This is a genomic window from Chryseobacterium sp. MYb7 (genome assembly GCF_002979455.1).
GTDB lineage: Bacteria > Bacteroidota > Bacteroidia > Flavobacteriales > Weeksellaceae > Chryseobacterium.
Genome location: NZ_PCOU01000019.1, coordinates 57672 through 106411, shown reverse-complemented (window position 1 = coordinate 106411; position 48740 = coordinate 57672). Strand labels below are relative to the sequence as shown.

Annotated in this window: 54 protein-coding genes (1 of these 54 only partly in view); 27 read left to right on the top strand and 27 right to left on the bottom strand. The window is 35.4% G+C overall.

Annotated elements, in window-relative coordinates; genetic code table 11:
- Positions 1–80: 80 nt before the first annotated feature.
- The 5 genes from CQ046_RS15575 to gyrB all read right to left on the bottom strand — a co-directional run bounded on the left by CQ046_RS15575 (position 81) and on the right by gyrB (position 5844).
- Positions 81–404 carry a helix-turn-helix domain-containing protein gene (locus CQ046_RS15575; protein WP_105703161.1) on the bottom strand — a complete coding sequence of 108 codons (324 nt, stop codon included), beginning with the start codon at positions 402–404 and terminating at the stop codon, positions 81–83.
- 17 nt (positions 405–421) lie between these two features.
- A complete protein-coding gene (locus CQ046_RS15570) occupies positions 422–847 on the bottom strand; it encodes a transposase (RefSeq protein ID WP_105703160.1) in 426 nt (141 codons plus the stop codon).
- A gap of 1012 nt (positions 848–1859) precedes the next feature.
- Positions 1860–2891, bottom strand: coding sequence for a tetratricopeptide repeat protein (locus CQ046_RS15565; protein ID WP_105703159.1), 1032 nt, complete (start codon positions 2889–2891; stop codon positions 1860–1862).
- Positions 2892–3404: 513 nt separating this feature from the next.
- A complete protein-coding gene (locus tag CQ046_RS15560) occupies positions 3405–3827 on the bottom strand; it encodes a DUF5684 domain-containing protein (RefSeq protein WP_105703158.1) in 423 nt (140 codons plus the stop codon).
- A gap of 82 nt (positions 3828–3909) precedes the next feature.
- Positions 3910–5844, bottom strand: a complete 1935-nt coding sequence (gyrB, locus tag CQ046_RS15555) for a DNA topoisomerase (ATP-hydrolyzing) subunit B (RefSeq protein WP_105703157.1) — start codon at positions 5842–5844, stop codon at positions 3910–3912.
- A gap of 233 nt (positions 5845–6077) precedes the next feature.
- Between gyrB and CQ046_RS15550 the strand changes: the two genes are divergently transcribed.
- The 3 genes from CQ046_RS15550 to CQ046_RS15540 are packed head-to-tail and all read left to right on the top strand — an operon-like array spanning position 6078 to position 8945.
- Positions 6078–7421: a cytochrome ubiquinol oxidase subunit I gene (locus CQ046_RS15550; protein ID WP_105703156.1), complete on the top strand. Its 1344-nt coding sequence runs from the start codon at positions 6078–6080 to the stop codon at positions 7419–7421.
- On the top strand, positions 7418–8422 hold the full coding sequence (locus tag CQ046_RS15545) for a cytochrome d ubiquinol oxidase subunit II (protein ID WP_105703155.1): 1005 nt from the start codon (positions 7418–7420) through the stop codon (positions 8420–8422). The genes CQ046_RS15550 and CQ046_RS15545 overlap by 4 nt, the downstream gene beginning before the upstream one ends.
- A 7-nt stretch (positions 8423–8429) precedes the next feature.
- A complete protein-coding gene (locus CQ046_RS15540; protein WP_105703154.1) occupies positions 8430–8945 on the top strand; it encodes a ClbS/DfsB family four-helix bundle protein in 516 nt (171 codons plus the stop codon).
- A gap of 36 nt (positions 8946–8981) precedes the next feature.
- Here the strand turns inward: CQ046_RS15540 and lysS are convergent, their stop codons facing one another.
- From lysS to CQ046_RS15520, 4 genes are all read right to left on the bottom strand, one after another.
- On the bottom strand, positions 8982–10676 hold the full coding sequence (lysS, locus tag CQ046_RS15535; RefSeq protein ID WP_105703153.1) for a lysine--tRNA ligase: 1695 nt from the start codon (positions 10674–10676) through the stop codon (positions 8982–8984).
- A 283-nt stretch (positions 10677–10959) separates the two neighbouring features.
- Positions 10960–11889, bottom strand: a complete 930-nt coding sequence (rlmF, locus tag CQ046_RS15530; RefSeq protein WP_105703152.1) for a 23S rRNA (adenine(1618)-N(6))-methyltransferase RlmF — start codon at positions 11887–11889, stop codon at positions 10960–10962.
- Positions 11890–11892: 3 nt separating this feature from the next.
- Positions 11893–12267 carry a c-type cytochrome gene (locus CQ046_RS15525; RefSeq protein WP_105703151.1) on the bottom strand — a complete coding sequence of 125 codons (375 nt, stop codon included), beginning with the start codon at positions 12265–12267 and terminating at the stop codon, positions 11893–11895.
- Entirely contained in the window at positions 12267–12485 is a 219-nt protein-coding gene (locus CQ046_RS15520) for a hypothetical protein (protein WP_105703150.1), read from the bottom strand. The genes CQ046_RS15525 and CQ046_RS15520 overlap by 1 nt, the downstream gene beginning before the upstream one ends.
- 201 nt (positions 12486–12686) lie before the next feature.
- On the opposite strand from CQ046_RS15520, the gene CQ046_RS15515 reads away from it, so the two are divergent.
- From CQ046_RS15515 to CQ046_RS15450, 14 genes are all read left to right on the top strand, one after another.
- The gene (locus tag CQ046_RS15515; RefSeq protein WP_105703166.1) at positions 12687–13139 is read left to right on the top strand and encodes a cupin domain-containing protein; all 453 of its coding nucleotides are present in this window, start codon (positions 12687–12689) and stop codon (positions 13137–13139) included.
- A gap of 186 nt (positions 13140–13325) precedes the next feature.
- Entirely contained in the window at positions 13326–13970 is a 645-nt protein-coding gene (locus CQ046_RS15510) for a hypothetical protein (RefSeq protein ID WP_105703149.1), read from the top strand.
- A 246-nt stretch (positions 13971–14216) separates the two neighbouring features.
- On the top strand, positions 14217–15641 hold the full coding sequence (locus CQ046_RS15505; RefSeq protein ID WP_105703148.1) for an anthranilate synthase component I family protein: 1425 nt from the start codon (positions 14217–14219) through the stop codon (positions 15639–15641).
- Between the two features lie 82 nt (positions 15642–15723).
- A complete protein-coding gene (locus tag CQ046_RS15500; RefSeq protein WP_105703165.1) occupies positions 15724–16326 on the top strand; it encodes an anthranilate synthase component II in 603 nt (200 codons plus the stop codon).
- Positions 16327–16367: 41 nt separating this feature from the next.
- Positions 16368–17354, top strand: a complete 987-nt coding sequence (gene trpD / locus CQ046_RS15495; RefSeq protein ID WP_105703164.1) for an anthranilate phosphoribosyltransferase — start codon at positions 16368–16370, stop codon at positions 17352–17354.
- Positions 17355–17539: 185 nt separating this feature from the next.
- On the top strand, positions 17540–18313 hold the full coding sequence (gene trpC / locus CQ046_RS15490) for an indole-3-glycerol phosphate synthase TrpC (protein ID WP_105703147.1): 774 nt from the start codon (positions 17540–17542) through the stop codon (positions 18311–18313).
- Between the two features lie 11 nt (positions 18314–18324).
- Positions 18325–19014 (top strand): phosphoribosylanthranilate isomerase, encoded by a 690-nt coding sequence (locus CQ046_RS15485; protein ID WP_105703146.1) that lies wholly within the window; start codon positions 18325–18327, stop codon positions 19012–19014.
- A gap of 30 nt (positions 19015–19044) precedes the next feature.
- Positions 19045–19557, top strand: a complete 513-nt coding sequence (locus tag CQ046_RS15480) for a hypothetical protein (protein ID WP_123906634.1) — start codon at positions 19045–19047, stop codon at positions 19555–19557.
- Positions 19554–20099, top strand: coding sequence for a hypothetical protein (locus tag CQ046_RS15475; RefSeq protein ID WP_105703144.1), 546 nt, complete (start codon positions 19554–19556; stop codon positions 20097–20099). Before CQ046_RS15480 ends, CQ046_RS15475 begins: the two co-directional genes overlap by 4 nt.
- Before the next feature lie 4 nt (positions 20100–20103).
- A complete protein-coding gene (trpB, locus tag CQ046_RS15470; RefSeq protein ID WP_105703143.1) occupies positions 20104–21282 on the top strand; it encodes a tryptophan synthase subunit beta in 1179 nt (392 codons plus the stop codon).
- Positions 21283–21371: 89 nt separating this feature from the next.
- Positions 21372–22106 carry a tryptophan synthase subunit alpha gene (gene trpA / locus CQ046_RS15465; RefSeq protein ID WP_105703142.1) on the top strand — a complete coding sequence of 245 codons (735 nt, stop codon included), beginning with the start codon at positions 21372–21374 and terminating at the stop codon, positions 22104–22106.
- Positions 22107–22137: 31 nt separating this feature from the next.
- Positions 22138–22866 carry a lipoyl(octanoyl) transferase LipB gene (lipB, locus tag CQ046_RS15460; RefSeq protein ID WP_105703141.1) on the top strand — a complete coding sequence of 243 codons (729 nt, stop codon included), beginning with the start codon at positions 22138–22140 and terminating at the stop codon, positions 22864–22866.
- Between the two features lie 600 nt (positions 22867–23466).
- Complete coding sequence (locus CQ046_RS15455; RefSeq protein WP_105703140.1) at positions 23467–24426, top strand: protein-glutamine glutaminase; 960 nt, start codon at positions 23467–23469, stop codon at positions 24424–24426.
- A gap of 69 nt (positions 24427–24495) precedes the next feature.
- A complete protein-coding gene (locus CQ046_RS15450) occupies positions 24496–24807 on the top strand; it encodes a hypothetical protein (RefSeq protein WP_105703139.1) in 312 nt (103 codons plus the stop codon).
- A gap of 6 nt (positions 24808–24813) precedes the next feature.
- On the opposite strand, the gene CQ046_RS15445 is transcribed toward CQ046_RS15450, so the two are convergent.
- Complete coding sequence (locus tag CQ046_RS15445; protein ID WP_105703138.1) at positions 24814–25566, bottom strand: SDR family oxidoreductase; 753 nt, start codon at positions 25564–25566, stop codon at positions 24814–24816.
- A 255-nt stretch (positions 25567–25821) separates the two neighbouring features.
- On the opposite strand from CQ046_RS15445, the gene CQ046_RS15440 reads away from it, so the two are divergent.
- The 4 genes from CQ046_RS15440 (at position 25822) to CQ046_RS15425 (ending at position 27982) form a co-directional block, all read left to right on the top strand.
- Positions 25822–26454 (top strand): NAD(P)H-dependent oxidoreductase, encoded by a 633-nt coding sequence (locus CQ046_RS15440; protein ID WP_079241094.1) that lies wholly within the window; start codon positions 25822–25824, stop codon positions 26452–26454.
- Between the two features lie 32 nt (positions 26455–26486).
- Positions 26487–26921: a MarR family winged helix-turn-helix transcriptional regulator gene (locus CQ046_RS15435; RefSeq protein ID WP_105703137.1), complete on the top strand. Its 435-nt coding sequence runs from the start codon at positions 26487–26489 to the stop codon at positions 26919–26921.
- Positions 26922–27347 carry an organic hydroperoxide resistance protein gene (locus CQ046_RS15430; protein ID WP_105703136.1) on the top strand — a complete coding sequence of 142 codons (426 nt, stop codon included), beginning with the start codon at positions 26922–26924 and terminating at the stop codon, positions 27345–27347. It abuts the gene before it with no gap.
- A gap of 200 nt (positions 27348–27547) precedes the next feature.
- Positions 27548–27982: a hypothetical protein gene (locus tag CQ046_RS15425; RefSeq protein ID WP_105703135.1), complete on the top strand. Its 435-nt coding sequence runs from the start codon at positions 27548–27550 to the stop codon at positions 27980–27982.
- A 46-nt stretch (positions 27983–28028) separates the two neighbouring features.
- Here the strand turns inward: CQ046_RS15425 and CQ046_RS15420 are convergent, their stop codons facing one another.
- The 9 genes from CQ046_RS15420 to CQ046_RS15380 form a co-directional block, all read right to left on the bottom strand.
- A complete protein-coding gene (locus CQ046_RS15420) occupies positions 28029–28664 on the bottom strand; it encodes a peptide deformylase (protein ID WP_105703134.1) in 636 nt (211 codons plus the stop codon).
- Between the two features lie 263 nt (positions 28665–28927).
- Entirely contained in the window at positions 28928–29800 is an 873-nt protein-coding gene (locus CQ046_RS15415) for a ChaN family lipoprotein (protein WP_105703133.1), read from the bottom strand.
- Between the two features lie 116 nt (positions 29801–29916).
- Positions 29917–30945 carry a hemin-degrading factor gene (locus tag CQ046_RS15410; protein WP_105703132.1) on the bottom strand — a complete coding sequence of 343 codons (1029 nt, stop codon included), beginning with the start codon at positions 30943–30945 and terminating at the stop codon, positions 29917–29919.
- A gap of 4 nt (positions 30946–30949) precedes the next feature.
- Positions 30950–31600: a class I SAM-dependent methyltransferase gene (locus tag CQ046_RS15405; protein ID WP_105703131.1), complete on the bottom strand. Its 651-nt coding sequence runs from the start codon at positions 31598–31600 to the stop codon at positions 30950–30952.
- A gap of 2 nt (positions 31601–31602) precedes the next feature.
- A complete protein-coding gene (locus CQ046_RS15400; protein WP_105703130.1) occupies positions 31603–32376 on the bottom strand; it encodes a heme ABC transporter ATP-binding protein in 774 nt (257 codons plus the stop codon).
- Positions 32376–33416: a FecCD family ABC transporter permease gene (locus CQ046_RS15395; protein ID WP_105703129.1), complete on the bottom strand. Its 1041-nt coding sequence runs from the start codon at positions 33414–33416 to the stop codon at positions 32376–32378. Before CQ046_RS15395 ends, CQ046_RS15400 begins: the two co-directional genes overlap by 1 nt.
- Positions 33400–34278: a hemin ABC transporter substrate-binding protein gene (locus tag CQ046_RS15390; RefSeq protein WP_105703128.1), complete on the bottom strand. Its 879-nt coding sequence runs from the start codon at positions 34276–34278 to the stop codon at positions 33400–33402. The genes CQ046_RS15395 and CQ046_RS15390 overlap by 17 nt, the downstream gene beginning before the upstream one ends.
- A 21-nt stretch (positions 34279–34299) precedes the next feature.
- Positions 34300–35382: an HmuY family protein gene (locus tag CQ046_RS15385; RefSeq protein WP_105703127.1), complete on the bottom strand. Its 1083-nt coding sequence runs from the start codon at positions 35380–35382 to the stop codon at positions 34300–34302.
- A gap of 10 nt (positions 35383–35392) precedes the next feature.
- Positions 35393–37528: a TonB-dependent receptor plug domain-containing protein gene (locus CQ046_RS15380; RefSeq protein ID WP_105703126.1), complete on the bottom strand. Its 2136-nt coding sequence runs from the start codon at positions 37526–37528 to the stop codon at positions 35393–35395.
- 99 nt (positions 37529–37627) lie between these two features.
- On the opposite strand from CQ046_RS15380, the gene CQ046_RS15375 reads away from it, so the two are divergent.
- Positions 37628–38431 (top strand): T9SS type A sorting domain-containing protein, encoded by an 804-nt coding sequence (locus CQ046_RS15375; protein ID WP_105703125.1) that lies wholly within the window; start codon positions 37628–37630, stop codon positions 38429–38431.
- Between the two features lie 196 nt (positions 38432–38627).
- On the top strand, positions 38628–39920 hold the full coding sequence (locus CQ046_RS15370; protein WP_105703124.1) for a T9SS type A sorting domain-containing protein: 1293 nt from the start codon (positions 38628–38630) through the stop codon (positions 39918–39920).
- An 83-nt stretch (positions 39921–40003) separates the two neighbouring features.
- Here the strand turns inward: CQ046_RS15370 and CQ046_RS15365 are convergent, their stop codons facing one another.
- From CQ046_RS15365 to CQ046_RS15350, 4 genes are all read right to left on the bottom strand, one after another.
- Positions 40004–40294 carry a putative quinol monooxygenase gene (locus CQ046_RS15365; protein ID WP_047376912.1) on the bottom strand — a complete coding sequence of 97 codons (291 nt, stop codon included), beginning with the start codon at positions 40292–40294 and terminating at the stop codon, positions 40004–40006.
- 88 nt (positions 40295–40382) lie between these two features.
- Complete coding sequence (locus tag CQ046_RS15360; RefSeq protein WP_105703123.1) at positions 40383–41270, bottom strand: sulfite exporter TauE/SafE family protein; 888 nt, start codon at positions 41268–41270, stop codon at positions 40383–40385.
- Positions 41264–41449, bottom strand: coding sequence for a hypothetical protein (locus tag CQ046_RS15355; RefSeq protein ID WP_105703122.1), 186 nt, complete (start codon positions 41447–41449; stop codon positions 41264–41266). Before CQ046_RS15355 ends, CQ046_RS15360 begins: the two co-directional genes overlap by 7 nt.
- A gap of 89 nt (positions 41450–41538) precedes the next feature.
- A complete protein-coding gene (locus tag CQ046_RS15350) occupies positions 41539–41946 on the bottom strand; it encodes an RrF2 family transcriptional regulator (RefSeq protein ID WP_105703121.1) in 408 nt (135 codons plus the stop codon).
- Positions 41947–42108: 162 nt separating this feature from the next.
- On the opposite strand from CQ046_RS15350, the gene CQ046_RS15345 reads away from it, so the two are divergent.
- From CQ046_RS15345 to CQ046_RS15335, 3 genes are all read left to right on the top strand, one after another.
- Positions 42109–42537 carry a DUF4268 domain-containing protein gene (locus CQ046_RS15345; protein WP_105703120.1) on the top strand — a complete coding sequence of 143 codons (429 nt, stop codon included), beginning with the start codon at positions 42109–42111 and terminating at the stop codon, positions 42535–42537.
- Between the two features lie 111 nt (positions 42538–42648).
- Complete coding sequence (locus tag CQ046_RS15340) at positions 42649–43287, top strand: hypothetical protein (protein ID WP_105703119.1); 639 nt, start codon at positions 42649–42651, stop codon at positions 43285–43287.
- Positions 43288–43607: 320 nt separating this feature from the next.
- The gene (locus CQ046_RS15335) at positions 43608–43973 is read left to right on the top strand and encodes a helix-turn-helix domain-containing protein (RefSeq protein WP_105703118.1); all 366 of its coding nucleotides are present in this window, start codon (positions 43608–43610) and stop codon (positions 43971–43973) included.
- A 65-nt stretch (positions 43974–44038) separates the two neighbouring features.
- On the opposite strand, the gene gldG is transcribed toward CQ046_RS15335, so the two are convergent.
- The 4 genes from gldG to kbl all read right to left on the bottom strand — a co-directional run bounded on the left by gldG (position 44039) and on the right by kbl (position 48421).
- A complete protein-coding gene (gldG, locus tag CQ046_RS15330) occupies positions 44039–45709 on the bottom strand; it encodes a gliding motility-associated ABC transporter substrate-binding protein GldG (protein WP_105703117.1) in 1671 nt (556 codons plus the stop codon).
- A gap of 4 nt (positions 45710–45713) precedes the next feature.
- Positions 45714–46442, bottom strand: a complete 729-nt coding sequence (locus CQ046_RS15325) for an ABC transporter permease (RefSeq protein ID WP_105703116.1) — start codon at positions 46440–46442, stop codon at positions 45714–45716.
- A 59-nt stretch (positions 46443–46501) separates the two neighbouring features.
- Complete coding sequence (locus tag CQ046_RS15320; protein WP_105703115.1) at positions 46502–47053, bottom strand: CopD family protein; 552 nt, start codon at positions 47051–47053, stop codon at positions 46502–46504.
- A gap of 171 nt (positions 47054–47224) precedes the next feature.
- A complete protein-coding gene (gene kbl, locus CQ046_RS15315; RefSeq protein ID WP_105703114.1) occupies positions 47225–48421 on the bottom strand; it encodes a glycine C-acetyltransferase in 1197 nt (398 codons plus the stop codon).
- Positions 48422–48579: 158 nt separating this feature from the next.
- Between kbl and CQ046_RS15310 the strand changes: the two genes are divergently transcribed.
- On the top strand, positions 48580–48740 hold the start of the coding sequence (locus CQ046_RS15310) for a cupin-like domain-containing protein (protein ID WP_105703113.1). 718 nt of this gene lie beyond the right edge of the window; 161 of the gene's 879 nt are visible here — the first part of the coding sequence; the start codon lies at positions 48580–48582; its stop codon lies beyond the right edge, outside the window.

Below are 48740 nucleotides of genomic sequence, written 5' to 3'. Positions count from 1 at the left end.
TTAGCGACTCTAATTTCCTAATCCCTTTTTTTATTTCAAATAAAAAATATAATTTTTGAAAAAGTCAAGATGACTTCTATTTAAACAAATCTCTTTTTCCAACTTGCAACTGTATTTCTGCTTATTTTAAAATGTCGGGCAAGTTCAGTATTGTTACACTTATGTCTTTTTTGGTAATCCAGTATTTTCAGGATAGATTCCTGATCAAAGGAGTGAAGTTTCTGATTAAATATAAAAGTATCTTCATCTTCTTTTCCCAAAAGCATCTTGCTACAGGTCATCACATCGAGTAATGAAAAGTCTTTTTTAGAAAATATAATTTTAAATGCCTCTTTTTTCTCTGGGTATTTTTCATTAATAAGATCTGTATAGATCTTTTTATAATCCGGGATACATTTTGTCATATCATTTGTTGTTTTTCTTATTCATTATATTTTACTAACCAATTATACAATGTATTTCTAGGTATCTTATATTTTGTAATCACTTCTGATTTGGTCATTTCTCCTTTTTTAATTTTTTCCAATACAAATTCTACAATTTCTTTAGTATAAAGATTTTTCCGAAAAGCAGGAAGTGAGCTATCTACTTTTTTCTTTTGTACATATTCCATGGAAGACTGAGGTGCGTATAAAATCAAATGCTGAGAATAGAGTCTAAAGAAGTCATATTCAAGAAGTTTTGACCAACGCAATAATACTTCTGTATCTAAAGAAGGTGAAGAATACATTTCGAGTACTTCCTTTTCTGTACAATTAAAAAAATTACATATACGGCTTATATCTATCTCATTTTTGCTCACACTATCTTTAATGAGTGATCCAATATTCAGATTTTTCAGATTCATAGATTTAGATTATGTATGGTTTATTTCTAAAACCAACTGATTAATAATTACTTTCTTTCATTTGTTAGAAAAAGCAACAAGACAAATTTTAATGGAGGGAATGAAAAAATCTACTTGTCTTATTGCTTTTCATTAATGTGTTTTTAAAATTTTTTCACCTAATTCAATATATAATTGGATGAACTACTTTATAAGATTCTGAACTTACTAGTAACAATTATATAATGTCACATATTACAGGTTTAGAAACAAAGGGAACCTGTAATATAAATTAAGCCTTGCCTGATTTTCTTTGTTTTTTTATTTATTAAAATTTGAAAAAGTTAAAAAGTAAGATAGGATAGATTTTTCATATCTTTTCAGCCACAGAAGGCATTAAAATTCAATAGGCTATGTATTTATCAGTAAAGCCAATTGATCTTCCGTATTCTTGGATAATTAAATGCTCTACATCCGGATTAACAACATGCTTACTAATCATCTATAGAATTCTCACAGAATTTTTAGTTTAACCCCTACTTATTCGAAAATTAATGAATGCATATTGTAACTGCTTTTTTTCAACTTTTGTAAATTTTAAGGTCACAAAGCAAAAAAAAATAAAAAAAAAATCCAAAAAAACAGATAACACAAATATACAACACCTTAAATAACACACTGGAATACAAAGCATTAAACTTAAAAACTAAGAATTAACCATTCATTTATTAAGGTTCTTAGAAAAGGAAATATTTAATCATTTACAAAGAAAACATTTCTTTATTTCAATGTTTTTATAAAAAATATGAATATAACACGTAATTTCTTTATGATTTAATCTTCTCATAAGTTAAAAATTCCTATTTGGAATATAAAAAGACTTCATTTCTGAAGTCTATAATGTTTTACTTACAATTAATTATTTGGAATCTAATTATCATTGCCTACTTATTTAAACAAATTATTTTTTCCAACTCGCAATTGTATTTTTGAAAACATTTCGAGTACTTCTTTTTCTGTACAATTTAAAAAATTACATATACGGCTTATATATCTCATTTTTGCTCACGCTATCTTTAATTTTTCGGATAGATACATCTTTCATTAATTTATCCACTGAGGCTATGCTATCACTTGGTTTAGTATATTTAGCCAGATACTCCAGTTCTTTTTCTTTGTTTCCTAAATGATTATAGGAAGTTTCCATACTCTTATATGCGAGTTTTAAAATAACAGGCTGATTAACTTTCTTAGAAATGGCTATTAATGTTTCCAGGTAACTAATTGTCTGCTGATAATTTTTCTGCTTAGATGAAGCAAGAGCTAATCCGTTTAACGCAACACATTCATTATAGTAGTTTTTATCAATTCTAGCCAGATCTAGAGATATATTCAAGTAATGATAAGCAGAATCAAACATTTTTTTTTCAATATAAACAACCCCCAAATCTGAATAGGCTTCACCCAAAGAATTATTACGGGTTTGAATATTTTTAATTTTTGAAAATTCGATTAATGCTTTCTTAGTATAGTTAAAAAAATCTGGAATCCTATTTTTAGTATTACTATAATAAGCAATGTCACCTTTAGCCCGGTATAAATCTCCTCTTGTCTGATAAAAATCATCAGGTTCAGATATTTTATCGGCAATAGAAAAGGCTCTGGTTATCATTTCCTGTGCCTCTTTATCAAATCCCAACACAATATGATAAGTGATCGCAGCAATTCTTAATCCTGTGCAAATACTTTTATAATCATTTATATTCGAAGCCTCGTCTTCAATTTGTTGAGCATATTGAATAGCCTTTTCATAATTACCCGTATTAAAATAATATTCAGAAAGAATAATCCTGCTTCTTACCATCCCTTTAGGATAATTTGCTTTTTGAGAAATTTTGTAGTTTCTGTTACTTAATGCAATGATATTATTCTCATTTTTTTCAGTATGTGCTCTTTCAGCAATACAACTAATTAAACTATCTATCTGTTTTACAGTATATTGCTGCGCATTATATAATGAAAAGTTCATCACCAAAAAGATCATAATGAGGATTTTTTTTTTCATATTAAATTTAAAATTGAATAATTACCAATCTTAACAAAAACACATATAAATTAAATAAATAGTTAAAATATACATATAAATAAATATATTTAACAAAAATAATAAATTAAAAATTAATTATTATCAATTTTTAATTTTAAAATAAATGCTACAATTATTTTTTTAACCGCTATAGAATTAGGAATATTAGCCCATTAGAAAAAGGCTCATGATATACTATATTTAGTATCACAATAACTCTTTTTTTATCACTTGTGTTTTAGTTATTTTGTGGCACAAAATGAGAATAATACAATTTCGAAACAAAAAAACTGACTACAACAAATATACAACACAAAACATAATCAATTAAAAATGAGATAATTAATTGTATATTTTTTTTCACATATAAATATTTAACAGTTTATGAAGATATTTTATTTAGAACTTAACATCATCCAGGAGTCCATATTTCCCAATTAGAAATAAAAAAAGACCTCATTTCTGAGGTCTTTAATTTTTTTAATCTTGTTTTTAATCATTTGGAACCAGCTTACTATCATACTGATCACTTCCAAGCCCCAATACAGGAATAAAAATAAATCCTAAGAAGAAGATCAGAATAGTGTAAAGGGGTGTTTCTTTGGAGAATCCTTTGGCCAGTCTGTCATATACAACCCAGAAGGCATAAATGTTTACCAATGGAATACAGAAAAGAATAATCCACCATATCGGTTTCTTCACAATTTCAAGCAGAACTATTGAATTGTAAATCGGGATAAAAGCAGCCCAGGCATCTTGTCTTCCTGCTTTCTGAAAGATTTTGTACATGCAGTATCCATAGAAAATATAGCATAGTAAGCCGAAGAACATTGTTCCGATTCCTAATCCGGCTGCGGCGGCGCCAGACACGGCATCCGTCCCATTGTAAGGGTCTGTTTGTAAAAGAGTTAACATATTATTGTTTTTTTGGTTTCTCCAAATATAAAAAAAGCTTCTAAATAATTAGAAGCTTTTTTTATTATATTTTTAAAAACGTTTATGCATCAATTTTTGCATATTTCGCATTTTTCTCGATAAATTCTCTTCTCGGCGGAACCTCATCTCCCATTAACATTGAGAAAACGCTGTCTGCCTCCACTGCATTATCAATGGTTACCTGCTTCAGAATTCTGTGTTCAGGGTTCAGAGTTGTTTCCCAAAGCTGTTCAGGGTTCATTTCCCCAAGACCTTTATAACGTTGTACTTCTACTCCTTTTCCATCCGGAGACATTTCTAAAGTAAACTCTTCACGTTCTTTTTCATTGTACGCATATACTTTTTTATTCCCTCTCTTTAACAGGTACAAAGGAGGTTGAGCGATATAGATATATCCGTTCTCAATAAGCTCTTTCATATATCTGAAGAAGAAAGTAAGAATCAGAGTAGAGATGTGAGAACCATCGATATCAGCATCGGTCATAATCACAATTTTATGATATCTAAGCTTCGCCATATTCAAAGCTTTGCTGTCTTCTTCAGTACCTACCGATACTCCAAGGGCAGTATAGATATTTCTGATTTCCTCGTTGTCATATACTTTATGAAGCATAGATTTCTCTACGTTCAAAATTTTACCTCTTAACGGAAGAATAGCCTGGAAGTGTCTGTCTCTTCCCTGTTTTGCTGTTCCACCTGCGGAATCTCCCTCTACAAGGAATAGTTCAGATTCAGCCGGATCTTTGGATGAACAATCAGAAAGTTTCCCGGGAAGACCAGAACCTCCCATTGGAGATTTTCTCTGAACCATTTCACGCGCTTTTTTCGCAGCCTGTCTTGCCTTAGCAGCTAAAACAACTTTTTGAACGATTACCTTCGCTTCATTAGGGTTCTCTTCCAGGAAGTTCGTAAGCATTTCCCCTACAATTTTATCAACAGCACCAGAAACTTCGGAGTTTCCTAATTTTGTTTTGGTCTGTCCTTCAAACTGAGGTTCCATTACTTTTACAGAAATTACAGCTGTTAATCCTTCACGGAAGTCATCACCGGTAATTTCTACTTTTTCTTTTGCAGGAAGTCCTAATTCGTCTGCATACTTCTTTAAAGTTCTTGTTAAAGCTCTTCTGAAACCAGCAAGGTGAGTACCTCCTTCGTGGGTATTAATATTATTAACATAAGAGTGAAGATTTTCGTTGAATGACGTATTATAACGCATCGCCACCTCAACAGGAATATCATCTCTTTCGCCTTCCATGAAAATCACGTGCTCCATGATAGATTCACGGCTACCATCGATATAAGCAACAAATTCTTTCAATCCTCCCTGAGAATGAAAAATTTCTGAACGGAAAGAACCATCTTCCAGTTTTTCTCTTTCATCAGTAAGCGTAATTGTAATTCCTTTATTAAGGTAAGAAAGTTCTCTTAAACGGCTTGCTAATGTATCATAGTTGTAAATCAGTTCCGTAAAAATGGTATCATCCGGCTGGAAAAACTGCTTTGTTCCTCTTTTATCACTATGTCCGATCTCTTCAACCTGAGTCTGTGCTTTTCCTTTAGAATAGATTTGTTGATAAACATTCCCATCTCTGTAAACAGTAGTAACCATTTCATTGGAAAGTGCATTCACACATGATACCCCAACTCCGTGAAGACCTCCTGAAACTTTGTAAGAATCTTTATCAAACTTACCTCCGGCTCCAATTTTTGTCATTACAACTTCAAGGGCTGATTTCTGCTCTTTTTCGTGGAAATCAACCGGGATACCTCTACCGTTATCACTTACTTCAATTCCGTTTCCTTCCTTGATGCTAACGAAGATTGTGTCGCAGTATCCTGCCAATGCCTCGTCAATAGAGTTATCTACTACTTCATAAACCAAATGGTGAAGACCTCTTGTTCCTACATCACCAATGTACATTGAAGGACGCATACGAACGTGCTCCATTCCTTCCAATGCCTGAATACTACTAGCTGTATATTGTTTTTGACTCATATTAAATATTAAAAATCTTGCTCTATGCAAAGACTTACAAATATCGTGATTTTTTTCGAGGTATGAAAGTTAAAAAGTGTCAAAAAAATGTAGAGTTTTCTTATTGAAAACATAAGGAACAGCAATTCATAAAAGAATCAAAATTAATTGGTATTCCTGAAATATCAACTGTTGTAAATCATACTCAACATCAATAATTTATGCGTAAATTTATTTACTGAAAAGTTGATATTATGGATGATTTTATTGCTGCCCGTGCCCAGATGGCACTTTCTTTGGGCTTTCATATCATATTCTCCTGTGTGGGTATGGTGATGCCTTTTCTCATGGCTTTTGCCCATTGGAAATACCTAAAAACTAAAAATGAAGTATATAAAGGGCTTACAAAAGCATGGAGCAAGGGTGTAGCCATCCTTTTTGCTACAGGAGCTGTTTCAGGAACAATGCTTTCTTTTGAACTGGGGCTTTTATGGCCTGGTTTTATGAAACATGCAGGTCCTATTTTCGGAATGCCGTTTTCACTTGAAGGAACTGCCTTTTTCATTGAGGCTATTGCTATTGGTTTCTTTTTATATGGATGGGATAAATTCAACAAATGGTTTCACTGGTTTTGCGGATTCCTGGTTGGGGTAAGCGGGCTGGCCTCCGGAATTCTGGTAGTGGCAGCCAACTCATGGATGAATTCTCCAACGGGTTTTGATTATATCAATGGACAGTATCTTAATATAGATCCTATTAAAGCAATGCTCAATGATGCATGGTTTCCGCAGGCTCTTCACATGACTGTTGCGGCATTTTGTGCGACAGGATTTGCGGTGGCCGGAGTGCATGCCTTTATGATTATTCGAAAAAGGAATATTGAATTTCATACCAAAGCTTTTAGAATTGCGGTAGGTTTTGCTCTTATCGGAGCATTTGGAGCGCCTTTAAGCGGTGATATTGCTGCAAAATCGGTAGCAGAACGCCAGCCTATTAAACTGGCAGCCATGGAAGCTCATTTTGAAACCGAAAAAGGAGCTTCATTTATTATTGGGGGAATTCCTGATGAAGAAAAAGAAGAGGTAAAATATGCTGTAAAAATTCCGAAGGTTTTAAGTTTTCTGGTGAGTAATGATTTCAATGCTGAAGTAAAAGGTCTTAAAGATTTCCCGAGAGATGAATGGCCTCCGATTGCAGTTGTTCATTATGCTTTTCAGATCATGATTTTCTTCGGAATGGTCATGATTGGTATTGGAGTCATTTATTTATATTCTTTCTTCTTCAGAAAGGAATGGCTGAGTAAAAACTGGCTGTTAAAAACGTTCTTAATAGCAACACCATTCGGATATATTGCGTTGGAAGCCGGATGGACAGTGACCGAAGTCGGAAGACAGCCATGGATCATTTATGGCGTTATGAGAACAATAGATGCCGTGACTCCCATGCCGGGAATACAGTATTCTTTCTACTTCTTTACGGCTATTTTCATCTCATTATCATTGATTCTTGTTTTCCTTTTAAAGAGACAGATCCAAATGGTACCAAAGCTTTACGATCCTACCGATTCTCAGTTTAACGATAAAAACAAAAAATCATGATCTACGTTGTAATAGGTTTTCTCTGGCTATCCATATGCCTTTATATTATTCTGGGAGGTGCTGATTTCGGAGCTGGAATTGTAGAACTTTTCACGCATAAAAAAGCCAGAAATAAGACCCAGGAAATCATGTATGAGTCTATTGCTCCCGTTTGGGAAGCCAATCATATGTGGCTGATCATTGCGATTGTAATTCTCTTTGTAGGTTTTCCTGAAATTTATACTACCATGTCTACTTATCTTCATATTCCTTTGGTATTGATGCTTCTGGGAATTATTGCAAGAGGAACAGCATTTACGTTCAGACATTATGATGCGGTAAAGGATAACTGGCAGGTTTTATATACTCAGATTTTCTACTATGCAAGTCTTTTGACTCCTTTCTTTTTGGGATTAATTGCTGCTGCAACCGTTTCACATTCTATCAATCCTGATGCTGTAGGATTTCTGGATTTGTATGTATTCAGCTGGCTGAACTGGTTTGGAGTTTCCGTAGGTTTATTTACAGTAGCACTTTGTGCTTACCTTGCTTCTATATTTTCATTAAGAGAAACCCGTGATAAAGCTGATCTTTTATTAATGATCAGAAAATCCAAGCAGACCATGATCTTTGTAGTAATTACAGGAATTTTGGTATTTGCGACCGCTTATATTTCAGATATTCCTCTTTTGATGTGGGTATTTTCTAAGCCTTTGGGGATGATGTCCATAGCCTTTGCTACAGTTGCATTATTGCTTATTTTAAGAGCATTAAACCGCCAAAAACTTCTTCCTGTACGTGCTTTGGCAGGATTCCAGATGGTGATGATTCTGGTAGCCGCAACGTATCAGCATAATCCGGATATTATTTTATTAGGAAACGGACAGCATCTTTCATTGCTGGAACATATGGCTCCTGAAAAGACTATTGCGGCATTGGGATGGGCATTGATGCTGGGTTCATTATTTATTCTTCCGTTTTTATTTTATCTGATGGCTTCTTTCAGTAAGTTGAGAAAATAGATGAAATATGCAGACTTATGAAGATAAAGCAGCGCTTATTGAGGAGATCAGGAAAAGACATCTAATGTATGATGAGGAATTTAATGATATTAACGAGGAGAATAAAGATCTTTTTATGGCTGGAATTGACAAAACTCCATCGCAAAATATTTCTTATCAGTTAGGCTGGATTCACCTGCTTTTGCAATGGGAAGCTGATGAGCAAAAAGGAATTGATGTAAAAACTCCTACTCCAGAATACAAATGGAATAATCTGGGAGGATTATATCAATCTTTTTATCATGAATACGGTTTTTATAGTTTACAACAGCAAAAAGAGCTATTGCGAGGTAAGGTTGATGAAATTGTTAACTGGATAGAAAGCCTCGATGACGACATCCTTTTTGTTCCTGGGCAGAGAAAATGGGCAACTACTCCCGCCCAATGGCCAGTCTGGAAATGGATTCATATCAATACTGTTGCTCCGTTTAAGAATTTCAGGATACAGCTTCGGAAATGGAAAAAAGAAAAAGGTACAGAATAGCTCTGTACCTTTTTTATTTGTATTTTCTGAGAAATTTTAAGCCAATTTCATCAAAAGATTTTCGTCAATCTTCTCTACTTTCACAATATTATTTTTTGTTAAAGTTTTGGAAGCTTTATCCCATTTTTTACCGGAAAGTTTAGATTTTTCTTTCACTTCACTTAGAGGAAACTGTTCACCTGATTTCAAAATATCAAGAATAATATGTTCATCCTCTCCTAGTTCAATTTGTGGAACCGCTTTCTCTGGTCTCATCTGAGGGAAGAATAGTACTTCCTGAATAGAGGCATTATTCGTTAAGAACATAATTAATCTGTCCATACCGATTCCTAATCCTGAAGTTGGCGGCATACCATATTCCAATGCTCTCAAGAAATCCTGATCGATGAACATTGCTTCATCATCTCCTCTTTCAGATAACGCCATCTGTGCTTCAAAACGCTCTCTCTGATCAATAGGATCATTAAGCTCTGAATAAGCGTTAGCGATTTCTTTACCGCATACCATTAATTCAAAACGCTCTGTTAAGCCTTCTTTGCTTCTGTGTTTCTTTGTCAATGGAGACATTTCAATAGGATAATCTGTAATGAAAGTCGGCTGGATGAAGTTTCCTTCACATTTCTCACCGAAGATCTCATCAATCAGTTTTCCTTTCCCCATCGTCTCATTTACTTCAATTCCGATAGACTTGGCAAAATCATATAATTCCTTCTCTGTTTTTCCAGTGATATCGAATCCTGTAAATTTCAGGATCGCTTCTGTCATGGAAACTCTTGGATAAGGAGCTTTGAAATCTACATTGTGTTCTCCGAATGTAGCCGTTGTAGTTCCGTTTACCTGGATAGCACAGAATTCCAATAATTTCTCAGTGAAATCCATCATCCAGTTGTAATCTTTGTACGCTACATAGATTTCCATAGCGGTAAACTCCGGGTTGTGTGTTCTGTCCATCCCTTCATTTCTGAAGTTTTTTGAGAACTCATATACCCCGTCAAAACCACCTACGATCAATCTTTTCAGATATAATTCGTTGGCAATTCTTAAATACAATGGAATGTCCAGCGCATTGTGGTGCGTGATAAACGGTTTTGCTGCTGCTCCACCAGGGATAGACTGTAAGATTGGAGTTTCCACTTCAAAATATCCTGCATCATTAAAGAATGTTCTCATGGCATTGAACAATTTTGTTCTTTTCACGAAAATTTCTTTTACCTGTGGATTTACGGTTAAATCTACATAACGCTGTCTGTATCTTAATTCAGGATCTGTAAATCCATCGTGTACAACACCATTTTCGTCAGTTTTAGCCTGAGGTAACGGACGTAAAGCCTTCGTAAGAAGGATAAAGTTTTTTACTAAAACCGTCTTCTCTCCTACCTGAGTCGTAAACAATTCTCCCTCAATACCGATAATATCACCAATATCTAAAAGGTGCTTGTATACTTCATTATATAGTTCTTTATCTTCACCCGGACAGATCTCGTCTCTGTTGAAGTAAACCTGGATTTTTCCTTTAGAATCCTGCAATTCTGCAAAAGAAGCCTTTCCTTGAATTCTGCGGGACATTAATCTACCAGCGATCTTCACCTGTTTACTTTCAGAAAAGTCCTGTTTTATAGATTCTGTAGTATCTGTAATTGTATACTCATCCGCAGGGAACGCATTAATCCCCATTTCAGTAAGCTTATTCAGCTTTTCTCTTCTAATGATTTCTTGTTCTGATAATTGCATTTCTTATTTTTCTAAAAGCGTACAAATTTAGGCATTTTTGACCTGATCATCAATGGGTTTTTGCAGAAATTTTAAAAAGTGAACAAGGAATGGAGTTGAGATAAGGGATATAAGGTATTAGAACCAATAATTGAAGTATTTAAACGCTGGGGTCGCAAAGATTATTATTAATATAATGGTAAAAAAATGATTGCAAAGCCGTTTCACTTAGTAGGGCACCCTATTATTAGTTAATTTAGTCTCGTAATTGAGCTATCGTGCTAGAAACTTTAAACTTTGAATATTAAATAAGCCAGGTTTTCCTGTCTTTTTTAGGAATAAATGTCCAGGCCAGCATTCTGCTTACCTTTTGTCCCTGAGCCATATCAATGGTTTTCACTTCTATAGCTTTTATTTTCTTTAAAAGATGGGTTAGTTTACTGAGATTTTCTTTTTTGGAAACCAGGCACGTGAACCAAAGAACTTGGGTTGAAAATAATGCACTTTCATTAATCATTTTTGTAATAAAAGCCAGTTCACCTCCTTCACACCATAGCTCAGACTGCTGACCACTAAAGTTAAGAAGAGGTTTACTTTTCTTTGATTTACTAAGGTTCTTTGTTTTCCTGACATTCCCTTTCATGGCAGACTCTTCAGAATCATGAAAAGGAGGATTACACATGGTAAAGGTAAACCTGTCGTCAGGATTTATGATATTTTTAAAAATATGATCAGTTTCCAGCTGATTTTTTAACTGAATAACAGAAGTCAGATCTTCATTTTGGTCCAGAATATGCTGAGCATTTTTCAAAGAATCCTGATTGATATCTGTTCCCAATATCGTCCAGCCATAAGACCTGTGACTGATTAAAGGATATACTAGATTGGCTCCTGTTCCTATATCCAACCCTTTTACAGAATTTCCTGTCGGAACTTTATTAAACTGTTCGGCTAGGAGATCAGCAATATAATGTACATAATCTGCCCTTCCGGGAATGGGTGGACAAAGGTTGGTATCAGGAATATCCCAGCCTTTAATGTTATAAAAATGTAAGAGCAAGGCTTTGTTGAGCAATTTGACTGCTTGTGGAATGCTGAAATTAATGGTTACCGTCTGATAAGCATTAACGAAAACATAGTGTTTCAGTTCCGGCACACAAGAAATAAGCTGATCGAAATCATAGGGATTACGATGCAGATTTCTTGTGTGCAGACTGGATTTTTCAGCGGACATATTTTATTTCTTCTGACTTAAAATATATTCCACCATTTTTTTGGCATCTTCTTTAGATACCTGTGGATGGGCGGCCATAGGCACACTTCCCCATACTCCACTTCCGCCTTCTATAATTTTGGAAGCCAGCAATTCTGTATCCTTTTCAGAGTACTTTTCTGCAATTTCCTTATAAGAAGGTCCTATCATTCTCTCATTAACAGCGTGGCATCCTGAACAATCTAATGTTTCCATAATCTGATCACCGGAAAGATTAGATTTTGCAGGCTCTGAAACAGCAGTTGTTTCAGAAGAAGGTGCCACTTCTGCTGTATTTTCTTTTTTAGAACAGGAAACGATCATAAGACCAAGAGTTCCTGCTAAAAGTATTTTTTTCATTATTTCTTCGCTGTAGAATCTGTTTTAGCAGCTTCAGGTGCTGGAGCAGCCGGAGTTGCAGCAGCTGGAGCAGCAGTTTTAGCAGTAGAATCTACAACTGTAGTTGCTTCTGGCTCTTCAAGCATCGTGTTGCTATCCTGTAAAGAGTGATCTGCTTTTTTTGAACAGCTTGCTAATAATAAACCTCCGATAAATGCGATTGCTAATACTTTTTTCATTTTTTTCTAATTTGGAAGCAAAAATATAAAAAATAACCTTTTAAACTTATGACAAATGTTTTCTTTGATAAATATTTTTTAAGGATTGAGTTTTAATCCAATCAATAAAAAAATAATTCAAACATTGGAGAAATTAAATAAGCTTAGTTATTTTTGTATACCGAATTATCAAAACAAAATCAATCTATTAATATGAAACTTATGACTACAAAAAGTTTACTAAGTGTTGCTTACTTTGTAATATCCTTTACTCTTGTTCTCTCCTGTAACAATTCATCAGACGATTCTCATTCAGAATATTCTGATAAAATTGAATCGGTGACTTTATTAAAAACAACCAAATCATGGGATGGAACTTTATATCCGGCCTATCCTGCTACACAACCGGAAATTTCTGTTCTTAAGATTGCTGTACCTCCCAATAAAGCTTTAGACTGGCATAAACATCCTGTGATTAATGCAGCTTATGTAGAAAAAGGGGAAATTCAGGTGGAGAGAAAAGAAGACGGTAAAACACAATGGATCCGTAAAGGTCAGGTTCTTCCGGAAATGGTGAACATCGCCCATCGAGGAAAAACAGGAGATAAAGGAGTAACTCTGATTGTTTTCTATAGCGGAACTCCTGATATTCCTTTGTCTGAACCAGTAAAATAGTTGTTTTTAAACGCTATGTTCGCAAAGTAATTATTATAAATCTCTATTTTTTGTTCGCAAGGCCACTTCGTTTAGCTAATGATAGCCGAATTTGCTGAGTGAAGCGCCTTTGCGATCGTTTTATACATTTGTGTTAAATATATCTTTGCGACCTCAGCGTTTAAATAAAATAATTATATTTAAACTATGGTTTTAATTTCAAAAATTCTGTTTTTCACCAGTCATCACGGTTTTTATACGGTGGTTCTACTGTTTGTGTTTTTTGGACTTCTCTCCTATCTGACCAAAAAAGCATGGTTATTGATTCCGATCATTCCACTGGCTATATTAAACGGAGTTGGCGGACAGTTTTTGAATGCATGGTTTTTAAATAAATATGGTGTTGAGAGCACAGCCATTATCACATCTGATGTAGAAACCAACTCTACGCTGAATGATATGTATATCCACGATTATGAGGCTATTGTGAAAAAGCAGGATGGAAAATACACTTCAACTTTCTTCTCCACTACTTCTGCTGCCATCTATCCGATTGAAAATGCAATCCGCATTCCGCAAAAGGAAGTTTCTTTTCCTGTAAAATATATTCCGGGATATGAAAAAAATATGGTCATTCTCTACTATCAGTCTGATGAGGGACAAGCCAATCTTAAGTATTCAAAACTGGCTCCTGTCAACTCTGCAAGAATCAAATATGAAGCAGACCGAACGAATAAAGAGTTCATTGAAGAATATATTTCTGCTCTGGAAAGTTATGTAGAATATGATGATAACGAAACTTACAAAGAAAAAATCAAGGAATTAAAACTAGAGCTTAACCATCTTAAATAGTAGATTTCTATATTAAGTTTATTTATTTTTTGATATTTTTTAGTCTTGGTATTAAAAAAATTTCTACATTTGTCCCATGTTAAAAATGAACAACAATATTTGGTGGTGGCTTTCAAACTCTTCGTCGGGTCTGGAGGTATTGTCATGTTGTTAATCACAGCAGAAATAATCAAAAAACAATATATAGGCTTTGACGGATACCGTTAAAGCCTTTTTTTATTCCTTAATCTTACAAAAAACAACACGATGTTTACAAACACAATTAAAATAAAAACTGTTTCGAAAAAAACACTGGGAGATCTTCATACTCCTATGAATATTTATCTTAAGATCAGGGATAAATTCCGGGATACCATTCTTCTGGAAAGCTCGGATTCAAAAAGTATTGATAATAATTTTTCCTTTATCGCGGTAAATGCCATTGCGGGAATTGAAGTGAAAAACCTCAACGAATTTGAAATTAAGCTTCCAGCTTCCGCTCCTGTAAAACAATTGATTAATGATCAAAAGATTACAGATATATTTGAAAACTTCAGAAACATTTTTAAATGTGAAGAAACGAATGATCCCATAGAGCAAACGGCTCAGAGCCTTTTTGGCTATACAAGCTTCGAAGCGGTACAGTTTTTTGAAAACATCAATCTTAAAGCACAAAGCAAGGAAGTTGAAATTCCTGTTATGCGATACAGATTATACCAATATGTGATCGCTATCAATCATTTCAATGATGAAATGCATATTATTGAAAACTTTATTGATGGGGTAAAATCTGAACTTCATCTTTTAGAGAATCTTATTAAAAATCAGAATACTCCGGTTTATCCTTTTGAAAAAACAAGCGAGGAAACATCTAATATTACCAATGAAGAGTATCTGGAACTGGTAAAAACAGCTCAGAAACACTGTATGCGTGGAGACGTTTTCCAGCTGGTTCTAAGCAGAAGATTTGAACAGAAATTCAAAGGAGATGAGTTTAATGTATACCGTGCTTTGAGAAATATCAATCCTTCTCCTTACCTATTCTATTTTGATTACGGAAATTACAAATTATTCGGATCAAGCCCTGAAAGCCAATTAATTATCAAAAACAATAAAGCAATCATTCACCCGATCGCCGGAACTTCCAAAAGAACAGGGAACTTTGAAGCTGACCTTGAAGCTATTGAAGTTTTAAAGGCTGATCCTAAAGAAAATGCAGAACATACCATGCTGGTGGATCTGGCAAGAAATGATCTTGGGAAGCTTGGAAAAAATGTAACCGTTACTAAACTTAAGGAGATTCAGCTGTTCTCTCATGTTATTCATATGGTAAGTGAAGTGACAGCAGATGTTGAAGATAATATCAATCCTCTTGAAATGGTTTCTGCCACTTTCCCTCAGGGAACGCTGAGCGGTGCACCGAAGCATAAAGCCCTTCAACTGATCAATCAATATGAAAAAGATTCCCGCGGATATTACGGCGGATGTATAGGAATTATTGGATTGAACGGAACCTGCAACCAGGCCATCATGATCAGAACATTCTTAAGCAAAAACAACACGCTGTTTTATCAGGCAGGTGCCGGACTTGTAGCAAAATCCGTCCCTGAAAGTGAGCTGCAGGAAGTCAACAACAAACTAAATGCTCTGAAAAAAGCTGTAGAAAAAGCAGAAAAAATAGTTGAAAAATAAACCCATCAACTATCAACTTGCAACAAAAACAACCTGCAACCAGCAACAAAAAACAACCCGCAACTCTCTAACAAAAAAAGAAATGAACAACAATATAAACACCCAACAGCCACAGCTTAAAGTTCTCGTTTTTGACAACTATGACAGCTTTACGTATAACCTTGTCCAGATTATTGAAAGAATTCTGGATCAGAAAGTGGATGTAGTAAGAAATGATAAAATTACCCTTGAAGAGATTGGAAAATATGACAAAATTATCCTCTCTCCCGGTCCCGGAATTCCTGAAGAAGCAGGTATTTTATTAGACCTTATTAAAGAATATGCGCCTACAAAAAGCATTCTTGGGGTATGCCTTGGCCAGCAGGCTATCGCTGAAGCTTTCGGAGGAACTCTGATCAACCTGTCTGAAATTTTCCATGGAGTAGCAACTACTACTGAAATTGTAAAAGAAAACACCAAGATTTTCAACAATTTAAGTTCAGGACTGGAAGTGGGAAGATACCACAGCTGGGCAGTCAATCCGCAAGGTTTCCCGGAAGAACTGGAAATCACCGCTGTAGATAAAGATGGAATGATCATGGCTTTGCAGCACAAAACGTATGATGTACACGGAGTACAATTTCACCCTGAAAGCATTTTAACGCCAGAAGGAGAAGTCATCATTAAAAACTTTCTATTGTCATGAAAACCTTAGAAACCCCTTCAACAACCATAAAAACGCCACAAATGAAAGAAATATTACAATACCTGTTCAATCATAATACGCTCTCCAAATCAGAAGCTAAGGCTATGATGATTGAGATTGCACAGAATAAGTTCAATGCTGCAGAGGTTACGGCTTTCATGAGTGTTTTCCTGATGCGGAATATCACCCTGAAAGAGCTGGAAGGTTTCAGAGAAGCATTATTACAGATGGCTGTTACTGTAAATATTGATGCAAGTGATGCCATCGATATTGTAGGAACCGGAGGTGACGGAAAAGACACCATCAATATATCAACGCTAGCCAGTTTTGTAGTAGCCGGAGCCGGACAGAAGGTAACCAAACATGGAAATTACGGAGCTTCCACAACTACAGGTTCATCTAATGTGCTTGAAGAACTGGGCTATCAGTTTAAAAGCAATTCAGAACAATTGAATGAAGATCTTGAAAGAGCCAATATCTGCTTTTTGCATGCTCCTCATTTTCACCCTGCACTGCAATCAGTTGGGTTATTGAGAAAATCTCTGGGATTAAGAACATTCTTTAACCTATTAGGACCTTTAGTGAATCCGGCAAAACCTAAATATTCAATGATTGGGGTTTATAATCTGGAAATTGCAAGAATTTATCAGTACCTCCTTCAAAAGGAAGAACGCGAGTTTATGCTGGTACATGGTCTTGACGGATATGATGAAATAAGCCTTACGGACGACAGCAAAATCATCACAAAAAATGGGGAAGAAATATATTCTGCGGAAGATTTAGGCTTCAATCCCGTAACACTGGAAGACATCAAAGCCGGAAGTTCTATTCAGGAAACAGCAAAAATATTTATGGATATTTTAGAAGGAAAAGGTACAGAACAACAGAACTCTGTGATTCTTGCCAACGCCTCAGTAGCGCTGCACAACACCAACAAATTCGGGACGTATGAAGATTGTCTTCTGCTGGCTAAAGAAAGTCTGCAAAGCGGAAAAGCATTGAATAGTTTTAATCTTTTAATTCATTAATCTTATTATTTTTTTAACCGTTAAGAAATTTTAAGTAATGAATAATCGTTAAGATTAATCATTCTGATTGTAAGTTAAAGTGAAGCTTATCTTAACATCTTACTACAATCTTAATGTTTCAAAAAGAAAAAAATTTAAACAGGTTCAAATAAAATAATCATTGATTAAATTTTAAACACAAAAAAATGACGATACTCGATAAAATTATTGAACGAAAAAAAGAGGAAGTTACAGCGGCAAAATCACGCATTTCTCTTGATCATTTAAAAAACACGGATTTTTTTGGAAGAAAAACCTATTCCCTGAAAGAATCTATCAAAAATAAAAGCGGAATTATCGCTGAGTTCAAAAGACAATCGCCTTCAAAAGGGATTATCAACAATAGTGTGGAGCCTTTAGAGGTAGTTTCTGCTTACGAAAATTTTGGAGCCAGCGGAATCTCTATCCTGACAGATTATGATTTCTTCGGAGGAAACTTAAATGATGTTCTAGGGGTAAGAAATGAGATTAACATTCCGATTCTGCGAAAAGATTTCATGATTGATGAATATCAGTTCTATGAAGCCAAAAGCATCGGAGCCGATGTCGTTCTGTTGATTGCTTCATGTCTTTCTCCTGCGCAGGTACAGGAATTTACAGAACTCGCTCATGAGCTGAAATTGGAAGTTTTGCTGGAAATTCATACAGAAGATGAACTAAAGCATTTCAATTCAGAAATCGACTTGGTAGGAATCAATAACAGGAACCTTAAAGATTTTAAGGTAGATCTGCAGCATTCCCTTCAGTTGAAAAACCAGCTTCCGAAAGAAGTTTTGTCCGTTGCAGAAAGCGGTATTTACAGTCTTGAAGACTTCAAATTTTTAAAGGAAAAAGGATTTGACGGTTTCCTGATGGGAGAATATTTCATGAAAAACACTCATCCGGCAAAAGCTTTTGAAGAATTCACTTCTCAAATTTAAAATCAATCATAATGAGCCTGCAACCTACAACTTCAAACCTGCCTCCTCAACTCAAAGTCTGCGGTCTTACAAAACCGGACCAGATTCAGGAACTAATTTCTATGAATACAGATTTTCTTGGTTTCATCTTCTATGAAAAATCACCGAGATATGTTTTGAATCATCTGAATCTGAAAGAAATCTCAATGATTGATCATCATGGAAAAGTAGGTGTTTTTGTGAATGAAGAAATGGATAAAATTTTAAGGATTGTTCAACAGGCAGATTTAAATTTCGTACAGCTTCATGGTGATGAAAGTAATGATTTTATTACTGAATTGAAACAAAAACTGAATCCTGAAGTTGGAATTATTAAAGCAATAAGAGTAGGAAATAATACAACAGAAAATCAAAATAAAATAAGACAAATTTTTGATCTGCAACAAACTACCTACAACCTGCAACCTATTACCTTTTACCTTTTTGATACTGACAGCAAAGCCTTTGGAGGAACAGGAAAACAATTCGACTGGAATATTCTGAATGAATTCCAGATTCCCATTCCCTACTTTCTAAGCGGTGGTATTTCTGAAGAAAATATTGGGAATATGAAAACATTGAAGCAACAGCCTTTCGCTTTAGATATCAATTCAAAATTTGAAACAGAGCCCGGAAATAAAAATATTGACAGAATAAAAAAATTCAAAACTTTATACCATTAAAAATAGGTAATCAATAAAAAATACACAATGATGATGAATATACATTTGCTAAAGAAGACATTTTATAAAACCTTATTTCCACCTAAATTTGGAAATGAGAAAATCCAGAATCTGTATCACTTTATTGCCGAGAATGACAGCAATATAGAACATTGGGAAGTGGGTGGATTATTGTCTAAATTCATTAGCACTATTAAAGATTTTGAAGAAAGTGACATCCAGTATTTTTTTGAGAGAATCAGCCTATGGAACAGCTATTATCTGGTTATTATCTCTGATAAATTTTTAGAGAATCATGTAAGATCAGTAGTAAAATATGATTTAGGACTGATTTATGCTAAAATATTTCTGCTGTATGAAGATTCAGATTCTTATTATTTGATTGACAACCTGGAAATTGCAATCACGATGTATCAGTCAAAAATAGATAAAGCAACCTTAATTGATTTAATGCATAAAATAGAATTATTGTATTATAAAAAATTGATTACCAAGCAACAGTACGATTACAACCTTGCATTTATTAATAGTTTGAACCCATGAAATATCAAATAAAAGAAACGAAAAATCTAACAGAAACCGAGATAGAACATATCCTGGAACTTTGGGATATTTCTGCCTGGAATACGATGAAAGTCGCTTATTTTCGCACTTTTTTCAAAAATTCAGAATTTCATTTTCTGATGGATGCCCATGAAAATATACTGGCCATTATGAGAGTAAATTTTGATTTTACCTTAAAAATAGCAGACTCAGAGTATAGTTTTGCGGAAGCCGTAGGACTTGTAGCTGCTCCTAAAAAGAAAGGATATGGTGCAGCGTTGGTCAGAAGTTTCAAAGAAAATACTATTCAGCGGAATATGGAAACTATAGGTTTTTGTCATTCGGATCTTCGACCCTTTTATGAAAAATGTGATGTAGAAATTCTCCATGACAAAGCCAAAATGATCAAAGAAAGTATCGGCTCCGGGTGGGTGAATTCTGAAGATGATGATATTTTGATTTTTCATACCTCACAGGAAAGAAAAGAACTGCTCAATCAGCTAAGTTCACAAAACAATGCTTATTTAATGACTAAAGAATAAAAAAATGAATTATAAAAACCCCGATGAAAACGGATATTATGGAGAGTTTGGAGGTGCTTTTATCCCCGAAATGCTCTATCCTAATGTAGAAGAACTGCAAAAAAACTATCTTGACATCATAGCATCTGAAGATTTTCAGGCTGAATATCAGGATTTGCTTAAAAACTATGTGGGACGCGCTACTCCTTTATATTTTGCTAAAAATCTAAGTAATAAATATAATACTCAGATTTACTTAAAACGAGAAGACCTCAACCATACCGGAGCTCATAAGATCAATAATGCTCTGGGACAGGTTTTATTGGCCAAGCGTCTTGGAAAAACAAGAATTATTGCTGAAACCGGAGCGGGACAACACGGTGTTGCTACTGCTACAGCCTGTGCTTTATTAGGTCTGGAATGTATTGTCTACATGGGTGAAATTGATATCCAGAGACAAGCCCCAAACGTGGCAAGAATGAAAATGCTGGGTGCAGAAGTGGTAGCAGCTACATCAGGTTCAAAAACACTAAAAGACGCTGTAAATGAAGCATTAAGAGACTGGATCAACAATCCTGTGACTACTCATTATGTGATTGGAAGTGTGGTTGGGCCTCATCCTTTTCCTGATTTAGTAGCAAGATTTCAGAGTATTATTTCAAAAGAAATCAAAGAACAGCTTAAAGAAAAAATCGGAAGAGAAAACCCAGATTATGTGATTGCCTGTGTAGGTGGAGGAAGTAATGCAGCAGGAACTTTCTATCATTTTGTGGAGGAAAAAGAGGTGAAAATTATTGCTGCTGAAGCCGGAGGATTAGGAGTAGATTCCGGAAAATCTGCGGCTACTACCTTTTTAGGAACGCTTGGAGTGCTTCACGGAAGCAAAAGCCTTGTAATGCAGACAGAAGACGGGCAGGTTATAGAACCTCATTCTATTTCCGCAGGATTAGATTATCCTGGAATAGGGCCTTTCCATGCGCATTTATTTAAAGAAAAAAGAGCAGAATTTTTTAGTATTAATGACGATGAAGCCTTAAAATGTGCTTTTGACCTTACCAAACTGGAAGGAATCATTCCGGCACTGGAAAGTTCACATGCACTGGCAGTTTTAGACAAGAAAAAATTCAATGAAAATGATGTTGTAGTCATTTGTCTGAGCGGCCGTGGAGATAAGGATATGGAAACATATCTCAAAAATTTGTAAAATGTAAAAAGTATGTATGCAAAATGATTTTAATGGGTAAAACCCAATGATGAATACATTTTACATGACTATATCAATACAATAAAAAAATGAAAAAACTAAATATATACTTCACAGCAGGAATTCCTCAATTGGAAGATACCGCTGACATTATAAAACTGATTCAGGACTCCGGAGCGGATATGATTGAAATCGGAATGCCTTATTCTGATCCTGTGGCAGATGGACCTGTGATCCAGAAAGCTCATGAACTGGCTTTACAAAACGGAATGACCATTGAAAAACTATTGTCTCAGCTGAAAGCTATCAAAGATGAAATCAGAATTCCGATTATCCTGATGGGGTACATCAATCCTGTTTTAAGTTTCGGGTTTGAGAAATTTTGTGCAGCGTGTTCGGAAAGTGGTGTTTCTGGACTCATTCTTCCAGACCTCCCTCCTATCGAGTTTGAAAAAAATTACCAGCAGATTTTAAAGCAATACCATCTTAATTTTACCTTTCTCGTAACCCCGGAAACATCTGATGAAAGGATGATCTATCTGGATTCCCTAAGCTCAGGTTTTCTGTATGCAGTAAGCTCTTCTTCCACTACCGGAAATGAAAACGCTGTTTTGAAAAATGAATCCTACCTTTCCAGAATAGCATCTCTCCCGCTTAAAAATCCGGTGATGATTGGATTTGGAATCAAGTCGAAAGAAGATTTTGAAAATGTAACGGAAAAAGCAGATGGAGGTATCATCGGAACAGCTTTTGTGAATATTTTGCTTCAGGATAGAGACTGGAAGAAAAGCGCCATAGATTTTATCCATTCCATAAAAGCGTAAAATTCACTAAATTTGTATATCAAAAATTGAAATGAATACAAATCAAAATAAAGCAGTAGAATTTGAAGATTTAGGAGTCAAAGAATATCAGCCAGCCTGGGATTATCAGGAACAACTGATGAAAAACATCATTGATACCAAAATAAAAAACAGGGATCTTCCTGCAGAACAACATATTACTACTCCCAACCATTTTCTTCTCGTCGAACATCCGCACGTTTATACTTTAGGAAAAAGCGGACACGAAGAAAATATGCTTGCAGGTATTGATAAATTGAAAGAAATTGATGCTACTTTCGTGAAAGTAAACCGTGGTGGAGATATTACCTATCATGGCTACGGACAGGTTGTAGGCTACCCTATTCTGGATTTGGAAAACTTTTTCACAGATATTCATTTATATATGAGGAATCTGGAAGAGGTGATCATCAGAACTATTGCCGAATACGGTATTAAAGGAGAACGTTCTCCAGGAGAAACCGGAGTATGGCTGGATGTGGGAAAACCTTACGCCAGAAAAATGTGTGCGATGGGAGTAAAAGCTTCCCGATGGGTAACGCTGCACGGCTTTGCATTGAATGTGAATACGGATATGCGTTATTTTGAATACATTATTCCATGTGGTATAAAAGACAAGCAGGTTACTTCTTTGAAAAGAGAACTTGAAAGAGAACTGACACCCGTAGAAATGGAAGAACTGAAAGCAAAGATCAGAAAACATTTTGCCGATGTGTTTCAAGCAGAATTGATTTACAAATAGTCAAGTTTACTTACAATATAATAAACCCGGTTTCATCAGTTGAAACTGGGTTTTTAGTTTACATTGTATTGTTATTCTTGGATTGCCTGGATTCCTACGTAATTGACAAAAGCATTGGTAGCTTAGAAGGGTTTGTTAGTTAAAACGGATATTTCTCCCCACCTTGTCTATTCTCTAGGAATCCAAACCGTAAAATAACAAATTTCATTACTTCAAAATTAATCTGTATTGTCGTTCCTGCATTGCCTAGATTTCTGCGGGATAGACAAGGTAATGGATAGATCATGAATACATTACAAGTGTTTGTCAGCTAAAACAGATATATCCATTCACCTTGTCCATTCCGTAGGAATCCAAATCGCAAAAAAATAACAGATTTAACAATTTTAAAATTTTCCTGTTTTTCCCTAATTCACCATCTAAATCACTAGGATTTACACCTTTTTTAATATCATAAAATCAAAAATATAATACAATTATGTATTTTTTTTGAAAAAACGCTTGCATATATTTTAATTTTTATTACTTTTAATATCACAAAATAGTGAACTATCACCACTAAAAAGTTCACTACAAATTAACCACCAAAATATAAAAACTATGAAAAAATTTCTGTTATCCATGATGGTATTCGTGACGATGCTGTCATTAAATGCCTGCTCAGATTCAAGCGCCAATCAGGATCCTAATTTAGTAGCGAAAGAGTCAAACGAAGTTTCGATGAAAGATTTCGGTAAGACTGTTCCGGTAGGGATAGAAAAAGAGGATGGAAAATTTAAAGTTTCCTTTATGGTTTCAGCGCAGCCGTATCATATTAAAGATACTAAGGAAAATGCGGGATTCATCTCTATGATCAAAGAAGCTGTAGAAAATGAAACTCCAGTTCAGGTTTTCCTGAAAGCCAATTCTAATGAAATCGCAAAGGTAGACAAAGCAACTGCTGATGACATCCGTTATTTCAAATCAGTATTCAATAAAGAAGAAAGAGGCGACAGTAAAAAAGCAGTAAGCGTTATTCCAAATCTTGCAACGCTGAACAGCTTATTCACTCAGATCAAAAATCAGGCTTGCGGAACTTCTACGGCATCTTCACCGTGTATTACTTTCAGATATCCTGTGGATGGATGCTATGCCAGAGCTCACAAAATGAGACAAATCCTTTTGAATGCAGGTTACGATTGTGAAAAACAATTCGTTTATGGTAACCTTAGAGCTTCTACAGGAACATGTTGTGTGTCATGGGTATATCACGTAGCAATTTTGGTAAGCTTCAAAAATGCTTCCGGAATTGTTGAAAAAAGAATTATTGACCCATCATTATTCTCCAGCGGACCTGTAACTGACGCTGCATGGAGAGCTGCTTGTACGAATACAGGCTGTGGATCTGCTTCTGTATCTTCTTTTGCTAATACAGCAGGAAATGTATACTACAGAAGTCCATCAGGTTCTTTACTGTATGATAACAACTATGTAAATACCAACTGTGTATTGAACATATTCTCATCCCTTTCAGGATGTTCTCCTTCTCCTGCTCCTAGCGTAGGAAGCTGTGGATTTTAACTAATTTATATAGAGCTCCTGCCTGTATTTTGGTACATTGCAGGAGCTTTTTAATTAATACTTTTTACTATGAAAGCCTGGTCCTATTTACTATTACTTTTTATTATGATTACATCCTGTTCCGGTAATTCCAGTTCACAGAATTTAACCTGGTATAATAATGCCACTATTTCAAATATCACAGAAGATCCGGACAAACCGAACGAGGTTGTACGCGTTTCCATTGGAATAAGTGCTCAGGTTTTTTATCTTTCAAAAAAATCAGCGGATTACAAAAGTCTTATGGAAAAAGCAACTCAGAGCTTTAAAAAAAGTAAGACCTATAATATAGGTATTGAAAATAAAACCAATATCATCAAAGAAATTAAAGAGGTCAAATAATCTGTATTATCTGATTACAGAAATTCCGGCATCTACTTTGAGCTCGGCTCCATGAATATATGAAGCTTCTTCTGAAGCGAGAAACAGAACCGCACTGGCTATTTCTGAAGGCTCGCCCTGTCTTTTAAAAGGGATTGTAAGGATAATATCTTCAATGGCACTTTCTATCTGCTCACCGGTTAAGCCTGTATTATTAAAAATATTGGTTTTAATATGTCCGGGACTTACTCCATTGACACGAATTCCACGTTCTGTAAGTTCTACTGCAAAAGTTTTGATGAATGACTGTACTGCAGATTTGGCAGCAGAATACACCGAAAAATTGTGCATTGCAATTTCCGTTGCCACTGAAGTATTGAAAATAACAGAACTTCCGCTTTTCATCAATGGTAATACCTGTTGTACAGTAAAGAATGGTCCTTTTACCAACATATTAAAGAGTTCATCAAACTGATTTTCGTCAATGTATTCAATAGGTGCAAATCTTCCGTACCCTGCATTGGCAAAGACCACATCAATATGTTCTGTATACTTTCTGACTTCCTGCTGAATATTCATCAGATCTTTTATATTCCCGGCATTGGATACGATTCCAAAGGCATTTTCTCCAAGCTTTTCCAAAGCTATATTTACAGTTTCTTCACTTCTTCCTGTGATGATAACTTTTCCTCCTTCCTCGACAAATTTCTGAGCAGTAGCTAAGCCCATTCCATTAGTTCCTCCGGTTATTAAAGCGGTTTTGTTTTTAAATCTCTGCATTGTTTTTAGTTTAAATTTCTATTACAAAGATTGTAATACAAAGGCTTTGAAAAAATCCGAATCATGTGAAAATCAACAAAATTGAAGCTATAATTTATCTTTTTAAATTTCATCAATAATCGCGATTAATAAAATCTTTCAAAATTAAATTGCACACAATTAAATTGAGTGTACATTTGTACTGTTAATTTACTTCAATATAAAAATCATGAAGTTTAATAGTCACCAAGTAGTTTAATTTAAAACAAAAAGAAAATGTCATTAATAGAAAATCTAAACTGGAGACATGCTGTAAAAGCTTATGACCCAACCAAAAAAGTATCACAGGAAGACCTTAATACTATTCTTGAATCAGCAAGGCTGGCTCCTACTTCATCCGGACTGCAGCCATTCCGAATTATTGTAGTGGAAAACCAGGAGTTGAAAGAAAAAATGGTAGCAGGTGCTTTAAATCCTGAAGTCATGAGAGATTCTTCTCACGTTTTGGTTTTTGCAGCATGGGACAGCTATTCTAATGAAAAAATTGACAAAGTTTACGATTATCACACGGATGTAAGAGATCTTCCAAGAGGTCGTTTCGGAAGCTACACCGATACTATCAAAAAAATGTACGGAGCACAAACTGCTGAAGAACATTTTGCACATACTGCTCGTCAGACTTACATTGCCTTAGGAATTGCACTTGCACAGGCGGCAGAACTTAAAATTGACAGTACTCCGGCAGAAGGATTCAACAATGCTGTAGTGGATGAAGTACTGGGATTAAAGGAACTGGGATTAAAAAGTGTAACTCTTTTATATCTTGGATACCGTGACGAAGCTAATGACTGGCTTTCTTCTATGAAAAAAGTTAGAATTCCAATGGATGAATTTATCATAAAAAAGTAATACCTTCATCGAATCTTTCGTACTCAAACATTATGGAAAATCCGAAAACACCCAAACTAGAAAACCAGATTTGCTTCCCGCTGTATGTCATTGCCAAAGAGATTACTGGGCTTTACCGTCCTTTTCTTGATGAGCTGGGCATTACGTATCCGCAGTATCTCGTGATGATGATATTATGGGACGGTGACGGGCTTACGGTGACTCACATCGGAGAAAAACTTTTTCTGGACAGCGGTACTTTGACCCCTCTTCTTAAAAGACTGGAGTCTAAAGGATTCATCATCAGAAAAAGAAAAAAAGAGGACGAAAGAGTGGTTGAAGTATTTTTAGACGAAGCTGGAAAAAAGCTTCAGCAAAGGGCTTGTGAAATTCCAGGAAAAATCCAGGAAAAACTGGGAATACAACCAGAAGAGCTGCTGCACCTTAAAGACACGGTACTAAAAATATTAAACAAAATAGAAAAATAAATGAAAACGTTATATACCACTAAAGTCACTGCTCAAGGAGGCAGAAACGGACATGTAAAAAGTGAAAACGGAGTGTTGGAACTTGATGTAAGAATGCCGAAAGGTTTAGGAGGAGCCAATGACGATTTTGCCAACCCTGAAATACTTTTTGCAGCAGGATATTCCGCATGTTTCGACAGCGCTCTGAACAGAGTCATCAGTCTTTCTAAAGTAAAAACCGGAGAAACAACAGTAACCGCTCAAGTTAGCATCGGTCAGCTTGAGAATGGCGGTTTCGGACTGGCAGCAGAACTGGATGTGAACATTCCTGGTGTTTCTCTTGAGGAAGCACAGGCTTTAACAGAAAAGGCACACCAGATCTGTCCTTATTCTAATGCTACCAGAAATAATATGGAGGTGAAACTTTCAGTAACCAACAACAATTAATCCAATTTTTTTAAGCATAGTTATAACGAAAGGAGCTGTTTCAGTATAAACAGCTCCTTTTAATTTTTTCATTATATGATTTAACCACAGATTTCGCAGATGAGCACAGATGATTGAGGATATTTTTTTATATAATGCTTAAGAATTTCATTCATCATTTATCATTCATCATTATCTTAAAAATAGAGTAATTTTACGTAATGGAAATCATTATAGATATTGTATGTCAGGTTTATGCAGGCCAAAAATCAAGAAAGACGATTGATTTGGTTCTGAATACATTTATTCCCGGATATAAAAAATTAAATCTCGATTATACTTACCCAAAACACGATAAAAATTATATTTTCAAAACAGAGGATGAAATGATCAGTTATTTCATTGAAACACGCAATCTTACCCAAACCTTTTACTGGAATAAATATCATGATAATCCAGACAGAATAATGGTAGGTGCCCATATTACTGATGATGATAAACTTATCATGAGTTTAACAGTAGATACTACTGAAGAAAAAAAGAACATGTATTTTAATCAGCTCAAAGAAGTTTTACAATCTGATATTGGAGTAATTACTTATGTAGATCCCGCAGATTATGAAAATGGAGAAGATTTTATTGTAAAATATAGATAGTACTCAATCTTGTCATCATTCATCATTTATAATTCATCATTCCATATTACCTTCTATCTTTATTTACATCGCTTTTCTGATAGGCTTCTACTTTTTTATAAGAATCGTTTTTCTCTTTTTCTTTTTTGTCAGAAATCAGAATTCCGAAAAGATGGTCGATTTCATGCTGGAAAATTACTGCTGTAAAACCTTCTACAATTTCTGAATATTTCTGTCCTTTCAAATCCACATATTCCAATTGAATGACTTTGCTTCTGTAGAACTGATCTCTGAACTCAGGAATAGACAAATCGCCTTCAGGACCAAGATTCTGTAAATCGGAACGCCATACAATTACCGGGTTGATGAAGTATTCCAATGGAGTTCCTTCTTTATCAAAACGCTGTACCCAGATGATCTTTCTGTTGATTCCCACCTGAGGAGCTGCAATGCCTACTCCACCATCTGTTGAAAGGAGAGATTCTTTCATTCTTTTTACCAGAACAGCTGTATTCGGATCAAGAGGATCTGCTTCTGAAGAAATGCTCAGCAACGTTTTATGCTGATTGGAATCCGTTGTCTGATAGATCGGCAATGCGGTGTTTATATCTCCCTGATTGATGATTGAAATTTCATGGGAAGTCAATTTTTGTGCATGGAACAGTCCGATAAAAAAGATCAGCAGGATGGGTAATTTCTTCATGTTTTTTGAATGTGATACAAAGGTAAATATTGTGGAGTAAAAATGATTATTTATAAGTGAATTTTATGTTTTGGCTAAAGCCAATGGAGTTTTGATATAAAAAAACGGGCTTCCTTTGTCTCCGCCCAGGATGATAGCCCGTTTCTATTGAATGCAATGTAAGTTTGATTTTTGTCATTCTGAAAGAAATGCAATGGAGTAAAGAATCTCATAACAAATTAACAGCGAGATTCTTCCATCGTCAGAATGACATTTTTGTAAGATTAAAAAGTCTTCGTCATATCTCCCGGAATAATCAGATTAAAGTCTGTCGGGATATAATCTTTGGATGGTACTTTCAGTTCAGGATCGTCTGATTCAAATACGGAAATAACTGCCATTTTCAGACTAGGATTTTTCTGTTTGATATACCAATAAATTCCACCAAATTCTTTGCTGTGGTAATTTCCGTTGTAATGGATGAAAGTTTTTCCGGCCTGATAGCTTTTCAGAATAGATTCAGCCATCGTAGCATCTTTTGTAGCCTGAGCAGAAATGAAATTCATCACTTTTGTTCCTTCTGCATGATCTCCCATCATCTTTTTCATTTCCGGATATCCCGGAGTATCTAAAGTAACTTTGATAGGCAGCTGTGCAATATAGGTTTTCTCTTTCTCGCTTAATTTATTCAAGGATTCAAGACCTTCTTTTGCCGTCTGAGAGGCATATCTTCTCGGAATATTGGTTGCGATGAAATTCAGTTTTTTATCTTTGGCAAAATCTACCAAAGGTTTGTAATCTGTTGCATAATTGTTCCATAAACGGGCAGAGTCTTTCAATGTTTTAGCATCAAACTTTCCGTTTAAATACTGAGCCAGCTGAGCCTGATTGTCCCTTTCAAACATTTCTGCTCCTAAAATAAGCTGACCGTTCTTTTTTGCAAACAGCGCTTCTGTAATTTTAAGCTGAAGCCAGTGATTGATGGAGCTGTTATGATTTTCACCAAAAAAGATCACATCATAATCCGCCAGTTCTTTTACCAGCTTTTCTGTCTTTACTTCTTTTCCTTTTTTATCATAAAATTGATACGCCTTAAAATCCTGTGCCTTTAATGAACAGAAACCGGCAAGCAGTATCGCTATGAAAATATTCTTCATTTTTTTATATTTAATCACAAATTACACAAATATTCTGGCACCTGCAGATCGCATGCAATAAAAAAGACCGCTTTGAATTTTACAAACAAAACGGTCTCATTCAAATCATCTAATTATTATTTCTCTAATGCTGCTACAAGATCCTTCCACTCCTGAAGTTCAGGAATTCCCGGTTTTCTTTTTCCGAAGAACTGAACGATAAAGTCTCCTTCACTGTTGAATACTTCGATAGCGGTTACTTCTCCGTCTTCAGTTGGTTTTTTAACGATCCATGCTTCTGCAATTTTCGTTACATCAAGGTGTAGGTTGAAATCTGGATCCATTACATTGAACCATTGCTGGTGCCAAAGTGTTTTCTTCACATTTCCTGTGTGGATCTGGATAATTCCTCTGTTTCCAACGAAAACCATGATCGGTGTATTTTTCTCAGAAGCATCTTCAAGGATGTTCACTACTTTTGCATTATCAATTTTCTTAGCAAATCCTTCCGGAGCTAATCTTAATGCCTGAGTTCTGCTTACTCCGTATTTTCTGGTCATCATGAAGAAATCGTGAGTATCTTTCAATTCTGTCCAGGCTTTTTTGAAACCTTCCACATCAATGTCTGAATCTGCTTTTTCAGCCTGTTTTGGAGCTACTGCTTCAAATGCCAATGCCTGATTCTGATCTTCTGCTTTGAATTTTTCTATAATCGCATCGAAAGCAGCTTCATTACTGTCTTTCGTTAAATAAATCTTGTGAAGTGCCAATCCGTCTTTTCCGAAAAACTGAAGGCTCTTTTTGTCACCTTCCAGTACTGCAAAAGCAAATTTCCAGTGGTTAAGGAAAATTCTAAGGTCAATATCTTCACCCACAAAAAGCTGTGCATGCGGGCTGCTGAAGTCTCCGTTCAGATACGTTCCTTTTCTTTCATGAACACACTCATCATTACGGGTAAGAGCCATTACTTTTCCTAATTGCTCAGCTTCTGTAAGGATTCCCTGGAAATCCGGGTTCAGGACAGTAACGCCTTCTCCTATGCTTGTTGCCAATAATTCTGCCTCACTTACTTCTAACTGTGCTGCTGCATTTCTTATTCTGATATGTGGATTTTCTGCTTTCAGAGCTTCCCATTTTTCCTTTAAATCATTAACTAATGTGCTCATTACTTTACTTTTTTATGGTTAAAATTGTATAAATTCTTCGTATTGTTTCGTTTCCTGTTTTACTTTTTATTTCTTCTTCTTTTTCAGAAGTTTTCATTCTTTTAAAGCGGCTTTTGGAGATGAGTTCTTCCATTTCACTGTTGCTGTATAAGGTGAAATCATACTCCGTAAACGGCAGTTTTTCCATGAATTCTCTTTGTCCAAACGTAAGGACGAACGTTCCGTCATCTTTCAAAACTCTGTAAATCTCATTTAGAAATTCTACCGGATTTTCCCAGAAATAGACTGTGTTTACTGTAAATATTTTATCAAAAGATCTACCCCGAAAAGGGAGCTTTTTACCTTCATACAGAACAAAATCTGCCTCGCTTTCAAATTCTTTATTGAGTCTTTTGGCTTCATTGTGCATGGTTTCAGAAATATCAATTCCTGTATATCTGAGGTTTTTGGCAAGACTCATTATACTTTTCAGATGAGCGGCGTTACCGTGTCCTATTTCAAGGATCTGCTGCTCGTCATCAATCACCAATGTTTTGATGCTTTCCAACGTCATGCTGATATTAGTTGCATTCATCATTTCACCAATCTCGATGCCTTTTTCACCCTGAGGATTGGCAAGATTCTGTGCAAGAATTTTGAGTTCGTCTTTTTCCATGGTTATCCAAAAATGATCATTGGGTTATTGGTTATAGGATGTTCGCAAATGGTACAGGGAAAATTATAGGCATTGCTTATATTTTCTGCAGTAAAAACTTCCTGTGGTGTTCCATAGGCGGAAACCTGTCCTGATTTCATTAATAAAATCTTATCTGCAAATTGTGCAGCCAGGTTCAGATCATGCAAAACAACAATAGCACTGTTGGCTTTTTTTGTGAAATTTTTGATGATTTCCAGCGCTTTATACTGATGTTTTATATCTAAATTATTCAAAGGCTCGTCTAGAAAAACGAGTTTGTGGGCAATATCATTTTCAAGCTGAGCCATAACTCTTGAAAGATGTACACGTTGCTTTTCTCCTCCTGAAAGGGTGTTGTATTCTCTTTCTTTCAGGTGAAAAATATCCGTTTCGTACATCATATTATTCATGGCTTCCAGATCTTCTTTTCCGGGCTGGGCATCGAAATATGGATACCTTCCCATCATGATCACATCTTTTACCTCAAGCGGAATATCGTTGCTGTTATGCTGTGAGAACTTTGCTTTGTGCTTTGAAAGTTCTTGTATATTCCATTCTCTGATGGGTTTATCTTTAAACAAGACTTTGTTATGTCCGGATTTTACTTCATCTGCCAATACGCTCAGAAGACTTGACTTCCCTGCTCCGTTGGGTCCCACAATGGCCAAAAATTCACCGTATTCCAGAGAGACATCTACCCCGTCCAGAATTCTGAATTCTTTATGTTTATAATTGATCTGGTGTGCCTTGATCATTACAGTGATTTTTTAAATTTAACCAAAATAGCGATAAAAATAGGGCCTCCCATTAAGGCTGTTAAAATTCCGATCGGCAGCTCTGACGGTTCCACAATACTTCTGCTGAAGGTATCTGCCGTTAATAACAAAATGCTTCCACACATTGCTGATAATGGCAAAATAAATGTGTAATTGGATTTGAATAACAATCTTAAAATATAAGGTACAATAAGACCTACAAAACCAATGGTTCCTGAGAATGCCACACAACTTCCTACCATTAAAGCTACGATGATGATGATCTGCTTTTTCAGTCTTTCCACGTTGATTCCCAGATGCTGCGCATCTTTCTCTCCCAGCATCATTGCATTCAAAGCTTTTCCTTTTGGAAGTAAAATAATATAAGCAATGATCGCAACAACGGCCAGAATGATATTCTTCGTCCATGTAGCGGCTGCCAGACTTCCTAAATTCCAGAAAGTAAGATCTCTTAACTGTTCATCTTTTGAAATATAGATCAAAAATCCGGTGATTGAAAAACCAATAGCGGTTATGGCAACTCCGGTAAGCAACATCATGACTACATTTGTTTTTCCTCCGCTTGTTGAAATTCTGTAAACCAGCATCATTGATAAAAAAGAACCGATAAAAGCCGCTATTCCTACCAGTGAAAATTGTACAGCTTCAGGAAGATATTCTTTGAAATGTCCTCCTAAAACAATCGCAATGGCTGCCAGTAATGTTGCTCCTGATGTAAGTCCTATTAAATCTCCCGTTGCCAGCGGATTCTTGAAAAGTCCCTGAAGACTCGTTCCTGAAACCGACAGCATACTTCCTACTAAAATGGCCATAATAATTCTGGCTGCTCTTACGTCCCAAATCACATATTTATCACTGAGTGATAAACCGGAATTTCCTTTTATAAATTGCCACAGTGCCATGAACGGAGATTTTTCTCCAAAATCATAAACGCCTGTATTAAGTGACAGTACTGCTATAATAGCAAGCAGTACTGCACTAATAATAAGATAAAAGTATAGTTTACTTTGTGCTTTCAATTAAAAGTTTGTTTAATCCTACTGCTGCTTCTCCTACTCTCGGTCCAAAACCTGATACTAAACCTCCGTCCATTGCAATAATCTTTTTGTTTTTACCTGCATTGGTTTGAGATACTCCCGGCATTTTTAATGCTCCTTCATTTCCTCCTGCTCCCTGTAGACCAGTTTCAAAGAAGAATAGTACGTCAGGATTAGCTTTTACTACGGCTTCTGGTGTCAAAGGTTTGAAATCTTCAAAATCAGTGACTGCATTTTCTCCGCCTGCAAGGGTAATCAATGAAGCCATTGGGGTATTTTTACCGCTTACCATCAGCATGTTTCCTCTGGCATAGATGAACAATACTTTTGGTTTTTTAGCAATAGGCTGTACCTGTTTCAAGTCAGCATCAATTTTATCATTTAATTTCTGATAATCTGTATTTCCGATTGTTTTTGCTACCTGTTCGATCAGTTTTTTAGTTCCTTCAACAGTATATTCCTGTTTGAAAACTTCAGTTTTGATCCCGGAAGATTTGATTTTTCCCATTAATTCAGGGTTGATATCTTTATCAGAAGCCAGAATCAATGTAGGATTTACCGCCATGATCGGCTCAATCGTCATGGATCTCATGTGTCCTAAATCTTTAGCAGTAGCTTTCAAAGAGGCAGGGTAAGTACTTGTAACATCTGTTGCTACGATTTCTTTTTCGTGGCCAAGAGCCGCTACAATTTCAGTAATTCCTCCGTTTAATGTTACTATTTTATTGTTGGTTTTTGGTGCTTCAGAAGTAACTTCTGTTGTATTTTCTTTTGTTCCTGCTTCTGCTTTTTTGCAAGAATAGACTGCTACAAGTACAGATGCTGCAAGGATGAATTTTTTCATGATATACTATTATTTGATTATTTATAAAGGTTTGTATTCAAATTGAGGTCTTCCACGTTCTCCAGCCGTATTGGTTATTCTTGTAAATCTTAATTTAAAATAATATCCTTCGGCATCTTTAATCACATAGAATCGGTCACCATATACTTCAAGCCCATTGGCACCTACAGGATTTCTCCAGTTTCCTCCAATCACTCTCTGGTCATTATAAATAAACTTGGAAGGATCAATATCTGAGGTTTTGAAGTTATTGTATGCTTCTACCCCTGATCCTGAAGTTACTTTTACTTCATAAGCACCTACTCCACCTACATTATTCGAAAGCACAAAATCTGCATAGATATAACTTCCCGCTCCGGCAATCAGATTGGTAAATACGGTGAAGCACAGATCCCATTTCTTTTTTTCCGGCTGTATTGTTACCTCACTATTTTTTTCCAGGCTTACAAAATTGTAGTTGTAGGCTGTGTTTTTGGTAATGGTTAATTCTTTATGCTCTGTAGCATTGAGTTCAGCATATTTTATTTTGTAGTTAGCTCCTGATCTTACCACCTGAACTTTCATCCATCCTCTACTATCACCTCCTGTAGTTACTGATCCTGTAGGAACATTTCCTGTAAAGATCTTTCTTCCCATATTAACAAGATAAACGCCATTTTGGGAATCATCAGCTTTGATTTCTTCTATTGCGGTATTGCCTGTAGGGAAATTACCTTTTACGTCATCAATATAGGCTTCATTGGCAGGATTGAAGTTCGCTACCTGAACCTGCTCTTTTAATGCAGTAACACTTGCATCTGTAACCAAATCTATATTGGTTGCATTAGGGATCTTACCTGCCGCCATCATGATAGACGAGTTCAAAACTACTTTAAACGAATTCCCTGTATAGAATGCAAAATCCCAGTCTGTTCTTTTGGTTGTAGCCTCCGTATTGGTACCTAAATCAATCCAAACCTGATTGGGCTGAGTGGCTCCTCCTACATTTGGATTAACAACAGCTCCATCAGATGGTGCTACCATAACAGCATCTTCATTATCATTAATACAAGATTGAGATATAAAAGAAGCTCCTATTAAAAGGGAAAATAGTATTTTTTTCATTTTTAATCCTTTAGAAATTATAATTTAATCTGGCAAAATAGCTTCTGCCATAGAATAGATTCTGTTGATCTGCAGCAGCGTTGTGGCTATTGCCTGACTGTATTGTATTTCTGACAGAGGTGACATCAAAAATATTTTTAACCCCTACACTGATTTCAAAATGATTTTTAAAGAAAGGCTGGCTTACTGTGAAGTTCATCATATTATAATCACCAATTTCTCCAAGCACATATTGTCCCGGATCTTTTGGATCCTGCAGGTTTGTCTTATGGGTATATCGTTTCTGAGCTCCTGTATATTTGTAATAAAGAGCAAATAACGTTTTCGTATAAGGAAATGTATAGTTGGCTGCCAGATTCGCTTCAGCATAAAAATTGTAATCATCCGGTGAAGTAATATTTCCGGTATTAAGAACTTGAGAAACTCCCATTACTGAAACACCTGCATTCAAAGAAAGGTCTCCTTTTCTTACATTTACCCCTCCCCCGAACAATAGAGACTTATAATTATCAACATTTAAATAGGTAATTTGTAGAGGACTATTGTTGACAATTACACTTTCAATCCTGTTTTTTACATCTAAAAACATTCCTGAAGCACTGAAATTAAATTTCCAGTCGTTTGAATTAGCTGTTGCATAATCCCAGAATAAAGATGTTGAATATCCCGTTTCAGGTTTCAGATTTTCATTTCCTCTGATATCATGGTTATTATCTACTACAAAAGTGTATAATTCATCGTAGGTAGGGAATCTGTTTGCAGAACCGAAGACCAAACGGATATCAGATTTTGCAGTGGTTTTAAACCTTAGAGTTGTTGAATAATTATACTGAGAATCGAATTTATCACTCAACGCGAGTCTTACCCCCGGACGCAGGGAAAACCAATTGTTCACATTCCATTCTGCAGATAAGAAATTAGCATAATTGAATATGGAACGCTGAATATCTCTTCCGTTATTGTTGCTTTCAAATGTGGTAGCGCCAGCAAAACCTTTTGTTCTGTCCAGCTCATATCCTAACTGAAAATTAATTTTATCACTGTTCAAAAAGTTACTGAACATCCCTCTGGAATAAAGTACATCAGACTTATAGAAAGTCTGGCTTTCATCTCTTGACAGTTCATGTCTGCTCGGAACATCGTAAGTATAGTGTTGTGACTTCCTTTCCTGTGTCTGATAAGAGAAATCTCCGTTGTAATTGATTCTTCCTATTTTAGTCTGGATATTAAATTGATGAATCCATCTTTTGGTATCATAATCAATATCTTGTGCTGTATAGGTTCTGTTACCTCCTCCAAGGTAAAGTTCACTTACTAACGGATTGTAATAATTGATTTTTTCGGAAAGGAAATTCATTTTATAGTAAAAACTCGTATTATTTTTACTGTAGCGTATCACGCCGTTGGTTGTGATCTGATCTTTAGGCTGCCAGTCATAACCACGCTGTCCGTCATTACTTTCGCTAAAGTATTTATACCCCTGAAGGTTTCCTTTATAACCCTGAAAATCATTATGATTAATATCTGCAGAAACAGACCAGTTGTCATTTATTCTATATCCAACATTTAATGATTGGATGTGGCGGCCATTTCCTTTTTTAAACCAGTCATAATCTTTATTAACTGTTTCTTCCTGCAAAGAAGCCAGAATCGAAACTTTTTTACTATAGCTTTTCTTGGTAATTATATTAATCACACCAGCTAAGGCATTATTACCATATTCTACACCCATGGAACCTTTTACCACCTCAATACGTTCAATATTATTAACGTTAATCTTGGTAAGATCTACCAGATTTCCCATCCCTTCATCACTCACAACAGGAATATTGTCAATAAGAATTTTGGTATAAGCCCCACTCAATCCCATAATATTGGCACTGGAATTTCCTGAGCCTCTGTTCGGTTCTATTAAAATATTCAGATTTTGATTTAAAACTTCGGCAACATTGGTAACAGCCATATTTTTGATTTGCTGTGCATCAATCACCTCTACTTTGTATATTGATTTATTGATTGACTGTTGCATATACTGACCAGTTATCACAACTTCATCAATATTATTTTTATTCAGAGAATCTTTTTGTTGTGCATTCATCCAAAAAGTAATGGACAGTGACAAAACGGTAATCACTTTCTTCTTCATAACTATTGAGAAAAATTTTCAGCAAATATAAAACTTTATTTAGACTCATTAAAAATAATTACATATTTTTGTATAATAATTCTAAATAAAAATAAAGTTATGACACTAAGATTACTTATTGGAGGTTTAATGCTTACAGCATTTGGTATGAATGCACAGATGAATAGCATTAATGAAAACTTTGATTCTTTTGCGAATGCCGGAGATGGATCTCTACCTCAGAATGGATGGACTACTCAAATTTCTGTTACAGATGCCAGCGTAGCACCCAGACTTTCTGTTGAAGCTCCCGGAGCTGCAGACAAATACATCCAGGCATACTCTCTGTTCTCACCGAATACACCCTTTTATTTAGTATCTCCTCAGATTGCTGCCCCAACCGGAGGTCAGACATTATCTATTACAACATTAAGAATTGGAGGAGCTCCAGGTTCAGGAAGTGTTGAAATGGGTCTTGTAGTAAGTCCTACTGACATGTCCACTTTTACTTCATTAGGAAGCCCTGTTCCGATGACGAATGGTACGGCTGTAGTGACTACTATAAATGTACCTGCTTCAGCATATCAATACATTGCATTTAAATTTTCGGCAACAGCCAACCACCAGGCTTTGAGATTAGACAATGTAGTTCTTACTCCCGCAGGCTCATTAGGCGTTAATGACACTTCAAAGTCAGCAGAAAATATAAAGTTTACAACGACTTCAGATGATACAGCATTGCAGTTTATCAGCAAAAAAGATCCTAAGAATATCCAGATTTATTCTGCAGCTGGTCAAAAAGCAGCTGAAGGAAAACTGAACGGACAAAGATTTGATATCAGCGCACTTCATACAGGAGTGTATTTCATGAATATTGAAACTGCAGAAGGAAAATTGATCCAATCAAAATTCATCAAGAAATAAGGTTTATTAGACTATTATCAGCCTTTATAAAGCCGGCGGGATTACTTCCTTCCGGCTTTTTCGTGCTCTTATTTTACCGTTTTAAACCTACAATTAAAATAAAAACACGATAAAAATCATGTTTTTATTTAGACTGATTAAAAATAATTATATACTTTTGTGGAACCATTCTAAATAAGGATTTAAAAAATAGATTATGAAAACAAAACTATTATTGGCTTCAGTATTGGCAATGTCAGTTCAGCAGACTGTTTTAGCACAAACTGATGCACAGGGATACTCACAGGTAAATATGACAATGGGGAGCGGATACCAAAACAGAGTGTTCGTAAACCTTGCAGATGGTAATATGGTTTCTCAACCTGCCAATAGCTGGGATATTGCTTTTTATAGAAACTCACCTTATACAGCCGGAACAAGAATAAATGATGCAAAAGATATAGAGGTATATACTGCTTCTACAAACCTTGCAGACTGGGATAATATTAATATCAGCAACCTCTCTTCATGGGGAGCACCACTTTACAACCCGGATCAAACGACTGACTGGAGCCAGGGAGCCTTTGAACAGGGACCTGTGACCTCTACAAACCCAAATATTCCTTCAACGGGATGGGGAATTTACAACCCTGTAAATCACCATATTGAAGGAAAAGCTATTTTTGTTTTGAAATACGCTTCAGGAACTTATGTTAAGTTTGCAATTGAAGATGCTTTCGCCGGATATACCTTCAAATATTCAAAATGGAACGGTACTGCATGGGGAGCTACAGAAACAAGAACCGTTGCTAATGGAACAGATGATTCTTATTTTAATTATTTCTCATTTGATACCGGAGCAAAAGTTCCTAGTCTGGAACCATCAAGAACTGCATGGGATTTCATATTTACTAAATATTATACATTCTATATGGGGGTACAGATGTATCCACTTTCCGGAGCAATCCAGAGCCCAAACATTAAAGTAGCAATGGTACAGCCGGAAACTCAAGGAACGGCAACTTCTACCATTCCTGCCACGACAAGTTTTTCATCAGCTATTACAACAGTTGGACATTCATGGAAAGGCATAGGAACTGTTAAAAGTGATGTTGTATACTACGTTAAAAAAGGAAACGATTACTACAGAATGTACTTCACTACAAATGGTGGTGCCACTACGGGAAATATGTATTTCAAATACAAAAAGATTACGGAAACTCTTGGAATTACTGAAGTAAGTAAAAAAGCTTCTTTCGGTATTTATCCAAACCCGGCGACAGCTGATAAAAAAGTGACTGTTCTTTTTGATGTTAAAGAAAAATCAGGGAACAAAGGAAGTGTGGAAGTGTATGATCTTACCGGCAAAAAAGTATATTCTAAGGAACTTACTAATCAGGCAGGATTCTACAAACAGGACCTTAACCTTTCTACCCTTGCTTCAGGGAATTACCTTGTAAAAATTACTTACGGTGGCCATTCGGAGACGAAAAAGCTTATCGTGAAATAAATATTTTTATTTTAATACTTTCTATTTTTTCTAATAAAAAGGCGGTTTCAAACTATTGAAACCGCCTTTTATTCTTTTAAATTTTAATATATCTTAAATCCTTTGTACACCTCTGCAGAGCTTTCCATGATTTTGGAAGCGTCTTTACGGAAATCCAAAAGATGATCCTGACCATTATGCCTGTTGTGGTGTTCCACACTTTCCCAAAGCTCGATCAGGAAGAATGTGCCTTTGTTATCTTTATCTTCAATAAGATCATACTGCAGGCAGCCTTCTTCTTTTCTTGTTTCTTTCACAAGGTTCTGAAACAGCTCTACGGCATCCATCAGATAATTTTCATTAAACTTAAAAAGTGCAATGATATGTAAATTCATGTTCTAATATTTAGTGATGTAAAAGTAAAATATTTTCAAAACCGAATATCTTTTTAAGCTCTTTATCTTTCAATACAATGCATAATTTTTAATTAAAAACTGATTTATAAATAGTTATAGAACTCATCACAATCACCAATGTTCCGATAATCACAAACATTTTCTTTACAGGAAGTTTAGCCGTAAGCATTGCAGAAAAAGGAGCGGTAATAATTCCACCTATTAAAAGACCAAGAATAATGTTCCAGTGCTGGATTCCCAGAGTAAAGAAAAAGGTAACAGCAGCGGTAATGGTAAGGATAAATTTTGCTACAGTAGAACTTCCTACAGCAAATCTTGGAGTAAAAGCATTTTTAATCAGGGTTCCGGTAACCAAAGGCCCCCATCCTCCACCGGCAAAAGAGTCTATAAAACCTCCTATCACTCCCAGCCTTGTCAGATTGGTTTTTCTTTTTAGGGCCTTGCTTTGTTTTTCTTTAAAAGCATTAGACAGGATTTGAATTCCGAGGTATAAAGTATAAAAAGCAATTAATGTTTTGGTGATTTTCGCATAATATTCTCCCAGATAGGTCAGAGATACAGCTCCGATAACAGCTCCGATTACCGCAGGAATGGCTAGTTTTTTTACCAGACTTTTGCTTACATTTTTCAATTTGATGTGGCTGAGACTTCCGGCAGCAGTCGTAAAACTTTCCGCAGAATGAATACTTGCACTTACAATATGTGGAGGAATATTCAGAAGCAAGAGTGTGGTAGTACAGATAACACCATACCCCATTCCCATTGATCCTGCCACAATTTCAGCAAAAACACCTACCAGAAGCATCCAGTAAAAAATGTAATTATCTTTTGCCAAAATATTCAGAAGTTCATCCAGATATCCCAGTTCATACATTGAAAAAACTGAAATGAATATAACGGCAGCTGTCACAAAAAGGACATTAAGCCTTATTTGAATTTTTCTTGAAATCACCATATCACAGAATCTTTTTCTTCATTAACAAGCGCTTCTACTATAAAAACAGCTGACTGCGTATCTTTCTCCGAACTGTAAATGGTTTTCTTTCCGTATAAAGTGGATGCAACAGCTGAATTTGCTGTTATTATAGAATCTGTAAACTTTTGTATTTGGTTTGCTTCTTCTTTTGAAATCATAATTTATTCATTTGAAGTATTGCAAATATCTGATAAAAATATTTATCCTACAAAATAAGTAGACTAATAATTCAAAAAAAAGGATCAGGTCAGTCGACCAGATCCATTAAAGTTTTACTTTCCAGAATATTCAGTGAAGCATCCCGAACCTCTATCAGCACATCGTGAAGCCCGCAGTGATCTTCATTGCAGTCATCACATTTTTCATAGAAATTAAGGCTTACACATGGAAGCATGGCAATAGGACCATTCACGAGGCGAATGATCTTGGCCAATGTCACATTTTCAGGATTTTCTTTGAGAAAATATCCTCCACCCTTTCCTTTTTTACTATCAAGGATTTCCGCTTTTTTCAGTTCAAGCAGGATATTTTCCAAAAACTTTAAAGGAATCTTTTTGTGTTCCGCGATTTCAGAAATAAGAATCGGGCCATCATTTCTTTTTTCAACAAGATATGACAGCGCCTTAAAAGCATATTGAGATTTTTTTGAAAGCATTACAGCAAAAATAAGAAAATTGTTTAATATTTGAAAAAAGACAATTTTTGCCAATTCATTCCTCTGTCTTTTCGGTTTTTATCTTATCTGTCTTATCCGTAATTTTACGGTTTTTACTACTACATTTTTGCCTTTCTCCTATTAAATCGTTATGTTTGCGATATGTTCAGTAAACAAGAGGCGCAGCAATTAAAAAAAGAATTTTGGACTGCTTTTGGAAGATCATTTCCCAGAAAATGGATTCTTTATGATACCAAAATCAAGGATATGTCATTTAAATTTTCTGCGGACAACAAAAAAGCGGAAGTTTCTCTGGATATCGAAATGAAAGACGAAATTTTCCGAAATGCCTACTACGAAAAGATCTGGTCCCTGGAAGATATTTTAAAAGATTTCATTGGAGATTTTCAAAAAGAAGAATATTTCACGCTGGAAAACGGCAAGATTATCAGCAGAATATGGATCCAAAAACATGGAGTTTCAATTTTTAATAAAAATACCTGGCAAGAAATTTTTGAGTTTTTTGTGGACAAAATGGACGGTTTCGAGAGGTTTTATTACGAATATGAGGATTTTATAAAGGATATATAGAATACTTGCGAAATAAATACTGTTTTATACTTCATCTTAATATAAAAAAAGAAAACTTATCTTTGCTCCACCACTTAAACTAATAGATGAAACTAACTAACATGATTAAAAATGAGAAAAGTGTACAAAAACATTTTTGGAGAAATTCTCTCCAAAAGTAAAGCTGTGAAGCTAAACGAATATCATCTGTATTATTATGAGGAAGATTCTGATTTTCTAAAAGAAATCGAATTCATCAACGAGGACAGTGTTTACAATATCAATTATTTTCTAAGTGACGAAGAAGACGAAGCAAAGGTAGTAGATTATCTCAGGGAAAAATCTGACTTTTTTGATATTGAAAAAAAAGAGACAGGCGACGGATTTATTATTTCTACCAATAAATTGTATTCCTTATCAGTGGACGAGCTGCCCTTAATTTCTAAAACTGTTTTCAAAACTGATGATCCTGAAAACTTTATCTGTTCCCAGGTTATAGACAACGAAACCCATGAACCGCAACTTGAAAGAACGATAAAATGCTGGTATACCAATGACGAAAGTGGTGAGAAATACGCAGCAATAGAATGCAGCTATCAGGAAGATGGAAAACTGGAACTGGCTGTAAATAAAACCTCAGATCCTGATCACGAAGAAAACTGGTCTCATTATGATTATGATACTTTTCCAGACCTTCAGGCACAAACATCTACGGATATCAGCTATTACAGAACTGCCGCTCTACTTCCCAAAGAAGCTTATCAGCAATAACTTAAATTCTTTTTTAACATCAAAATTATTAAATGAAATAAATCTCATTTTTTTTAATCAAAAAAGTCTCAATGCCCACTTGATCTACGAATCTAGTAGGTATATTTACAGCTATAATAAGAGAAACCTTCGGGTTTCTTTTTTGCTCTATACTAAATTGGATTCACGGCAAAGCAACTTTATAACCTTATAAAGGAAACGATGCTTTTTTATGAGATATGGAATGCAGTGGAGATATATCAAAATCATTTTCAAAAATAGATTTAAAATTTTGTTCCATTTTATTATATTTGTATAAAGGCACAAATATAAAAGTGATTATGGAAAAGCTAAAAAATCTAAGAAAGCAAAGAGGCTACACACAAGAATATATGTCTAATATTATCTCGACAGACGTCTCCAATTACTCCCGAAAAGAGAATGATGAAGTAAGAATATTTGATGATGAATGGGAAAAACTTGCAAAAGCACTTGATGTCCCTGTAGAGGAAATAAAGGAAGAAAGACCTTCCAAAGTAGTTAATAATGATAATTTAACCTTTAATGACCAATCTGCGAACAATAATTTCAATCAATATTACAACATTCCTAATTCTATTGTAGAAAATTTGCAGAGCTATATTAAAGTTTTGGAGGAGCAGGTGGGAGCTTTGAAAGAAGAAAATAAAAAATTGAAGTCTAGATAGATTTTTTATCATCACTTCAATATTAACAAAACTCCCGGAAGAAAACCTTCCGGGAGTTTTATATTTTATCTAAATTTCTTTTTCCTTAACCAGAAGAACAATCCGCCGATAAGACCAATAATTACCAGTGGAAGCAGTAAATTCAGCCACTGCCATGTTGATTTCTCTTCGGTAATTCTTTGTCTGTCAAGAAGTCTTTCTTCAATGTTTCTGTTTCTCAACTCCATCAGGTTGCTGTCATTCAACAAATAATCCAGAGCGTTTCTAAGGAACTGTTCGTTTCCAAACTGCTCGTTGGTTAAAAGGTCTACTCCCAATGGAAGCGGTTTACCTTTGATTACTTTGTTTCTTCCTACATCCCCGTCTGCAATAACGATCATTTTATTTTCCGGGCTTGATGCTTTAAATCCCGGGTAAGATTTTCTTTCAATTCTTGATGCATACGCAGAGTTAAATTTCCCTTCCAATGCTACAGCGAAGATCTTTGGAGTGCTTGGTTTTTCCATTTGTCCAAGGCTGTCTACGCTTGCAATTTCTTTCAAATCTACATAGTTCGGAACCTGTTTCAATAATGTTCTTTCACTGGATTCGAAAAGAACTTTTGTTTTGATATTCTTTCTTCCTCCTAATGTATCAATGGAAGTTGGGAATTCGAATTTTACAGGATTTATGTTTTTTGTGATCGGGTTGTTATTTTCAGCAATTCCAAGTGGATAATAGGGCCAAGGTAAACTTGTATACTGAGGATTTCCGCTTACTTCACCCGTAACCAGTCTTAAAAGGGCAAACTTTTTAACATCTTTAACCAAAGCAGGATTGATTCTCAACCCATAATTGAAAAAGAAGTCTGTCATATTGATATCTACCGGGAAAGGCATTACTTTTTTAGATCTTGTTAAAGTATCCATTTCAGCATTTACTGCATCAATCATCCAAAGGGTTTTCCCTCCGTTCATGATGTACTGGTCAAGAATTACTTTTTCGTTATCTGTAAAGGCTTTTCTTGGCTTTGCGATAACCAGAGCACTCATCTGCTTCAACAGTGGAATATCTTCCAATGAAAGCTCAGTCTGATTTTTAGGAATAATAGGTCCTGCATCATAATTTTCCATAGCCAACTGTACAAATCCCTGGAATTCGTCAGGATTCAATTCATCATGGTTGACCAGAATTCCGATTTTCTTTCTTTTTGCTGCTGCAATATTCTTGATATTGGAAACAAGATTGTACTCTAATCCTTCAATAGATCTTGTCAGCTGCTGATCGGCATCAATTCCCGCCTGTTGTACTACCAATGGTATAGAAGCTCCGCCATCCCCATATTTGATCACAGCGTATGGGAAAAGTGTGATCTGTGAGATTTTTCCATCTTTCACATCCGGAAGAATAGAAGGCTGCATGCCCATTGCCATCAGGGTATCCTGAGACATTTTTGTTTTGATCGGGTCTATGAATTTAAAATCAATCTTCGGATTAATTTTTCTGAACTCTTCCAGCATGAATTTCGTTTCGCTTTGCAGCTGTTTGAAACTTGCAGGAAAGTCACCTTCCAGATACACTTCAACAGTCAGAGGCTTTTTCACAGACTCCAGAACTTTGATGGTGTTATCTGAAAGTGTATATCTTTTTTCTTTTGTTAAGTCTAATCGGATTCCTGAATAGGTCAGGATAATTACTAAAGGAACAATTACAATTAAGAAAATTCCCAGTGGAGATTTAGCATTGAACTTCTTCATGATTCTACTTCTTTTTGTTAATAAAATGATTAGACAATACTAATGAAGCACCGATAACAAGTACAAAATAAGCTACATCTTTAAAATCAATAAGCCCTCTTGTAAAGCCTAAGAAATGTTGATAGAAACCGATATTCTGAAGAATAAAATCTGCTCCCCCCAATAGTTTATAGCTTGCCAATTGCTCGATTCCAAAATACATGATAAAGCACATAAAAACGCCTAACAAATAGGCCATAATCTGGTTTTGAGATAATGAAGAAGCCAGAATTCCTACTGCTGAAAATGCTGCGATTAGCATGATTAGCCCAAGGTAGCTTCCGAAGGTCATTCCAAGGTCGATATTCCCTGTCGGAACCCCCAAAACATACACTGTATAAAGGTAAATTAATGAAGGAATAAGGCATAAAATACCAACAATCCATACGGAAAGAAATTTTCCGGTAACCAGTTCTGAAACCTTTAATGGTTGTGAAAAAAGCCAGTTTAATGTTCCGGTTTGCTGTTCTTCCGCAAAAGTTTTCATGGAAAGTGCCGGAATGATAAACATCAACAGCCATGGCACCAAAACGAAATAGCTCTGAAGTGAGGCCATTCCGATCTCAAAAATATTAGAATCGTTGTCGAAAAAGAACAGGAAAAGAGTTGCTATCAGACTGAAAGCGGCAATGATCACCCATGCACTCCAGTTTCCAAAGTAACTCCACAGTTCTTTCTTTAAAATTGCAATCATAGTTTTTTTGTAAGATGTAAAAAGGATGAATGTATTAAAGCATACGTCCTACTCCACAATTATTTGTTTTTTTTATTTTTATTAACCAGTTTCACCGTCATCATGATCAGAAATACAAGAACGAAAAATCCTGCAATTAATTGCCACCAGTATTCGATCACCATTGATTTTAAAATAACCGTAAATACAACCAGAAACAGAATGAAAGTTGCAATTTCATTAGCCTGTCTCAGTTTGATATTGGCAATTGGCAGTGTATTTCCACTCAATACTTTTAAGTGAAGAACTTTTTTCCAGCACCAGTAATGGTAAATGGCAAGCCCGATAAGGAAGGTAAGTTTCAGATGAAACCATCCCATTTTCATCAGCCCCGGATTTAAAAAGATCATGATCAATCCGCATACCGTCATAATTACCCCCGCCGGAACGGTAATAATATTCCACAGCCTTCTGGCCATAAAAGTGTACTGCTCTCTCAAAATTTTCTTTTTTTCTTCAGGAAATTCATCGGTATCCTTATAGTAAACGAAAATCCTCACGAGATAAAAAATTCCCGCAAAGTAGCTTACCATAAAAATAATGTGCAGCGCTTTGATTATTGTATAAAGCATTCAGAAAAAATTAACAGCAAAGATAAGCTTATTATATAATTGTTAAAAATAATTTTCTTTTGATCAGGAAAATATAAGTAAAATAGATTTCTATAAAAAATAGTTCGGCTCGGGGCAGCAAAGCTGCCCGAGCCGAACATTATATTTTCATTGTTGTAACCAATTCAACGATTAAGAGATCACTCCTAATTCTTTTCCTACTTTTTCAAAAGCAGCAATGGCTTTATCCAAATGTTCTCTTGTGTGAGCCGCAGATAGCTGTACTCTGATTCTCGCTTTTCCTTTCGGTACTACAGGATAGAAGAATCCGATTACGTAGATACCTTCATCCATAAGCTTTTCAGCCATTTTCTGAGAAAGTGGTGCATCGTAAAGCATTACCGGAACAATAGCAGCATCTCCTTCAGGAATATCGAAACCTTTCGCTTTCATTTCTGTTCTGAAATATTCTGCATTTTCCATTACTTTATCACGAAGGGAAGTATCATCAGAAATCATATCCAATACTTTCAAAGCAGCTCCTACGATTCCTGGTGCCAAAGAATTCGAGAATAAATAAGGTCTTGAGCGCTGTCTCAGCATATCAATGATCTCTTTTTTACCGGAAGTAAATCCTCCTAAAGCTCCTCCTAAAGCTTTTCCTAAAGTAGAAGTGATGATATCTACTCTACCCATTACTTCATTAGCTTCGTGAGTTCCACGGCCTGTTTTCCCGATGAAACCTGTTGCGTGAGAATCATCTACCATTACCAAAGCATCATATTTATCAGCAAGGTCACAAACTCCTTTTAAGTCTGCCACGATACCATCCATTGAGAATACTCCATCTGTAACGATAATTTTGAAACGGTGATTTTTTTCAGAAGCAGCAATCAACTGAGCTTCCAGATCAGCCATATTATTGTTTTTATATCTGTATCTCGCTGCTTTACACAAACGAACACCATCAATAATGGATGCATGATTTAATTCATCTGAAATAATAGCATCCTCTTCTGTAAACAAAGGTTCGAAAACCCCACCATTCGCGTCAAATGCTGCTGCATAAAGAATAGTATCTTCAAGACCTAAGAAATCAGCGATTTTTTTCTCCAAATCTTTGTGAATATCCTGTGTTCCACAGATGAAACGTACAGAAGACATTCCATATCCATGAGATTGAATCATTTCCTGAGAAGCTTTCATTACTTCCGGATGGTTTGATAATCCCAGATAATTATTCGCACAGAAGTTCAAAAGCTTTTTTCCATTGGCTTCTATTTCTGCACTTTGTTGAGAAGTGATGATTCTTTCTCTTTTGTAAAGTCCGTCATTCTCAATATTCTGAAGCTCATTCTGTAAATGTTGAAGGTATTTTTCAGAGATCATTTTTGGTAATTTTTTAGATGTGCTAATTTACTAAAAAGGCAGTAAAATAAAACCTTTTATCAGTTTAATTCTAAAAAATCAATATGGATTTAAGTTTTAACATTATTAGTCTACAAATTTAGTAGGATAATATTTATATTTGTTTAAAATTTTAATGCATGAGACTAAAGCCGGTACAAAAAATAAAGACAATCAGTTCAGAAACCTTTATTAACACTCATATGAAGCCGAGAATTCCGATTATTCTTGAAGACTTTGTGCATCCGGAAAGTCCTGCTTTCAAAAAGTGGAATTATGGGTATTTCAAAGAAATTGCAGG

Bases quoted from the DNA above. Each gene is read 5' to 3' on its own strand.
- trpB (WP_105703143.1), top strand. From the start codon at position 20,104: ATGAATTATAAAAACCCCGATGAAAACGGATATTATGGAGAGTTTGGA.
- CQ046_RS15385 (WP_105703127.1), bottom strand. From the start codon at position 35,382: ATGAAAAAAATACTATTTTCCCTTTTAATAGGAGCTTCTTTTATATCT.
- kbl (WP_105703114.1), bottom strand. From the start codon at position 48,421: ATGATCTCTGAAAAATACCTTCAACATTTACAGAATGAGCTTCAGAAT.
- lysS (WP_105703153.1), bottom strand. From the start codon at position 10,676: ATGCAATTATCAGAACAAGAAATCATTAGAAGAGAAAAGCTGAATAAG.
- trpD (WP_105703164.1), top strand. From the start codon at position 16,368: ATGAAAGAAATATTACAATACCTGTTCAATCATAATACGCTCTCCAAA.
- CQ046_RS15510 (WP_105703149.1), top strand. From the start codon at position 13,326: ATGGTTTTAATTTCAAAAATTCTGTTTTTCACCAGTCATCACGGTTTT.
- CQ046_RS15370 (WP_105703124.1), top strand. From the start codon at position 38,628: ATGAAAACAAAACTATTATTGGCTTCAGTATTGGCAATGTCAGTTCAG.
- CQ046_RS15355 (WP_105703122.1), bottom strand. From the start codon at position 41,449: ATGATTTCAAAAGAAGAAGCAAACCAAATACAAAAGTTTACAGATTCT.
- CQ046_RS15545 (WP_105703155.1), top strand. From the start codon at position 7,418: ATGATCTACGTTGTAATAGGTTTTCTCTGGCTATCCATATGCCTTTAT.
- CQ046_RS15345 (WP_105703120.1), top strand. From the start codon at position 42,109: ATGTTCAGTAAACAAGAGGCGCAGCAATTAAAAAAAGAATTTTGGACT.
- CQ046_RS15570 (WP_105703160.1), bottom strand. From the start codon at position 847: ATGAATCTGAAAAATCTGAATATTGGATCACTCATTAAAGATAGTGTG.
- CQ046_RS15550 (WP_105703156.1), top strand. From the start codon at position 6,078: ATGGATGATTTTATTGCTGCCCGTGCCCAGATGGCACTTTCTTTGGGC.
- CQ046_RS15520 (WP_105703150.1), bottom strand. From the start codon at position 12,485: ATGAAAAAAGTATTAGCAATCGCATTTATCGGAGGTTTATTATTAGCA.
- CQ046_RS15500 (WP_105703165.1), top strand. From the start codon at position 15,724: ATGAACAACAATATAAACACCCAACAGCCACAGCTTAAAGTTCTCGTT.
- CQ046_RS15420 (WP_105703134.1), bottom strand. From the start codon at position 28,664: ATGAAGAAATTACCCATCCTGCTGATCTTTTTTATCGGACTGTTCCAT.
- rlmF (WP_105703152.1), bottom strand. From the start codon at position 11,889: ATGTCCGCTGAAAAATCCAGTCTGCACACAAGAAATCTGCATCGTAAT.
- CQ046_RS15575 (WP_105703161.1), bottom strand. From the start codon at position 404: ATGACAAAATGTATCCCGGATTATAAAAAGATCTATACAGATCTTATT.
- CQ046_RS15505 (WP_105703148.1), top strand. From the start codon at position 14,217: ATGTTTACAAACACAATTAAAATAAAAACTGTTTCGAAAAAAACACTG.
- CQ046_RS15400 (WP_105703130.1), bottom strand. From the start codon at position 32,376: ATGATCAAGGCACACCAGATCAATTATAAACATAAAGAATTCAGAATT.
- CQ046_RS15325 (WP_105703116.1), bottom strand. From the start codon at position 46,442: ATGATTGCAATTTTAAAGAAAGAACTGTGGAGTTACTTTGGAAACTGG.
- CQ046_RS15560 (WP_105703158.1), bottom strand. From the start codon at position 3,827: ATGTTAACTCTTTTACAAACAGACCCTTACAATGGGACGGATGCCGTG.
- gldG (WP_105703117.1), bottom strand. From the start codon at position 45,709: ATGAAGAAGTTCAATGCTAAATCTCCACTGGGAATTTTCTTAATTGTA.
- CQ046_RS15390 (WP_105703128.1), bottom strand. From the start codon at position 34,278: ATGAAAAAATTCATCCTTGCAGCATCTGTACTTGTAGCAGTCTATTCT.
- CQ046_RS15405 (WP_105703131.1), bottom strand. From the start codon at position 31,600: ATGGAAAAAGACGAACTCAAAATTCTTGCACAGAATCTTGCCAATCCT.
- CQ046_RS15350 (WP_105703121.1), bottom strand. From the start codon at position 41,946: ATGCTTTCAAAAAAATCTCAATATGCTTTTAAGGCGCTGTCATATCTT.
- CQ046_RS15415 (WP_105703133.1), bottom strand. From the start codon at position 29,800: ATGAAGAATATTTTCATAGCGATACTGCTTGCCGGTTTCTGTTCATTA.
- CQ046_RS15430 (WP_105703136.1), top strand. From the start codon at position 26,922: ATGAAAACGTTATATACCACTAAAGTCACTGCTCAAGGAGGCAGAAAC.
- CQ046_RS15525 (WP_105703151.1), bottom strand. From the start codon at position 12,267: ATGAAAAAAATACTTTTAGCAGGAACTCTTGGTCTTATGATCGTTTCC.
- CQ046_RS15475 (WP_105703144.1), top strand. From the start codon at position 19,554: ATGAAATATCAAATAAAAGAAACGAAAAATCTAACAGAAACCGAGATA.
- CQ046_RS15365 (WP_047376912.1), bottom strand. From the start codon at position 40,294: ATGAATTTACATATCATTGCACTTTTTAAGTTTAATGAAAATTATCTG.
- CQ046_RS15320 (WP_105703115.1), bottom strand. From the start codon at position 47,053: ATGCTTTATACAATAATCAAAGCGCTGCACATTATTTTTATGGTAAGC.
- CQ046_RS15410 (WP_105703132.1), bottom strand. From the start codon at position 30,945: ATGAGCACATTAGTTAATGATTTAAAGGAAAAATGGGAAGCTCTGAAA.
- trpC (WP_105703147.1), top strand. From the start codon at position 17,540: ATGACGATACTCGATAAAATTATTGAACGAAAAAAAGAGGAAGTTACA.
- CQ046_RS15335 (WP_105703118.1), top strand. From the start codon at position 43,608: ATGGAAAAGCTAAAAAATCTAAGAAAGCAAAGAGGCTACACACAAGAA.
- CQ046_RS15565 (WP_105703159.1), bottom strand. From the start codon at position 2,891: ATGAAAAAAAAAATCCTCATTATGATCTTTTTGGTGATGAACTTTTCA.
- CQ046_RS15360 (WP_105703123.1), bottom strand. From the start codon at position 41,270: ATGGTGATTTCAAGAAAAATTCAAATAAGGCTTAATGTCCTTTTTGTG.
- CQ046_RS15455 (WP_105703140.1), top strand. From the start codon at position 23,467: ATGAAAAAATTTCTGTTATCCATGATGGTATTCGTGACGATGCTGTCA.
- lipB (WP_105703141.1), top strand. From the start codon at position 22,138: ATGAATACAAATCAAAATAAAGCAGTAGAATTTGAAGATTTAGGAGTC.
- CQ046_RS15540 (WP_105703154.1), top strand. From the start codon at position 8,430: ATGCAGACTTATGAAGATAAAGCAGCGCTTATTGAGGAGATCAGGAAA.
- CQ046_RS15440 (WP_079241094.1), top strand. From the start codon at position 25,822: ATGTCATTAATAGAAAATCTAAACTGGAGACATGCTGTAAAAGCTTAT.
- CQ046_RS15380 (WP_105703126.1), bottom strand. From the start codon at position 37,528: ATGAAGAAGAAAGTGATTACCGTTTTGTCACTGTCCATTACTTTTTGG.
- CQ046_RS15515 (WP_105703166.1), top strand. From the start codon at position 12,687: ATGACTACAAAAAGTTTACTAAGTGTTGCTTACTTTGTAATATCCTTT.
- CQ046_RS15425 (WP_105703135.1), top strand. From the start codon at position 27,548: ATGGAAATCATTATAGATATTGTATGTCAGGTTTATGCAGGCCAAAAA.
- CQ046_RS15450 (WP_105703139.1), top strand. From the start codon at position 24,496: ATGAAAGCCTGGTCCTATTTACTATTACTTTTTATTATGATTACATCC.
- CQ046_RS15435 (WP_105703137.1), top strand. From the start codon at position 26,487: ATGGAAAATCCGAAAACACCCAAACTAGAAAACCAGATTTGCTTCCCG.
- gyrB (WP_105703157.1), bottom strand. From the start codon at position 5,844: ATGAGTCAAAAACAATATACAGCTAGTAGTATTCAGGCATTGGAAGGA.
- CQ046_RS15445 (WP_105703138.1), bottom strand. From the start codon at position 25,566: ATGCAGAGATTTAAAAACAAAACCGCTTTAATAACCGGAGGAACTAAT.
- CQ046_RS15480 (WP_123906634.1), top strand. From the start codon at position 19,045: ATGATGAATATACATTTGCTAAAGAAGACATTTTATAAAACCTTATTT.
- CQ046_RS15375 (WP_105703125.1), top strand. From the start codon at position 37,628: ATGACACTAAGATTACTTATTGGAGGTTTAATGCTTACAGCATTTGGT.
- trpA (WP_105703142.1), top strand. From the start codon at position 21,372: ATGAAAAAACTAAATATATACTTCACAGCAGGAATTCCTCAATTGGAA.
- CQ046_RS15485 (WP_105703146.1), top strand. From the start codon at position 18,325: ATGAGCCTGCAACCTACAACTTCAAACCTGCCTCCTCAACTCAAAGTC.
- CQ046_RS15340 (WP_105703119.1), top strand. From the start codon at position 42,649: ATGAGAAAAGTGTACAAAAACATTTTTGGAGAAATTCTCTCCAAAAGT.